Here is a 57,671-nt window from a genome sequence, read left to right on the forward strand (position 1 = left end):
TAATTATGGCATGCCGCAGTGAGAAGCGCGGACAGGATGCTCTTCAGGAGGCTGTGCGTCTGTCCGGCTCTTCTGCAATTGAATTGATGTTATGTGACCTGGGTTCACTCGAAAGTATACGCCAGTTTGCCCGCACATTCCGCGAGCGTCATGATCGGCTTGACGTTCTGGTGAATAATGCGGGAGTGGTGATGATCAAGCGAAAGGAAACTTCAGATGGGTTCGAACAGAGTATTGGCATTAACCATCTGGGTCATTTTCTGCTGACTTTGCTTTTGATCGAACCTCTAAAAGCTGCAACGCAGGGACGGGTTGTAAACGTGTCGTCAGGTGCATACAAGGCCGGCAAAATCCACTTCGAAGATCCACATCTGCACAAAGGTTATAATCCGATCAAAAGCTATGCCCAATCCAAATTGGCTAATGTGTTGTTCACTCGAGCACTGGCCCGTAAACTGTCAGGTACCTCGGTTACGGTGAATTGTCTACATCCTGGTGCGGTGGGCACGAGTATTGGTGTAGATCGCAATACCGGATTTGGCACACGCATTATGGCGTTTGTAGGCAAGCTTCCCTTTTTTCTGTCCCCTGAAGAAGGGGCGCGAACGGCTATTTATCTGGCTACAAGCCCAGATGTTGTCGGCATCACCGGGCGTTACTTCTATCAACAGAAAGAGCAGCAGCTGAAGGCGCATGCCGTTGATGATACTTCAGCTGAGCGTTTCTGGACGTGGAGCGAAGAACAGGTCGGGCTAAAGCCTGATGAGAAATTGTAATGCAACACAAGCTGATGATTGACCAATGAATCAGGTCGCATTAACTTTTATATTTTTGCCTTCACAGCTTGTTGAACCAGTTCAATAAAAGCTTCAATACGTTGAATGCCTTGATCTCCCTGACCGTATGCACGGACAGAGGCAGATGAGGCATTTTTCTCATTCTCACCAAGTACGAGCGAATAAGGTACTTTTTCCATCTGGGCTTCACGGATTTTGTATCCAAGTTTCTCGCTGCGCAGATCTGTTTCTACCCGAATGCCCGCAGCCCGGAGCTGGCTCTGGACTTGGAGCGCATAATCTGCGTAATGATCCGATACAGGCAGCAGCTTCACTTGCACAGGTGCGAGCCAAAGTGGGAAGGCTCCTGCATAGTGCTCAGTCAGGATACCGATGAAACGATCGATGGAACCATAGATGGCACGATGGATCACGACCGGACGGTGCTTCAGGCTATCCTCGCCAATGTAAGTGAGGTCGAACTTCTCCGGCATTTGAAAATCAAGCTGGATTGTTCCGCACTGCCAGCTGCGCTTCAGTGCATCAAGGATATGAAAGTCAATTTTCGGTCCATAAAAGGCACCGTCTCCTTCGTTAATGCGATACTCCACGCCCCGGCGATCCAGTACATTTTGCAATGCACGTTCCGCCTGATCCCACAGCTCTTCCGATCCCATGGAATCTTCCGGTCGAGTGGATAACTCAATCTTATATTCGAATCCAAAGATATCATACATACGGCCAATCAGTGAGATCGCCTGATTAATCTCGTCCTCGATCTGCTCTGGCATGACGTAGAGATGCGCATCATCCTGGCAGAATGTCCGCACACGCATCATGCCATTCAGGGCACCTGAGAATTCATGACGGTGAACTTGGCCGAATTCCATCATGCGAATTGGCAATTCGCGGTAGGAATGGAGTGTATTTTTGAAGATCAGCATGTGCCCGGGACAGTTCATTGGTTTCAGTGCAAACGTTGCATCGTCCACTTCCGAAAAGTACATATTGTCCTTGTAATGCTCCCAATGGCCGGATTGCTCCCACAGCCGGTTGTTCATCATGAGCGGAGTCCGTACTTCCTGATAGCCTTCCTGTAATTGCAGCTCACGCGAGAATTGCTCCAGTTCAGTACGAACAGTCATGCCTTTAGGCAGATAGAAGGGCATGCCGGGCGCTTCTTCGGAGAACATGAATAGTTCAAGCTCTTTACCGAGTTTGCGGTGATCCCGTTTTTTCGCTTCTTCGAGCATGTGCAGATGTTCATCCAGCTGGGCTTTGTTTGGGAAAGCAGTGCCGTAGATACGTTGCAGCATCTTATTATCCGAGTTACCCCGCCAGTACGCACCAGCCACATTCAGCAGCTTGAACGCTTTGATCCGTCCAGTGGATGGGAGATGGGGACCGCGACACAGATCGAAGAACTCTCCTTGATCATAGATCGAAAGCTCGGCGTCCTCCGGCAAATCCTGAATGAGTTCAAGCTTGTAGGGGTCCTGGATTGCTCCGAAGATGCTGAGGGCTTCCTCCCGGCTAACGACCCGCCGACTGATCTTATGATTCTCCTGAATGATTTTGTTCATTTCCCGCTCAATGGCAGCCAGATCACTGATGGACAAGGCATGTTCCAGATCAACATCGTAATAGAATCCATCCTCAATGACTGGGCCGATACCCAGTTTCACTTGTTCTGTACCGTAGATGCGTTTGAGCGCCTGTGCGAGCACATGTGCTGCGCTGTGACGGTAACGATACAGGCCTTCCGCACTGTCCAAAGTAACAATGACGAGTTCGCAATCTTGCTCAAGCACCCCATCGAGATCGATATTCTGACCATCTGCAATACCGCCGATCGCCTGTTTTCCAAGACTTGTGCTGATGGATGAGGCGACTGCACCCACAGTGATGCCTGCTTCGTAAGAACGAACATCTCCACCTTGCAGACGGACCTTAATGGATTGACTGGATGGTGGCAGATCATTGGCTTGATTGTTAATTTCGTTACCTGATTTGTTGCTTGCGGAGTTACTGTTTTCCTGTTTGCTCATGTGAACCACTCTCCATTTCATCAAATGAAAGCGCAAAAAACACCCGTCCCGGAAAAGGGACGAGTGCGCTTGGCTCGTGGTTCCACCCTAATTTGGTTATGGTGCACTCTGCTCTCGGCCAGCCGCCGTGAACAGGAAACATCATAACCCTCATTGGAATCCGCTATCGGGGATCAGGCGGTGAACTCTACTGGCAACAAGCCGAACATTCCAAGGGGAGTCCGAGATGCTGAGGTTCGAGTTCACGGCTGCAGAGGGGTAATTCCGGTCCGTTCGCTGAAGAAGGTTTCACCAATCCCTTCTCTCTCTGGGCAGCACGCAAACGAAATCTTGTCTCTGGTCATCGCCAAATATGTTAGATCAACTCATCAGATGATCCTGAAATGTGTTGTATTCAATATCAATATATGGGAACAGGTGTTATTGAGTGTCGATTATATAGACTGAAAATGGAAAGGTCAAGCGGAACATTTTAATTCGTTACGGACGGCCCATCCCATACTAAACGAATGATCGTTCCTTCACCAGGGGTGGACTGTACCTCAATATGTCCTTTCATCGCCTCAATCAACCCTTTGGTTACGGCCATGCCCAGCCCTGATCCAACGTCCGATGTACCTGTATCTGTACCGCGATAATATCGTTCAAATAACTTCCATACCGTCTCGGGGTCCATGCCTCGTCCATTATCGGCAAACTGAATACTGAATGCATCTGCGTGTTCACCAGAGTGCACACTGACCACGAGGATGGATTCGGGCGGATTATGAAGAAGGGCATTGGCGGTCAGGTTATCCACAATTCGTTCAAACGAAGGAATATGGACAAGTCCATACACAGGCACTTCGGAAGGTTGGAATATGATGCGACCTTCCCCATAAGCCGGGTTTCGTTCAGCGCGTTGGATCAGATCACGGAGTAACGTATTTACGTCAGTCTCTTCCACCACAGGTTGATATCCGCCACTGCGTAATCGATAGGTCATGGCAAGGTCATTGATAAGCCTGTCCATATACATGGATTTATCGAGCATAATGCCTGCAAATTCCCTGACTTCTTCCACGGTCCAGCTATATTTATCTGCTTCAAGCATATGGGCATACCCCTGGATGGAGGATAGAGGCGTCTTCAGATCGTGAGTTATGCCAGCGATCCATTCCTCCCGAAGTGAATCGGTCTGTTTCCGAAGTTCTTCATCTTGCTTCAACGTGTAGGATAGGGCCTGCATGGAGCGAAGCACTTCAGCATACACGTTGTATTTGCGCTTCCACTTACCGTTACGACGCTGACTGCGAGGCACTCCGAAGGCTCCGGTAGGTTCCTCGTAATGACCTCGCTCTAGACGCTGTAACCATTGGAGCATATGCAGCATGGGCGAGCCGAATCGGTTGGCATACCAGAAGGCAAGCAAGATAAGCAGAATGATGATGGACACGATCAATATAACCAATGCCGGTTCCAGAATAAAACGATAGGGATTTGAATTCCCTGTACCATTTGCCTCGCCAGGGATGCTTATCAACCAAGTGGTTCCATTCTTCTCATCGTACCATGTAGCAGTAGACTTGCCTGATCGACTTGGATAGCGAATCTGCAGTACCAACTCCTGAAGGGTGTATTCGCTTGGTACACCCACAGCTGGTTTGTTGAAGGAGGAGAGTTCTCGTCCTGACGCATCCAATACTTGAAGATAGGCATGAGCAGCAAGAAGGGCTTCCTGTCGGCCCGGTTGAAGAGTAAACTTCCCGTTGGTCAGAATGAGATCTGAACGAATATTATTGATGAGCGATTTGGCCGGGTTACTCTCACCATACAACAAAGTGAAATTCTTACCGTTCTTCTCCCGGATGAGTATGACAATCTGATAAGGGAAAGGTTTTTGATTTTCCCAGTATGCAATCAATTCCCCCGGTTTATAGTGAGTCGGAACATCGGCGGGTGCTTGATAATCATCAATGACGTTGCCTTGTTCATCCAGCACCTGGAGCCAGCCTTGATATTTATCCACTTGCTTTAACAATTTGGGGTCATATTTGATGGTATTGTCTGGCATGAATTCTGCTGTATTAATCAATTGATCCAGACCGTTAAGCGCAAAATCATCCACCAAATTCACTTCATTAACCTTTTGCACGACCCAGTAAGTGGCTACAGACCCAAGCAGGATGATTAGAATGACGGCTCCCGCGAGCATTCCGATAAACCGGGTCATTAATTTGCGACGAATACTCATGGGCGTGACACATGTTCCGGTTGAATGAGTTTGTAACCCAGACCTCGGACGTTAACGAGATACACTGGATTGGAAGGATCGGCTTCAATGCGTTCCCGAATGCGGTGAATATGGACCATCACGGTATTATCATCACTAATGGCTTCTGAGCCCCATACCCGCTCATATAGATCTGATTTGGTGAAAATGCGATTGGGATGCTTGCAGAAAAAGAGCAGCAGTTGAAATACAAGTGCCGGACAGGATACGGACTCTCCTTCAACTCGAAGTTCACCAGCCCATTCCAATACCTGAAACCGTCCAAAGTCGTACACGCCTTCCGGCATGCTGGAAGATGACGTATTTACGTTCGATGGGATGAGATCCGAGATCGCAGCTGTTTTTGTTGGCAAATAACGCTTTAGTAAGGATTTAATTCGAGCAACGACTTCCAGCGGATTGAAGGGTTTGGCTACATAATCGTCACCACCAACGGCGAATCCCGTTAATTTGTCATAATCGGTTGTTTTGGCTGTCAGAAACAGGATAGGCGCATCGGTGACCTGGCGTAGAAAAGGGCAGATTTCCAGTCCGCTTTTGCCGGGAAGCATGATGTCGAGCACGATACAATGGTACGTTTTATTGTTGCAGGCCTCAATGGCAGCTTCACCTGTTGTAACGGTATCAATATCGAGAAACTGTTCTTTGAGCAGAACGGTTTTGAGCATATGCAGAATAGCTTGTTCATCATCCACCAGCAGTATTGAGACGTTATCCATAGTTAGAAAATGACCTCCTGGTACTTCCGTTGTGTGTATTGATAATCATACCATCCTATGGGGATGTATAGCGTACATGCTATCTTAACGGAGTCTTAATTATGCAACCTAAGAAGACATGGTGAGTTTAACTACTGGTAAGTTGGGGTTAGACGAAGGATAAGACTCATTCTGTACACTTAACTGGAAAGTATAATGAATTAGCAGAAGGGATGTTGAAAATGAACAGGGAAGGTCATGTGAAAACAGAGCAACAGACACATCAGATCGTAAAGCATAGAAAGGGCTGGAAGGTCCTTGCAATAACCCTTGGAGCTTGCGTGATATTGTCTGCTTGCGGCAATGGCAACGCGATTACTTCCGACCAGGCGGAGCAGCAGTCATCCGAACAGGCGTCCAATCATGAAGCGAGCGAGAACACCAATCAGGAGCAGAACTCCACTTCAGAGGTGAGCGCAGTGGTTACACCGGACAATTTCATAGATACGTTGATGAACGGTTCAAAGGATGCAATCTATAGCCAGTTTTCCCCGGAATTGAAGGGAACGGTAACGCTTGAGCAGTTTAAAACGACCGCTGATCCTTTTCTGGAGGGTGTTGAATCGTGGGAGCAAGTGGTAGACGCCGAAATGAATCAATTAACCGAGGTTGCCTGGAAGGATCAGACAGGGACGAAAGGAATTCGCGCCTATTTTTCCGACGAAAATCTGATTGAGGGTCTGTCAATTCAACCGTTGGAAGCTCATGAAGACACAGATGACAAACTCACCAAAACCGAGTTCCAATTCCCGATGAAGGGGGAATGGTATGTATTCTGGGGAGGTCAAGATGTATTGTCGAATTATCATTATGAGCATGAAACCCAGCGCTATGCACTGGATATCGTTCGGACAAAAGAACAATCAAGTTATCATGGTGATGCTAAGGAAAATGAAAACTACCATGCTTTTGGTGAACCACTCTATGCTGCTGCGGATGGAACGGTCGTCGAAATCAAGAACGATATTCCGGACAATGTACCGGGTGTGATGAATCCGGAAGAGCCGGCGGGTAACTATGTAGTTATTGACCATGGCAACGGTGAATACAGCATCACAGCACATATCAAGAAAGGCAGTGTTTCGGTCAAAAAAGGAGATAAGCTCAAGCAGGGAGACCCTATCGGTGAGCTAGGTAATTCGGGTAACTCCAGTGAAGCCCATCTGCACTTCCAGGTATCGGACGGCCCCGATCTGTTCACATCTCGCTCGATGAACATTCGCTGGGCTGACCAGAGTCAGCAGTTAACTCGTGGCAATACCATTCAGGGACTTCCAGAGTAATTCTATATATAAGTTAAAGCATTGAATTTACACTTAACTACTACGCGGACAGAACCATCTTCCGATCGCTGTTATCCCCAGATTTTATTGATTCCCTTGTATAAAGGGGAAAATCCGGGGATAAAGGCGCACGCTGCGCTTCTTCTGATTAGTTCTGTCCTCTCCGTTGTCGTGTAAATATTTACTTAAAAATATAAAGATTTCTCTGTCAGAATGTAAGAGATGACGAAAACTTCTATTTTCCATTATAATATCCTCTATGATATAGAACGATCTGGATTAATGGAGGAGTATAGATGAAGCTGGAAGATGTGCAGATTGAATATGCGCGCCTGGAGGACTTGCCGAGGATTGTAGAGATTTATAATTCCACCATTGAAAGCCGTATGGTAACAGCGGATTTGGAATCGGTGACAGTGGAGCAACGTGTTCCGTGGTTCGAGGACCATTCACCGGATCATCGTCCTCTTTGGGTGATGAAGCAGGCAGGTCATGTGGTAGCTTGGGCAAGTCTCAGCTCGTTTTATGGACGCCCTGCGTATAATGGAACGGTGGAAGTCAGTGTATACGTGGATCAGCAATGCCGCGGAATTGGGGCTGGTGGACGTTTGCTTCAAACGGTATTTGCGGCTTGTCCTGCACTTGGAATTACGACCATTCTCGGATTTGTCTTCGGGCATAATGAACCGAGTCTGGGATTGTTGCGCAAGCATGGTTTTGAACAGTGGGGATATTATCCCGAAGTGGCCGTGCTGGATGGTGTGAACAGAGATTTGGCTATACTAGGCAAAAAAATATAAGTACCGTTCTTATTTCGTAACATAATTTATACGGAACATAAGAACACTGAAGATAACCTCCAACCTATTTTATAGGATTGGAGGTTTTTTTGTCGTACATATATTCTTCACTATGTGAAAGTGTAGCTAGTGCTTATACGCCAAGTTGATGCTTAATCTCTTGAATCTGTCCCAGATGGCGTTCCTCATGATAACTTGCGAAGTCAATCCATTGGGTAAGATCCATCTCACCGAATACGGGATGAGGAAAGGACTTGCTGCGCAGCAGATCAGGATCATGATCCAATGCAAAGTTATTTAACGCTTGGTGAGATTCGTCCAGATCGGTGCGTACGTCTTCGAGTGCTTCAGGCGCTGCTGGAGGTTGAAGATGGGGTGGTGCCTCGACGGAGCGGCTGCGGTCCAACGATAGTTCATATGGTTTTTTGTCCACAGACACCACCTGTTCCTTTTCGAGTGCAAGGCGGGCTTGTTTTCCAATTACATTTTCCATCAGATTCAGATGACGTAGTACTTGCATAATACTCCATTGTTTGGGTGAAGGCTTCCGGTTCAATTGTTCTTCTTCGAGCCCCGAGACGGCTTCCCAGATTTGGCTGCGTATATCGTCATTACGAGTAAACATCGTGTAATCCTCTCCTTATATACGTTTTCTGTGATGAGGGTGTCTGTGTATGTTCATTACCCCAAATGTGGATGCTTATTCTATAAGCATAGGGGATGGAATAAGTGAAGGCGAATCCAGGCAAGATTCGCCTTGTTAGATGTATTATGTACCCAATAAAAAAAGCCGTTCTCTCTGAACGGTTCATTTCAATCTATGCCAAGTCCAAAAAAAGATTGACGGGCGAACCCCGGCAAACTATAATCGGTACAAGTAACTTGATATGTAAGGAGTCCTGACATGATATGTTAGAAATCGACGAGGTTTATCACCACACAGCATTGCAAATATCATCGTCCGATTTATTGTACCTTATCGAACGGCTGAAGGTCAAAAAAGAAAATGAGATTCAAACGCTCAAGCAGAAGATCGAACAGTTCGAACAGAAGCGTCGAGCGGAAGAGGTCGCTTATCAATCGTTGTCGACCGTGCGCAAATGGTTTGCGGGACGCCCTGCAACCCATCATCAGGCGGTGGAATATATGGTTCAGGTGAAGGAACGTTTTCGCAAGATGGAACAGATTCGCAGACGCATACGTGAATTGGATCAGATCGCAGAACGAATCAAGCATCCGGACAGCATTGAGCGGGACGAGATTGAGCTAGCGCCCGATACCATCCGTGAGCTCAGACAGCTTAGTGAAACGGAGGATGTACAAGCATGACTTTGGAAACGTTAAGCACCGGGATCGATACGGTCTGGGTCGTACTGAGTGCAGCGATGATTTTATTGATGGAGGGTGGATTCGCCCTGCTCGAGGCTGGCTTTGTTCGTTATAAAAATAGTGTGAACATTATTATGAAGGTTTTTGCTGACATTACAATTGGAACGTTGCTGTTTTATGCCATCGGTTTTGGACTGATGTATGGTTCGGACGTTGGTGGTTTTGTGGGAGTAACGGGATTTTTCCTGAATGGGGATTTGTCTCATCTGGACGTACCGGTATCGCTGGAGACATTCTGGTTGTTCCAGGCTGCTTTTACGATTGCTGTTATCTCCATCGTTTCAGGAGCGGTAGCTGAGCGGATCAACTTCCGTGCCTATCTACTCTATATCATATTGATGACGGCGATCATCTATCCAATTGGTGGACACTGGGCATGGGGCGGCGGTTGGCTTAGTCAGCTGGGGATGCAGGACTTTGCCGGTTCGGCTGTCATCCATGCACTCGGCGGATTCTCGGCACTGGCTGCTGCAATTATCATTGGTCCGCGTAAAGGGAAATACACGCCTCTTGGCGTAAGTGCTATTGCACTTCCGAGCAATCTGCCACTAGCATCTGTGGGTGCATTTCTGTTATGGTTCGGCTGGTTTGGCTTCAATGCGGGTAGTACACTCAGCGCCACGGATGTAAGAATTGGTCACATTGCGATTGTTACGATGTTATCCGCGGCTTCGGGTGGTGCAGTTACATTGCTGTACACGTTATTCCGCTTCAATCGTTCAGATGCACCCTCGGTCATTAACGGTTCGCTTGCGGGACTGGTCGGAATTACGGCAGGCTGTGCTTTTGTTGGTGATGTAGCCGCGATATTCATTGGGGCGGTATCCGGCTTATTGATGATGGCTGCCACCAACTGGCTGGACCGTCGGCAGATTGATGATCCAGTTGGTGCTTTCCCGGTGCATGCCGTATCCGGAATGTGGGGCACGATTGCTGTAGGTCTGTTTGCTACGGATGGTGGATTATTCATGGGCGGCGGCTGGAGGCTGCTGGGTGTTCAGGCACTTGGCCTTACAGCCCTGGTTATCTGGGGGTTCGCCATGACCTGGATCGGGTTAAAGTTGATTGGCAAAATTGTGCCTGTACGATCGACAGAGGAAGAGGAAGATCTGGGTCTGGATATCAGCTATCATGGTGTGATGGCAGCTCATCAAGCCCATGAATTCCTGGACGGTGAGGAGCATATGCGTGCTTACCAGGAACAGTCCTCTGATCCAAATCGTTAAATGGAATATAGGATAAGGAAGTAGACTGACAAGCAATGTCAGTCTCTTTTTTTGCTAGAAGCAGGGAAAGACGTCCGGGCGGAAGAATATACAGGTGTGAACCTGAATATGTCTCAGCATAGGTGTATTGTCTGAAGGGGAGGATCTATATGATTAAGCCAGAACAATGTGAACGTCTGACCAGAAAAGCCCGTAAAACACTTGAGGAGTATGGTTTGGGAGTTGCTGCCGATCTGCTGTTGTCCTCAAGCCGCTGGGGAATTCGCCTCGATGTGTCCACACTGGACGAATATCGCAGGACAGGAAACTCACGTGTGGGTGGACATCCGGATTTGCCGAGTCACATGGAATGGCCCGTAACAAAAGAAGGCATTCCAATGACTTTCCTGGCCCAGTTGAACCTGGTGGATTTGTCGCCGTATACGCCGAATGATGGGCGCGGGACTTTGCCTGAACGTGGAATGTTATACTTTTTCGTTGGCACGGACGAATCTGCTTGTCCCATTGAACATCGTGTGATTTTTGAGCCAAGTTCTCATAATCTGATAAGGCGAGAACCTGAAGGGGATACCGCGCTGGATGGAGCACCGTTTGTTGCACATTCGGTGACTGTGCTGCCTAATCTTGAGTTTCCTACATATGCATATATTGACACCGCCGCACTGAACGAGCTCTCGCCGTCTCTGCTTGAGACCGATGAGACCGAAGCGGAAGTAAGTCTGTATGACCGATACCTTGAATTCGAGTCGAGCTGGAATCATCCAAGTACGCTGAACTGGGGTGGTATGTTTGGATATCCTGATGGGCAGCATCCGGATGCCGAGCATCGGGCCTTATTACAGATCGCAATGGGAGAAGAATATGATTATAATGAGCAGGCGTGTGAAGATAAGCTGACCAAGCATTACGGCGGAGATGAGGATCGGACATGGCAGGAATTATCCGATACGCTGCTGCTGTTGAAGATAGATACACATGACGCCATAGGTTTTCAATGGTGGGATTGCGGGGAACTGCAATTTTTCATTCGCAAGTCTGACCTGGAGGCTGGACGGTTCGAACATACGTATTGTTCGTTATACTCAAGTTGAGCAAAGATTTGAATTCATATAAGCAACAAAATGTCCTGAATCCCGTCTATAAGAAGGAGGAAGGACTTTTTTGTTCGTAGATTGTTATATAAATTGAACTAAAGAATATTTACACTGCACACTCCGATGACAGAACAATTTTCCGATCGCTGTTATCCCCAGATTTTTTTAAATCCTTTTATAAAGGGGAAATCCGGGGTGGCGTATGCTTCCGATGTAGCTTTCTTGCAGAAAGCTTGTAGGCGAAGTGTATGCTTCCGAAGCAGCTTTCTTGCAGAAAGTTTTTAGCTCCGCTTCTTCAGGTCCTTTCTGTCCTCTCCGTTTTGTGTATATGTTTTGTTCAATTTATATAGATTTGGGGTATATATCAGGGAGGGATATCTTGGTTGATAATAGAACGTATGTTCTGTATAATGGAGTAAAAAGGAAGTGGGCTGTTGATTCAATCTGCGTTCAAACATATTGACGTGGCTGTAACATCGTTGATAGATATATGTGATCAGCTGTCGGAAGAAGATTTGGCTTTGACTCCAATTGAAGGTAAACGGCCTATTGGAGAACTACTGGCTCATCTGTCTATGATCTGCCGAGCGGATGTGTATATTTCGGAAGGTGCATCGAAGGAAGAAATGGCTCAATTCTATGCTGAGAATCAGGTGCATTCGCTCCGTGAGATCAAGCAGGCTCTGATCGATAACCAGATGTATCTATACGAACGATACAGGCAGTTTAACACGGAAGAGTTACTGCATGTGACGAATTCATATTGGGGAGCATCCTATAGTCGGCTGGAGTGGTTGCTTGAGATTATGGGACATGTATACCATCACCGAGGACAACTGTATACGATGCTGACCCTGATAGGCAAAGAACCCGAATCAGTTCTTTTTAAATAGAAATGAGTAGAATACATACTAGCATGTTATAGGAAACATTACGGGTTAAAGTAAGAATAGACCGACGATACTGCACGTTATACGTGAAATAACGGAGGATTCGGGACGTGGAACAACACAATACATGGGATGCATCGATGAACAATACGTTGATTGACAGGTTAAAACAGATTCCTGAACTTGGTCAGGCTACGCAGATGGAACCAGTTATGAAGGGGTATTCAGCGGATGCCAAATTCAAAATGTTTGTCCCTGGCCAAGGCCATGTGTTGGTGAGGGTATATGATGTTGCTGAGGAATGGATGAAGCAAAAGGAATATCAATGCTTGAAGAGCATGCAACAATTAGGTGTACTATGTCCAGCAACGTTCGGCACAGGTAGATTGGATGAGAAGAACGGTTATATGATTCTTAGCTACATTGAAGGCGAAGATGCGTCCGAGAGACTGCCTCAATTGAATGAACAGCAGCAGTGGGCCGTTGGCTTGGAAGCAGGAGCACAGTTAAGGCTGATTCACCAGTTGCCGATGGAGGAACAGGTCGAATCATGGTACACACGCAAGAGCGCGAAGCATCAACGTTACATGGAGCGCTATAAACAGTGCCCTATCGTGATGAAAGAGGATCAGGCTATTCATACGTTTATCGCAGACCATCTCGATTGGATGAAAAATCGTCCAGATGGATTTCAGCATGATGATTTTCACCCGAGCAATCTTGTCGTTAAGCAGGATAAGCTCGCAGGAGTAATTGATTTTAATCGTTATGATCAAGGTGATCCCATTCATGAATTTTTGAAGCTGGGTTTGTTTGCTTCGGAGATCAGTATTCCATATTCCATAGGTCAGATTCAGGGTTACTTCGATGGCAAAGAACCGGATGAGTTATTCTGGAGATTGTATTCACTGTATACGGCTATGGCGCTAGTGTCTTCTGTGGTATGGATTCAGCAGGTGAAGCCGGAAGAGACACATGAGATGATGACCAGGATCGAGCGTGTCCGTGAAGATCATGATGATTTTCGCAGTTTCATCCCTCGGTGGTATACTTTGAACAGATCATGAATTATGGAAGGGAAAGGAATAATGCCGTGGCACAGCCAGCAACCATTCTGCTTGTCGATGATGAGCAGGAGATTATTAAACTGATGGAAATTTATTTTGGCAACGAGGGTTATCGGATTCTCACCGCGAATGATGGGCTTGAAGCGCTGGAACAATTGAAAAGAGAGTCGATTGATCTCATTATTCTGGATGTCATGATGCCGAATATGGACGGAATAGAAGCTTGTATGAAAATTCGGGAAGAGCAGAAAATGCCGATTATTATGCAATAGACATCAAGTGAGGGTGAGCATAGGCCACATGCTCTGTTCGTCCTCTAAAATATACAGAATCCAGATTGTAATATATAATATGTTCTCTTATCTAACGTAACGCGTAAACAGGAGGATGACATGGACCATAACTACAATAACTCGGATACAGATGCGGATATGAACTCGCTGCAACCCAAAACCGGTATCAGACCGGAACGGCCGGGTATCTCCGGCTTAGGTGGATGGCTTATTTTAATCCAGATCAGTCTTTGGCTTGCGCTGGTGTTTCTTATCTCGGATGTATCGCAGGTGAATGTCATCATGGACCCTGCCCGATGGGAAGTCGGCCGTGGTGTTGACCCGCAGATCTACACGGAGACGATTCGTCCACTCCTATGGTTTGGTTTCATTAGCAGCACCATACTATTGATGATCGTAATCGTGAATCTCATTCTTTTATATAGGCGGAAGAAACAGTTTCCACGCATGATGATGGTGATGTATCTGATGAATGTAATCATAAGCATCGTGACCTGGATTCTGATTGCGCGAAATGAAATCCCAAGGGAACAGCATGTGCTTGATGCAACTCCTGCTTTTCAGCTGATCGTACGATCTATTCTGACGTGCTGTATCTTCATCCCGTATTTCCTGAAGTCGGTGCGTGTGAAGAATACGTTTGTGAAGTAAAAAGGATGAATTGGAATAGTATACGGCAGGCCCGTTAGCATACAAGAGATCATCCTGTATACTAACGGGCCTTATGTGTGTTGAAACTATGAAAAGAATAATCATTTTGATGATGATTTTGTCCGCAGTGAGGCGGGAATTCGGCGTATCATCTGGTTTAATACCTCGGATAACACCAGGCCTACGGCAATAGCGCCGGATAACATGAGTGCTTTGGCGGCCATCTCCATGGCGGCACTGTAGTCATTTTGCACAAAACTCCGCATCGCATTATACGCCAGCCCACCAGGAACCAGAGGAATGATGCCTGCGACGCTGAAGATAATGACGGGTGCACGAAACATGCGAGAGAATACCTGGCTGATGACCCCGACGGCTATAGTCGCTGCAAGTGTAGCAGGCACCGCATCCGCTGCATATTCAAGCACGATATAGATCATCCAGCCGATCATGCCGACAAATCCGCCGTGGAGCAGCATGCGCCGTGGTGCGTTGAAGATGATCCCAAACGCGGCTGATGCGACAAAACTGGTTAAGGCTTGTTCAATAAAATGGAGCATATCCTGCATTCCTCCGTCTTACATAAAAAGTGAAAATACAACTGCAATGCCGGTACCTATGGCAAAGGCGGTCAGAAATGCCTCGGCTCCCTTGGATAGTCCGGAGACGAGATGTCCGGCCATCAGGTCGCGTACAGCGTTGGTAATCAGCAGCCCGGGAACCAGCGGCATAACTGAACCAATAATAATTTTGTCCCGTTCATGGCCCACTCCCATATAGATCAGAAGAAAAGCGAGTATGCCAATAACGAAGGAGGCCGTAAGCTCGGCAAAAAATTTGACTCGTACCAACCGGTGAAAAGCAATAACGGCTGCATAACCTATGCCCCCGCAGATTAGCGCCGGAAGAAAGTCGCTCCAGCCCCCGCCAAACATAATGGTAAAACAACCACTGGATAACGCTGCGGCCGTAAGCTGCACAGCCGTTGAGTAGGAGGAAGGCTTGCCTTCGATCTGTACCAACAGTTCATGGGCTTCCTGAGCGGATAGCTCACCTTGTCCAATGCGGCGGGAGACCGCATTTACCTCGGATACCTTGTCCAGATCTGTCGTACGCTCGGAGATACGAATCAGCTTGGCGGGTTCGGTTGCATCAACAGAGAAGAAGATGCCTGTCGGCACAACGTAACTGTGCGAATGGGGTAAACCCAGCGCAGCGGCCATGCGTTTCATGGTATCTTCCACACGGTAGGTCTCACCACCGCTTTGCAGCATGATTTTGCCTGCGAGCAGACAGATGGCAATCACGCGGGATTGTTCAGTAGGGTTGCTGCCAATCATGCCCGTTTCGACTTGTGATGCGGGTGATGAATCATGACGTATGTATTCCAACCGGATCAAGCTCCGTTTCATATGAGATATGGGGTGGTGCGACACCATTGTATCATATTTCACACGCTCGCAAAGAATCATACCGCACCATCGCCAAGACCATAAAAAAGCTTCGTTCCCAAGACTTGAAGATCTCAGGAGCGAAGCTTCTTGGAACAAGGTTCGGTTATAAACAGATCAACAGGAACAATACCCCTACATCAACAGGGTGATAACCAACAATTCATACAGCACCAGCGGCAAAATCGTTGGTCCAAACAAGGCGCGCGGTTCAGGGTATCCATGCATCGGAGTAACCTGAAGATACAAAATCCCCCGATCTGCACTGATGATGACACCTTCCCACACTTGACCATCGATATTCTGGACTTGTACCTTCTTGCCTATGTGCTGCCGGGCTGTATGATGAAGCATATTCCGCACACTTTGCACGGATTGAAGCATCGGTTGATTGGCTTGATACACGACACGCGCGGATGGCGTGGATGTGGATTCAGACATGATGCACAACCCTTCCTCAAAATAAGTTCTTACTTCAAGGTATGCATCTGCCTATAAAAGGTGATTACACAAACGCCATGTCAAGGCTCCCGCGTCCATGTTCATAAGCCACTTTGCCCAATGCTCCATTCACAAAGGTGAGTTGGGGCGGCATATGACCGAGATCCACACCGTACAGTACAGGAACATCCAGATCCCCAAGTGCAGCGGATAGGGCATCCGTGAAATTGAAATCCGCTGTATCGGAATAACCCGCAGGCCGGCCGAACATGAAACCTTTCACGCCTGCAAACCAGCCAGCCTGTCTCATCTGCCACAGATGACGATAGATATCCCCGGCGCTCATCTCACAGCTCTCCAGATACCAGATGGTTCCTTCATCTGCACAGTACTGATCCAAATAGGATTTTACGGGTGCATATGGGGTGCCGATTAGACAGGTGAGGGTATCCATACAGCCGCCGATCAGCCGACCGGAGAACGCCACAGCTGTATCTGCATCTTCCGAGTGCCCGAGCTGTTTCCAGCGTGAAGGTGTATCGAGGTTAAATCCAGGCAGTTCCATTTTCCATTCCGATTGATAATGTGTGGAAGACGATTGTGTGATCTGTCCGCCATAAGGGGTCTGTAATACATCGATCCAGCGCGCAGTTACGGGATCAAGGGCGTGTGATCTTAAATCCACATAATTGGTGCCGTGCGCTGTCGCTGTTCCGGTGATCAGGGTGTATGCGAACAGGAACGTGCTGATATCCGAATATCCCATGACCCATTTGGGCGGCAATGTGTTCAAAGCTTTCCAATCCAGCAGGGGCAGGATATCCATGAGAAACTCCCCGCCCCATGGAGGGATAATGGCTTGAATAGTTGGATTGCGAAGAAATTCATTCATCTCTTCGGCGCGTTGCTCTTTGGAGGCACTCACACATTTGATGTTCTGGCGGAGCGATGGGCTTTCTATCACGCCAAAACCAAGGCGCTCCATGTTGCGTTTACTCTCCTCAAGATAATGGTGCAAGGATTCGCCTACACCGCTGGAGGGTGCAGCTACACCGATGGTATTTCCCGGAGCGAGTGGCTGCGGATAACGGATGGAACGTTGATTCATATCTAAACACACCTTCCCTATGAACATCATTGCTCGTAATAATGAATGTTTCCATTATATAGAATATTTGCGATAATCACAGCCTATGGGTAGAAAATTAAGGATTAACAGGAATGTCCAATGAGAAGGGAGACTTTACTTTCATCGGATAGGTGGAGATGTTCATCTTCACTTCCCCTTTTAAATTGGCTCCATTTTGGATAGTAGAAGAAACAATCGTATGACTGTCATCCGTCCCATCCCCACTACTCCAACTGGAGCCAGGAACTTCATATGATTTCCCTGCACTATCTGTAACTTCCCTGAAAGTGAGAACGAATCCACCTTCCATCCTGCCAGCAACGGAAAAATCAATAATTAGATCTTTGCCTTCGACCTTGCTGCCTACCATCTTCAATCCAGGTGGTCCACCTGTGATCCGGTGTGAATTCAGATTAAGGGTGAAATCCAACTCATCTTTATCCAAACCGGAGAAGCCAGATCCCTGTAACGTCAACTTTTTTGGTATGGAGAAGTACATGCTTTCGAAGTAAATGGAACGTTCATCCTCACCGGTTGAGGTATCCGTTCTCCACGCGCGCCCTTGCTCATCAACCAGTTGAAGATCGCTGAGGCCAAATACCTTCTTGGTATTTTTAGGATCAAAATTCACATCAAGCACAAGACGTGTTGGATACAGAGTAGCTTGTTTCACATCAATACGCTGTCCATCCACTGTTAACGTCTGATTCACAGGAATGACTTTTTTCATGCCTTTGGTAAGATTCTTGTCTACCGGGAACGTTATTTTCCACTTTTCTGCACGCGTTGTATCTCTGGACTTAAACACGACGCTTAGCTTCTCAGGAGGAGAGGCTTCATCTGTGAAAATGACGTCAATCATATTCTCATTCACATTCTCGTCTGGAGAAGGTGTTGGATAAGCGTGAGTAAACGCAACAGGCAGATCTTTCCCGTTCTCATCGAGCAGATCGATATCATAGTTGAATTTCTGGGGTTCTTTCATGCCTTTCATCGTGTAAAAAATGACCATACGTGACTCGTCTGTGATAATGCCTTCAACGGTCAAGGAAGTACCATCATGCTCGTCGGTGACACCGACCTTCTGCAAGAGAGACTGATCGATCGCCATCATTAATCCTTTGTCCTGGCGAATCACGCTCACAATGCCTTCCATGCCAGGCAATTGCTCCACGAAGGATGCAAAAGCGGGAGAGACACGGATACATCCCGTAAACAGCAGGATGAGAGCAGCAGCCGAGATGGAGCTCACATACCAGCGCAGCCGGGACTTTCGCTTACGGGCAGCTTGGCGAATTCCCGCTTGCACAGCCTGGGAGGCAGCATCAGGTACTGGCATGGTTTCGTATTCCGTCTTACGAGCATTCAGACGTTCTTCCAATGCGTCGAATGATTTTTGTTCATCCGTCATGAAGATGCATCTCCTTTCATTTCAAGTTGATCCCGGAGCTGTCCGAGTGCCCGATGTAATCGGGATTTGACGGTTCCGGTCGGGATTTCCAGAATATCAGCAACTTCGGTTAGGGAGAAACCTTCAAAATAACTCAGGATAATAATCTGTTTACAATCCCGATCAAGGTTGGATACGGCGGCAGCAAGATCAGGGTCGGCAGGACGATCCCAGCTGCTGGGTTCATGAATCGCCGTATCGGGGCTGAAACGGCTTTTGCGTTTGCGTTCGTCTGCGCAGTAGTTGAGCAGAATGCGGATGAGCCAAGTGCCAAAGTAGGATGGCTCTTTTAATTTTTTGAGTTTACGAAATGCCCGGAAGGTTGATTCCTGAATGGCCTCCAGTGCATCACCTTGGTTGTGCAGGTAGGCATAGGCGATGCGGTACAGTCGACTATGATGCAATTCCATTAAGGCTGCAAAAGCCTCGGCATCCCCTTTTTGTGCGGCGATAGTGAGCTGAGTAGGGGTCACATGGCTCCTCCTTTCATGGTTGTGTTGAGTATTAGACCGTGTAAGGTGTCAAACGGTTCTTGTTTTCTGAAAAAAATATGATGTATTGTGAGATTTCTATAGAAGTTGAACTACATATGTATACGAGAACGTAGAGGACAACACAAATAACCGTCAGACCTTCTCTTTGTACTCCAAAAAGAGTCCTGACGGTTATTCATGTTATTGTCCAAGCTAGCTAAACATTATTGCTGCTGAGCTGCAACGGCTGCTCGCAGACATGAAGCTGTAGACGTATTACCGCGTTCAAGTGCAATGTCCAATGGGGTCTGACCCGCTGAGTTCAGCGCATGTGGATCTGCACCATACTGGATTAACATCTCGATAAGTTCGATCTGATCCGTATGAAATGCTGCCGAGTGCAGTGCATATTGTCCATCACTGTCCAAAATGCTCGTGGATGCCCCATGTTGAAGCAAAAGGCCGATCACTTCGGAAGAACGTTCCCCGGCAAGAGCAGCGTGCAGTGCAGTATTGGACGGAATAAAGGAAATTTTCGAATGAGACAGGGCGTTAACATTGGCTCCGCGCTCCAGAAGAACACGAACTGCTCCTGCTTGTCCATAATGAGAGGCATACCCCAGCGGAGTTAACCCATCCTGATTTTCCGTATTGGTGAGTTCCGGCTGAGAAGCGAGAATTCCAGCAATGGTTACCGCATCTCCAGCCTGTGCAGCCTGAAATAATTGATTCATCTGTTCTGCATGATCCATAAGGATTACCTCCATCTGATGAGATAATTTAATTACAGGGATTCATTATATAGCTTCTTCACAGCTTCCAGCCCAGGTACGGCAAAACAAGCGAGTGGAGAAGGCAGATCATGGAGCGGGAACCAGCCGATCTCACCGATGGCTCCGCCTTCTTCCAGATTACGAGCATGGCCGCCAATCACCTTGGTGGAATAGAGCACGGATATCCAATGTTCCTGCTGTTGTGGCTGGATTGTCTCCGCCGTGCAGAGCAGGCTGTCGATGGCGATATCAAGGTTCACTTCTTCCTTGATTTCACGGATGACGGCTGTCTCCAGGGACTCATAGGGATCTACTTTCCCGCCAGGAATACTCCAGGTGTGCTGTTCAGGCTGGCGGTTCCGCCAGGCTAGGAGCACTTCGCCCCGATCATTCAGGATGACCGCGCCTACGCCAATGCGAGGTGAAAAATCAGCAGCTCCCCTATTTCCGGATTCGGCAGCAGGGGCAGAACGATTAGATCCGAACGACAGTGGAAGCCCAGACTGTGCCGACCATTCTTCCGCAAGGATACTCATCGAGATCAGGTCATAATGCATGCCATCCCGCAGAACTGCAGAACGCTGACGCCCCTCTTCCCGAAATCCGGCTTTTAGGTATGCGCGTCTCGCGGCTTCATTGTATTCAATGACTTCCAGCGCAATCCGGTTGAGGTTCAATTCATGGAAGCCATATCGGAGAATCAGAGCGAGGGCATCGCTGCCATATCCTTTACCCCGATCATTTTCTTCACCGATGCCAATGGCCAGACGGGCGGAGCGATTGTTCCATTCAATCCGGTAGAGGGCGGTGAAGCCAATGAATCGATTCCCCTCCAGTGTACGTAATGCAAATTCAAAGCCGTTGTCTCGACGGACAGAGGAGGAGCCTGTCTCATCCGGCGTTAATGGAACGGCAATATCGGTATCCATGTTGCGCAAATATTCGTAATCGTCCGTGAAGCGGGAGAGACGCATGCAATCTTCCGGGCATGGGGCTGCGAGTCTGACTTTGGAACCTTGAAAAGCATTTAAATGACGTGGAGCCATGTTGCACCTCTTTTGTTCGATATGAAATCTTTCATTTCATTCCATTATACTACGAACAGGAGCAGATACCGAAAAATGGCACTAAACCGTCTACATTCATTGAAAAACAACAAAAAAAAGCAGCCATTTCGGGCTGCTTGTACATTCATTATTTCAGATCATTCAATAAATTCTTCATTTTTTTGTAATGTCCACTGACCCGGTCAACCATGTAGTTATACATGAGTTGGTTCTCTGAAAGGTCCGCCATTTCCTTGTCAATGTCAACGTTATTGTTGTTATTGTTCATCGTGGTTTCGTTGTTCTCGACAATTCGGTACTGTACGATGGAAGAATGGGGATCACTGACAGGGAAGTGTTTTTCATGAGTCCGCTTCATGGCGAGCTGATCTGTTTTGCCATTCTCAACGATCCGTCTCAGCTCTTCCTGAAACTCTACCGTTTTCTTTTTGTAGTTAGGCGTGTCTGCATTGGCTATGTTGTTGGTAATGGCATTGTGCTGTGCAGTAAGCGCTTGTAACAGTGATTCGTTACGTCTAGTGGTATTCGTTTCGATCACAGGCTCAGTCTCCTTCACTGCATATTAATACAGTTACTCCTATAATAAAAAATAAAGTTGCACACTGTCAACATAACATAGAAAAAGACAAGCACATGCCGGAGGCTCTTGAAGAGAACCTTGCCTTCATGAAATCTTGTCTTAGACCTTGGCCGGCTTTCTGGATCAGCCTTCGAGCAGACTTTTAAGTGGGACGATTCATATTTTTGCCGTAATAGATCTCGTCCATCTCCAGCTTCAGCCACTCCGTAATCTCCTGTTGTTCCTTCTTGCTGAGCTTATCTTTGGTGTACCCAAACAGATAATTATCGAGGTCGAATTCCTTCAGCTTACATTTGGTGTGGAAAATATTCTCCTGATAAACGTTCACGTCAATCATGTCAAAGCTGTTCTTGATCTCGTCGGGAATATAATTCTGAATCGAGCCGATCTCATGGTCAATGAACAGCTTGCGTCCACTGGTGTCCCGCGTGAAGCCACGTACCCGGTAATCCATCGTCATAATGTCTGTATCAAACGAGTGGATCAGATAATTAAGCGCCTTGAGCGGTGAAATCTCACCGCAGGTGGAGACGTCGATGTCCGCACGAAAGGTACTGATGCCTTCACTAGGGTGAAACTCTGGGTAGGTGTGCACCGTGATATGACTTTTGTCCAGTTGCATAACGACGTTATCGGGCAGAGGGCCGGGAGATTCATCGAGTGATTCTTCGGGGATCTCCACAATAGGACCTTCCGAGACAAGGATCGTCACACTGGCACCTTGAGGCACATAATCCTGCTTAGCAACATTTAACACGTGGGCCCCGATGATGTCGGAGACGTTGTTCAGAATCTTGCTTAGCCGGTCGGCGTTATATTGTTCATCAATATATTCAATGTAAGCTTCGCGTTCGTCTTTGGTTTTCGTATAACAGATATCGTACATATTGAAGCTCAGCGACTTGGTCAGGTTGTTAAATCCATGCAGTTGAATGCGCTGCTCTGGCGTAATTGTCATGGTTGCAGTTCCCCTTATCCCATACGACATATCATCGCAGTTATAATACTACTTATACCCAACCTGACTCCAAAAAAAACATATGTACGTTATACGGAATGTTAATCTCCTCTGATGATGGATGTGAACGGATGGACCTTGAACTGTCTGCATTGATCCAGCATGATTCAGAAGGAAGAATCGTCGAAGTCTACAATATCGTTCATGCGCTCTTCTTCAGCTACCGATTGGATATCCTCTGAAGTGACACTGATGATCGTATAGTCCTCATTCTGCTGTTTCTTCACGGCTTTTTCCTTCACAAAACGGGGACTGCCTTCCCCGGCATCTTCATCATAAACGAGCAGAAGACCGTCGCTTTTACGCAGCAACAGGTCATCCCGGGCAGTGAACTGCCACGGTCCAATATAAGGCTGATTGCTAATCGCACCGTAATAGTCCACACCCGAGAGGATGGAACGGTAATACTCCTGCTTGTCTTCTTTCCATTGTTCCTCGGGGTTCTGAAAGGCAGTAATGATCGATAGTTTGAGATGTGGATACGTCTTCTTCAGATCAATCACGACTTCGCATGCCCACAGATCCACACCGTATTGTCCCGGCGTCAGCACCCATTCCAGACCATCCTCGACAATAGGCGTTAAGCGGGAAGAGATGGCTTTTTTGATAAAAGGAATACCTTCATGCTTTTGTCCGAAAATTTGCAATTCATGTGCCCGGTAACCGGTAATCAACAGATTTTTCAGTGTCCGTTCCTCCTTTCAGGCATGATCAATGGATCAGTGGAATTTTCTATATTTTCTATAGACACACACTAAAGATGCAGTTATTTCGCAGGTGGAGCATCTGCACGGAACGGATACAGGAATGGTTTCGGAATATCCGTTTCAAATGACATCAGTTCATCCGTTGTCGGATGAATAAATGAGAGTATACGTGCATGAAGTCCGAGACGGCCGAGGTCTCTTGTGCGTGCGCCATATTTTCGGTCACCGGCAATCGGATGTCCGAGATCTTCCATGTGCACACGAATCTGATTTTTGCGACCTGTCTCCAGACGTACTTCCAGCAGAGAGAAGTCGCGGTTCGACTTCAGACGTTTGTAATGCGTGATCGCATGTTGTCCATCATTCGGACGAGAGCTGGAGTACATTTTCAGTGTTTTGGTTTCCTTCAGCCAGGAAGAGATGGTGCCTTCTTCTTTGGCTACTGCACCTTCAACAAGGGCAACGTAGACACGGTCCTGCACATTTTCTTTCCAGTTGTTTTGCAGTTTCTGCTGTACCTCTTCACTTTTGGCAAACATCATTACACCCGATGTATCCCGATCCAGACGATGGACGACAAAGATCCGGTTCAGCGGATTGGTGCGTCGTACATGCTCTGTCAGTTGGCGATATGCTGTCAGATCATCCGTCTTGTCAGCGGCAATGGACAACAGTCCGGCTTCCTTGCGGATCACGATGATATCATCGTCTTCATGCAAAATGTTAATACCCGTCAAGGATGGAGCAGCGACTGCACCTTCTTTTCGGATGTAGACAATCTGACCTGGCGTTAGCGCTTCATTAAACTTGGTTACGACTTTCTGATCCACGGACACCTGTCCACGACCCAGAATGGACTTCACCGCGTTCCGTCCCGATTTCAAATGCTGCAACAGGAAGTTCAGCAGTTCGTCCGGTTCGGTGACTTTGTACTGGCGTGGTGGTTCCTGCTTGCGATAATAGGCATTGCCCGGGCGCTTGGAAGCACTGCCATTTTTGGATTTGTTACCTCCGGCTTTCTTCGGTGCGGCTGATGATTTGGCAGCTAGTGGTTTCTTATTCTCCTCCGTATTGCGTGATGGGGAAGCACCCGATGATTTTGCAGATGAGAAGTTAGACTTGCCGGAACGTGCTGTAGATGAACCTGCGTATGATTTTCCCTTGGCCGAGGCCGATGTTTTGCCTGTTGGACGTTTGCGTTTATTCATGAATAGTAATCTCCTTCTGAACAGCCTGTACCGCTTGTGTGCATACGATCCGTTCATTTCGTTATGCAGTCCAATATACCATTAACAGTCGACAAATAAAAATAGGTTCATGAAACTGCTATACATCCAATCCGAAGAGTTGTGAGATTCATAGGATATGGTATCCCATAGCATTGGAGGTGTTACTCATGGGCGTGTTTCTCGATATGAGAACTTCGATGAACTCGGGAACTGTTGGACAGCCCGGTTTGTCGCTGTCAGAATCCCCGACAGCTTTTGGTGCGATTGGTCTGCAGACTCAAGGCGTGGTGAATCCCATTATTACGTTGAACGGAACAGTGGGGGTTACGGGAGAACTTGGAGATACCTTTGTGGTGGAGCTGGTACGGGGATTCGTATATGATCCATTCTATGTCATCTACCGTGCTGAAGGGACGATTGGACAGAACGGCGGTGCCGAATTTCATTCGTTCACAGCTCAGGACCTGTCTGCACCACCCGCACTGGAAAGTGTGTATACTTCGTTCATCTCGGGGGTGTCCACAGCAGTAAGAACCGGGCCGGAGATGTTATACGGTATTGCAGCCACTGGTTAGTTGTGAAGGCGTAATATCAATAAGCAGAGTGCTCGTCATCGCTTTTGTTGACGGCAGAGTTCGTTTCATTTCCCAGAAACCAGAAGTAGAAGGTCGTGTCGCAATATATCTCGACTAGCGCTCAGCATGAAACCCCCGGCTTAAGGAGCCGGGGGTTTTGGTCATACAAATGTCTGTACAGTCAAGGCGGATCACTCATCTGAAGGATGGAGGTGTCCAGGGGGATCAGTTGGCACGCCCTTTCAGAATGATGTTGTTGGCTTTGCCGAAGTCAATGGCGACTTTGCCGGCGAGTGCAGCTGTACGCTCAGCCAGAACAACCGCGTTGACACCACAGGAGAAGAGAGCGACATCAAAGGTATCTTGATTCGTCTGAATCCACTCGAGTGTTTCCTGCATGTGATCATAGCTGTCGAAGGGTAGCGCAGTCACGATGCTTAAATGATACGGCTCACGTTCGAGCGTAGCACGCAAGGCTTCGGTCTCACGGGTAACGAGAAGCACACGCTTGCCTGCAAGCATCTGCCAGAAACGAGGATTTTGTGCCAGTTCCCGATTGACACAGGCATGACAAGTCCGTGGGGGAGAGATGCCAAAGTGGGCAAACACCATATCGGTCAGAGGTCGTTTGAGATAATCCGGCGCGTTAATGGTACTGTCACCGCGGGGAAGAACGCCGACGATATCCGCCCGTTGCAAGGAAGCGGCAACTTCATCCCGGAGCTGCGGGTTGGGAAGACGCAATCCCTTTTGTCCTAAATTAGCTTTCTTGGTCCAACGCTCCTGAAGGACCCGTTCCGTGGTCCACACCGTTTCTTGAGACATGACGATATTCTCGCCATCGCCGACACGTACAAGAGAGAGCGGACGCTGTTCAAGAAGCGCCGTTTCAAGCTGCTCAAGCACACCTTCCAGTTCAAGATAGATCGAATCCATTCAGCGATTGCCCCCTTTGAAAATAGAACTGCTCTATTCTATGTTGCGACTGGAGCAACGATATGTACGTTCGACCCGCAGGGCTTCATCTTCAGGCGTATATGAATCTATTTATATGAAAGTCAGTACATCTGTCGGTACCGCTTCTATTAATGTTTCATACGTTATAGAGTGCTGGATTCCAAAGGAGATGTTGCTTGGAAGAGATATGAATGTGATAGATGTGGCTCATTGAGAGACGGCATCGAGAGAGACGACATCAATACTATGAAAACGGTCTGTATGCTGTAAAAGGATCATGCAGTAGCGTTCATGAGGAGGAATGTTATGTCCAGGAAAGTTGTGATTGAGATTAACTTCAACAATTACGGGATGGACCCGCAGCGATTGACGCGGGAGTGGCTGGAACGTCGAATGAGCATCTTCCGCACGTTCACATTGCATTGCCTGAAGGCACAGACGAATCAGGATTTCCTGACCGTGGTGAAGCTGTCCAAGGAATCGGGGGAGTTGATGCAGGAGATTCTGGCAGGTCAAGAGCCACTCCCTTCCAATATCCGTTTTGGAACAAATATTGAAAGTGTGCGTGCCATTCTGGCTTTTGCTGAAGGAGCAGAGGATATCTATATTGCCCGTCTGGATTCGGATGATCTGTATCATAGAACCTTTGTTCAGCAACTCTACGATATACAGCCACAGCCGCAGACGTTGGCACTGATTAACCAGAACGGCTATCTCTGGGATAGCGTGAACAACGAAATGGCACCAGCGTTTCATCGTTCTCCGCAATTCTATGTCTACCTGTATAAAACAGCGGAGTACGCATCCGGATACCGGGTCAAGCTTCCGGGCAGAGGTACACATGGCAATGTCATAGACTTGCCGCATGAACTGCTTGCTCCGCGCAATTATGTCAACATCGTACATTCAAACAATACTTCAGTGAAAAAAGTACCGCCAAAAGACCGATTAAGCCGGGATGAGATGGCCCAGGTATTACGCGAATTCATGATCTGATCAGGGGGGATTCATCGATGATTCAAGGACAAACGATTCTGATCACCGGAGGAACAGGCTCCTGGGGTCAAAAGCTGACCGAGGTGCTGCTGGAACAGGACCCGGCTGAGATTCGCCTTCTGTCACGCAATGAATACGCCCAGATTGCAATGCAGCGTGAGTTCAACCATGACCCGCGTCTGCGATTCATCATTGGAGATATCCGGGATTATCGGGCAGTGGAAGATGCATGCAGGGGCGTGGATGTGCTTTTCCATTTGGCTGCGCTGAAGCATGTGCCGGTCTGCGAGGACCAGCCGGATGAGGCGTTCAAGACCAATGTGATCGGCACACAGAACATTATTCGGGCTGCGATCCGTATGCAGATTCCCAAAGTTATTGATGTGTCCACGGATAAGGCGGTAGATCCGATTAACGTATATGGCATGACGAAGGCTTTGGGTGAAAAAATGATGATCCGTGCCAATTGGCTGAGTGAAGGGACCCGGTTTGTCTGCATCCGCGGCGGTAATGTGCTTGGAACCAGCGGAAGTGTCGTGCCCTTGTTCCGTCGCCAGATCGATGAAGGCAAGAGCCTGACCATTACAGACAAAGGCATGACCCGCTTTTTCCTTACACGTACCGAGGCCATACATTTACTGCTTAAGGCCGCTGAGGCAGCCGTGGGCGGGGAGACGTTTGTGATGAAAATGAAAGCTTGCAAGATGACGGATCTGGCTTCCGTCATGTTGGAACAGGCAGGTCGTCCATCCTTCGATTACAAGGTGACCGGAATTCGTCCGGGCGAGAAATTGCATGAAGTGTTGATCTCGCCCTTTGAAGCACCGCGCACTCGTCAATACGATGCACAGTATTATGTGATCCTGCCGGAGCACCAGGACAAGGGACTGACGGAACGGTACAGCAGCCTGCCTCGTGTGAACTTCACAGAGTATCGTTCGGACAGTGCCATGATGAACAAACCAGCGATTGCCCGGTTTTTGCGTGCAGGCGGTTATATCGATTAGGGTGTGTCTCAAAACGGCTTCAATGGAGTTTTCAGACACGCCCAGTGAAGGGAGGCGGAGCATTTGGAGTTGGAAGGAATGGAAGAGAATCATCAGCATGAGCAGCACGAAGGAAAAGAAGAATTACAGCCACCGACCCCAATACAACCTATTCATGATCGCTCCTTGAAAGCTGTTGTCATCGGTCTCGGTTATGTAGGTTTGCCCATGGCCATCGAGATGGCCCAGGCAGGATATCAGGTTCACGGGATCGATATCGATACCTCCAAGGTAGCCAAGCTGCGTGCCGGACATTCGTATGTCATCGGTATAGATGATGCAGTCCTGCAGTCTCTCATGAAGGCAGGTTTGTTCACGGCCAGCACGGATTATACAGCAGTGGCACAGGCGAATGTCATTGTAATCTGTGTGCCCACTCCGCTGACTGCCGAGCATCAACCGGATATCTCGTATATTGCGTCTGCGGTGGATGGCATGACTCCATACTTGCAGGAGGGCAGTCTTGTTATATTGGAAAGCACGACTTATCCGGGCACGACGGAAGAAGTCGTGAAACAACCGATAGAGGCGGCAAACGGTTGGCGGGCGGGAGAACAATTCTACGTTTGCTATTCTCCCGAACGGGTAGATCCCGGCAGTGTGCATTATGGTGTGAAAAATACGCCAAAGATCATTGGCGGCTCTACGCCTGCCTGTCTGGAGTATGGTAAACAGTTCTACGGCTCGTTCCTCAACGAAGTTGTTCCAGTCAGTTCAACGACGGTAGCGGAGACGGCGAAGCTGTTCGAAAATACATTTCGCAGTGTCAACATTGCACTCGTCAATGAGCTGACTCCGGCCTGTGAACAGATGGGCGTGAACATCTGGGAGGTGTTGGGTGCGGCGGCCACCAAGCCGTTTGGTTACATGCCATTCTATCCCGGTCCAGGTATTGGCGGACACTGTATCCCAATTGATCCGATTTATCTGTCCTGGGCGGCAAGCCGGCAGGGATCAGAGCTGCAATTCATCCAGCTGGCAGATGCAACTAATCGACAGATGCCAGAGAACGTAGTGAAGCGTTCAGCAGAATTGCTGGAGCAGAAGGGGATATCTCTGCGGCGCGCGCGCGTTGTGCTGGCGGGTATGGCTTATAAAAAAGACATCGATGACTTGCGCGAATCACCTGCGCTCGACGTCTTTCGGCTGCTGAGTGAAGCGGGGGCAGAAGTCGTTTTCACCGATCCGATGGTGCCTGTCTTCCGCAAGGATGATGGCACAGTGCTGCACGCTAGTCCGGCGGTGCCGGAATTGTGGGCATGGGCTGACTTGGTGATCATCACAACGGATCATACGGGATTCAATTATCAGGAGATGGCGAATCATGCGAAGCTGATCTTCGATACACGCAACGCAACGGCCGGATGCCACGGAGGAAATATTGTGGTGTTGGGCCAGCCTGTGCGGCCTGAGGTGAAGGGAGTATGCGAGCAACAGGAGAGCATAGCATCGGTAGGACAAAAAGAAACGGCAGTCGAGGATGGTGCAGCTCACCATGAGGTTGCCATCGGCCCCGACGAGGATCAGGGAGACGCCCATGGCAAATCATGATCGTGTGAGTGAACGTTACTATGGCGAGATTAACTCGGAAGATTCTCATGAAGCAACGAGAACGCGTGTTCACTGGATGTGCCGTGAGGCGACAGGCAAACGCATCCTGGATGTCGGGTGCAGTCAGGGCATTACGTCCATTCTGCTGGCACGTGAAGGATTTCGTGTCACTGGCATTGATCTGGAGGAAGAAAGTATCCGGTATGCCCAAAGCGAGCTAGCCAAAGAATCCAGGCCGGTGCGGAACAATGTGGATTTTCGGATGCTGGATATTACGCAATGGAGAGCAAGAACGACCTTTGATACGGTGCTGCTTGGAGAAGTGTTGGAGCATTTTGCTCATCCAGAGACGTTATTGATTCAGATTCATCGGCTGTTGCAAGAAGAGGGGACGCTGGTGGTAACCGTGCCATATGGATATCATCCGTTCTATGATCACAAGCAGACCTTCTATGCAGGAAATCTGGCGATGTGTCTGATGCCCTATTTCGAAGTCTTGAAACTGGAAGTTCATCATAAATATCTATGTTGCGTGGCCCGCAGACGGCGGAGGACACAGCTTCATATGTCGCCAACGTTAGATCAACTGATGGAGTGGATGGAGCTGGATCATGCACATTTTGCCGAGGTGGAACAACAGCATCTCCGCGTAATGAAACAACGCAAGAAGGCACTGGACAGTGCGGTGGAGCAGGTGAAACGTCTTCGTCGTCAGGAGAGCGGGGAAGGGCAGCAGTAAAGGTGGGAACAGGGCAGGAAAAAGAAAAGAGATACGGCCAGTGGCAAGGCAGGGGGAGAGACAGTGGCAAGGGCAGGGTTAGAGCCTAAGTCAAGGACAAGGACAGTCTATGTTCTAACGAATCTCACACGTCTTATATTGGTGATTTTCGAGAGGTGACAAATCTAACGAATCTAAGCGACGCTATTTCATTAGAAAGCTGTGATAAAAGAGGAATGCATGCCTAAAACGCAAGGATAGCGCGCCTCAGATTCGTTAGTTTTTCCAAGTGGCTGAAATACACCTAATAGCGTTACCTCGGTTCGTTAGCCATAGTGAAAATGATGTCGATGTATTCTTTATTGGACTTTGAGATTAAAGGGGATGAGAGTGCTAGTACTTTGTTTGAAGTAACTAGTCAATGAAAGAGCAAAGCCGTCATGACATTTCGCAATACACGTCTGACAGGAAGGGGCTCAAAACGTGATCACCATCAGTCTATGCATGATTGTGAAGAACGAGGAACGCATGCTAGCGCGCTGTCTCGACTCGGTTGCTGGCATCGCTGACGAGATCGTCATTGTGGATACCGGTTCATCAGATCGCACGATGGACATTGCTGCGCAGTACACCAACCAGGTCTACACGTATGAATGGAAGGAAGACTTTGCAGCAGCGCGGAATGAGTCATTCGCCAAGGCCACGCAGGAGTATATCCTGTGGCTGGATGCGGACGATGTGCTGCTGCCCGCGGAACGGGCGAAGCTGGAGGTGTTGAAGCAGCAGCTTCCGTCTGAGGGGGAGACGGCGGCTGTGATCTTGAACTACACGCTGGCCGAGGGGCCGGAGGGAAGTCCGCTTGTGACGGACCGACGCCTTCGCCTGGTCAAGCGGGATGCCGGGTGCCGCTGGCATGGCCGGCTGCACGAGCAGCTCAGCTTCCCGCAGGGCGAGGTCATTACGGCAGACATTGCCGTCACGCATCGCCGCGAAGCGGGACATCATTCGGCGCGAAACGTGCGCATTCTGCGCAAATGGATCGCCGAAGAGGGTGTAGCCCAAGGTCGCCTGCTGTTCTATTATGCAGGCGAATGTTATGACCGCCAGCAGTATGCGGCGGCGGCACGCGGGTACGCGAAGCTGCTGGAACAGCCAAGCGGTTACCGCGAGGATCGCCTGATTGCCTGCGCGAGGCTGGCGGAATGTTATGAACGACTGGGCGAGACGGGCCGCAAGCTGGGGGCATTGCTGCAATCGTTCCAGTATGATCTGCCGCATGCCGATTTCTGTTGCGCCATTGCTGCCTGTTTCCATGAACGGCATGAACCCGTCTCGGCGATCTACTGGTATATGCAGGCAGTCGATGTGAGCAGCCGCGATCCGGGTCTGCGCCCGGTGCCTGTCGCCTGTCGTACTTGGCTGCCACATGCTCGTTTATCCCTATGTTATGCTCATCTAGGCAACTGGGAGCAGGCATTGATGCATAACACCAAAGCCCGTGAGTATTTGCCCAACGATCCAGGGCTGCTTGCCAATCGGCAGAAACTCGAAGTAGTTGTGCGCAAAGAGATGAAGGAACGGGAAGAACGTGGTGCAGAGTCACCTCGTAAGTAGGGAGATGAATTGGGACTTGATGAGGACAGAAGCGTTTGAAGCGGGGAGAAGGAGATAAGGCAAATAGATTGAAGCATAAGTGAGCGGACAACAAATACGAATTGTTGCTGTAGGATACGATAGCGGATCAGTGTAAAAATAAGGGTTGAGTGGAAATAGAGTGTGAGGCACAATTGTGAGCAGAAGCAGAAGCAGAAGCAGAAGCAGAAGCAGAAGCAGAAGCAGAAGCAGAAGCAGAAGCAGAAGCAGAAGCAGAAGCAGAAGCAGAAGCAGAAGCAGAAGCAGAAGCAGAAGCAGAAGCAGAAGCAGAAGCAGAAGCAGAAGCAGAAGCAGAAGCAGAAGCAGAAGCAGAAGCAGAAGCAGAAGCAGAAGCAGAAGCAGAATGATAGATAAATTATAATGCTGCCATATGTTTTAAGTCCGATAGATACGAATTGTAAATGAACAAAAGAAGCCCCGCTTAACCGAAAGAGTCGGTGAGTGGGGCTTTTTACGCTTCTCGTTCATCGTGGAACTTCTGATGTGGGATGTAGTGAGTATTATGCGTCAAGATGAGAGCCGAGTATCAGGACGATTTTAGCTGCGAAGCTATTTCTTACTTTTCCGGTGCCAGGCATCGCACAGCCGGGTTCTTCATTCGTAAGCTTTTGCACGCCCAGCCCCGTCCATCATATATTTCGTCATCGATATTGAGGGTAATGGTCTCATCTCTGTATTCATTCCAGTTTTCAATCCGGAGTGTGTTTTCACTTTCCCATTCAAGATGGTTATTTCCGTGGTGCTCGGCACGATATATCGTTTTTACCGTGGAGTCCTCAGGGGCATTTGTCTTTTTTACATCGACCCAGATCGTAACGCCACCTGCCGCACCACCGTAAGGTACACCATAAATCTCGGCAGTATATTCACCGTTCCGTGAAGGCATGGAATAACTCAGATCTCCCAGCTCGGAACGGTCAAACGTGGAGAAGTATGGACGGAGCCAGAAATACAGGAATACGGCAACGAACAGTACAAGAATTAATAATGATAATGTGCTGAATATCGGATGTCTACGTATCCAGGGTTTGCGAGAATTTGCATTGCATGAACTTGAATTAGCTTGAGTATTTTGATTCATAAGTATCGCACCTCCACCTACAGTGAAATTTGCTTTGCAGGAATATAGATGTCCATTTCTCCGTAGTGGTCCTGAGCCAGACTGCCATCAATTCGTTCAAAATAGTATGAATCACTCTTCTCGTACCCCGAATGGCTCTGCCAATATTCATCGATAAATGTCCAGACACTGTCCAGATGATCAATGTTGATCAGGCTTGGATGGAAATCACAGACGAATTTGAATACGGCATACTGGTTGGCCGGGACCTCAAGTCCATTCAGGTCTTCAGGTATATGCTCCAGAGAGGTCACTTCTACAGACGGTTGATATGTACTGTAATCCTCGTTAATCTCATGGGTAAATCCAATATACACGTTAGGCTGCAGCACATTAGGAATCGAATGAAAGTGTTTTTCAAAAAAATCGTTGCCTGCTGAATTGGCTTCATAATGCTCTTCATTATCTGCATAACGAATATGGGAACGTTGTCCGATGAGTTTCATAGCCGGTTTTCGTACATACGTTGGTGTGAAAATATACCCGTACGGAAGCATCGTGATCATGGACGATGTCAGACGGGCTGTGAATTCAAGGTCTCCAGCTCCCTGTTTGCGATATTGCAAGGGGGTGATCCCAAAGGTTTGTTTGAAAGCGCGTATGTAGGATTGTTCATGTTCAAAAGCGTAATGTCCACTGATATCGATAATCTTCCAATTTAGGTTCACCAACTGCTCCAGGCTGCGCGCCAATTTGCGTGAACGAATGTATTCTCCAGGCAATTGTCCGCTTGCATGTTTGAACATGCGATGCAGGTGGAACTTGGATATATGAGTCACAGCTGCCAGATGATCCAGCGTTAATTTGTCTTGAATATTGTCTTCTATGTAGTCGAACAGTTTATCCAATGTCTCTAGCAAATCGTGTTGCATATCAATCTCCCTACTTCGAATAGTACTTACAGCAATAAATGTTCATTTTTTCCTTATCACCGATGATATCATAACCAAGTACATAATTTAATGACAAGATTGGAGAAACCATCCATGTTAGCTGACAAAAGAACGTATACAACGTTAGGCATGATAACTCGATTATGGACATTAACGGGTAAGTACCGTATGTTCATCATTCTGTTATTATTCGCCGCATGTATGGTCTCCCTGATTGAGGTCGGTTATTTGGAATCGATCCGAAGACTGGTCAAAGGTGCTACCGAAGCACAGTTTTCGTTACTCTACTCAGGTTTGATCATAGGCGTTAGCATTGTAGTATTACGATTGATTGTAACCGCATTCATGACGAGGGTCGAGACGTTATTCCAGCAAAAGACATTATTGTCTATGCAGTCTCTACTGCTCTCATCTCTAGGCAACACAGAGACACGCGATCTGGCATATTATCACACGGGTGACCTTACCTCCAGGATATGGACTTCAGCCAAGGAAGCACAAAAGGGGATAAACCAACATGGTATTGAACTTGCAAAAAATATCATTCAGCTGATTCTTGCCTTTGCTTACTTCAGCTGGGTGAACTTGCCGCTGTCGTTGGCTATCATTGCATTTACGTTAATCTATCCTCTTGTAACGGTAGGCTTGGGTAAACGTCTGCAACGACAACATGATCAGTTAAATGCCAGTGCAGCATCAAGAGATGAGATGCTAACTGAAATCATCCAAGCCCCAGTTGAGATCCGAAGTTACGGACTCGCGGGTTATGTTCACCATCATTTTAAAGATCGAATGGATCAAGTGTTCAGACATACGATGTCTGTATCTGTGTTACAACGTCTTTCGGAAGCAGCCGGACGGGTCTCAACGTATGGTGGCATGATCTTAATTCTCTATCTAGGCGGCATGCAGGTGCTGAATGGACAGATGGATGTAGGAGGACTGGCAGCTTTTTTGGTGGCAAGCAGTCAGTTAACTCGTCCGATCGAGTCGTTATCCGGGCTGTGGAATGATTTTATTGGTTCTGCTTCTCACGCATCCAGAATCTTTGAAGTACTGGATTTGGAGAAAAAGGATGAGGTTGTTGAGACCAGTACAACTACATATGTACGACCCGAAACGGAGTTAGGACAGCTTGAAAAGCAATCTAAACAGGGTGGCATCAACGTGCAGCATGTGTCTTATAGGTATGCGGAGCAAGAAGAAGTGTTAACGGATATTTCTTTTGAGGCCAAAAAAGGAAAGCTTACTGTAATCACTGGGCCAAGTGGATGCGGGAAAACCACGTTATTGAAGTTAATATCCGGATTAGATAGACCTGTTACTGGTTCGATCCAGGTCATGAATCAGAAGAATTCACTGAATGATAGGTATGAGGTTCAGACAGCACATGTCAATCAGGTTTATGTTCCGCAACAAGTCTTTATTTTCACAGGCACAGTGGAAGAGAATATTGTTTTTGGACAAGAGGGGATTTCTGCCGATCAAGTAGAGGCTGCGGCCCACATGACATATGCACATGACGCCATTATGCGTCAATCGCTCGGCTATGGGACGGAGCTTCAGCCACAAGGCGGGACGATGTCGGGTGGTGAGCTTCAGCGTATTAGTTTGGCAAGAGCGATGCTGAGAAAGCCGGATATTCTATTGTTGGATGAACCTACGTCATCTCAAGACCCGTGGCATGAGCAACGATTAAATGATCTCTTTGCGAGAATTACTGCTGACAAAGGCACAACGGTTATTGCAGTTACCCATCGATTATCGCTGATCGAACGGGCGGATCAGGTCATCTATATTCAGAAAGGACGCGTCGAAGATACGGGGACTCATCGTGAACTGCTAGATCGTCCCAATGGATATCGGAGCTATATTGCGGAGCAGGATACCGAAGTGGAGGGACAGCATGAGTAACAAAATTGAAGATGCAGCATATGCCGATGGTGCTGGAACGAAGAGCAGCCAAGAGAAAAGTGGAGCAAATGAGATAAATGAAAATAATGAAAATAGTGAAATAGAAGTTGATCATCAGATGAACGAAAGTCATGTTCCATATGGCCCAGATGATTCAAAAGAAGCTGTATCACTGGCAAAGGTATGGCCCATTATTTTTCGATGGATGAAGCCTTATGGATTAGCTGTTGCGATCTTGCTCATTTTTATTGCAGCAGATGCGGTCTTCGATTGGGGACTTGCCTTCGTACAGGGATTCTTCGTGGATGCCATTCATGATGGGGGACAGGAAAAGCTTAATGCTACGGCGTTGATCTTTATCGCCATTCTGGCAGGGTTTATCGTATTGCTCGCGATGCATCGGTATGTGCTGGTATGGCTCAAGGAATCGTTGCAACGGGACATGTCGATGGATCTGTTGAAACTGTTGAACCGAATGCCCTATTCCTGGGTGCGCAGACAGAAGTCCGGGGATGTGATGCTTCGCATCAAGGAGGACACGAAGCATGGTGCAGAAGTTGTGGAGGCTATTGCAGAGGGTGTTACGGTTATATTCATCATTGCTCTATCGCTGGGATACTTGTACAGAGCAGATGCATGGGTTGCGGTGATCGCCTTAGTAAGTGCAGGGGCAATCTGGTTCACGGCGAGGTTGTATGATCAGCGAATTGTACATCTGTCCGATGAGGTCGAATCCAGAGAAGGCGAGTCCCAAGAACAGATACAGCAGTATGTTGAAGGGATACCGGTGATTCAGATGTATGATGCTTCACCGTGGTTTCTCAATCGTTTTCGAACACAACAACAATCACTGAATCGAGTTCAGGCGAAGTTACAGATGACCTTGAGCATGTCGGATAATGTGGCGATGGCGGTGTTTGGTCTGGCTCAATTGGCAGCATTGTTCCTTATTGCTCTGTCAGCGGCTAGGGGAACTCTGTCTCCGGGCATGGTTGTCGCAAGTAGTCTGCTGTTTGAATTGGTGGTGTGGCCAGTACTCGGCTTGTCCAGCCAGTGGAGTCAGATGCAAGCCAGCGTGGGAGCATTTGGACGTATCTCTGCATGGTTTAAGTTGGGGGATCACAAGAAGACAGGCTCATCCATTATTAGGGACGTGAAGCTTGCACAGGGAATGTATAACCAAGATCAGGGGAGTACACCAAAAGGGGCACATGAAAAGAACGAAGTGGCTATGCTACGTCTACAACAGGTTACGTTAACCGATGAAGACAGTGGTCGGAGAATTCTGGATCAAATTTCGCTTAATCTGGTTCCTGGTGAATTGGTTGCGGTAGTTGGTGCCAGCGGGGCAGGCAAATCTACATTATGCCAAGTGTGTGCAGGGCTGATCGAGCCAACAAACGGAAGCGCATTGCTGGGTGATCAATATGTTGCAGAGTATATAGAGATGGATAATGAAATGGATAAGCAATCCAGACTGACGTATATGCCGCAGACCCCAACTTTTTTTACAGGAACGATCGAAGACAATATCCGTCTGAGTTCAGACGTTACATTGGACAGAGTGAAGCTTGCGGCAGAGCAGGCAGGTTTGCATGAATACATTGAGGCTCAGGAAGGACAATACGCAGCCCTGTTGCAAGAGAAAGGCTCCAATATATCTGGAGGACAACAGCAGCGACTGTCGCTGGCCAGGCTCTTTATGAGGTCATCCGATCTGTACATTCTGGACGAACCAACGTCATCACTGGATATTCAGACAGAACAGAAGGTGATGAATCACTTGCTGAACTTTATGAAAGGCAGAATCGGGTTGCTTGTCACACATCGTATGGAGGTCGCTCGTCAGTGTTCTCGTATCCTTGTGATGGAGCATGGCCGAATCGCCGAGGATGGGACGCATGAACAGTTAATGCAGAGGAAAGGATTGTATTATCGGATGAATGCAAGAGGCGGTGATACAACATGAATGAATCTGGGGTTAAGAAAGTAATGGATACGCTGGAGTTCTTAAGTCAGGATCGGGAAGCACGTCGTTTGTATGAAGAGCGTCAGAAGTATTTGCATGATGAAGCTTCCATGATTGAATGGGCTAAGGAAAAGGGAATGGAAAAAGGGCTAGTTGAAGGCGAAAAAAGAAAGGCGATTGAAATTGCAAAAAACATGCTCTCAGTTGGGATTGAAATTTCAGTTATTGCCAAAACAAGTGGTCTAACTAAGTCTGAAATTGAGGCGCTAAAAGATTAGCAAACGCACTTTAAACAAACAATCGTTTTGTCCCCAAAAGGCATGCGATTGTTTTTTGATTTTTCCTGGAATGTTCAATCACATCTGAATCTACTTGCGATTTTTTCTATCGTTCAGGTTATACACCACTGTCACCCATTTGCAAAAGATCGTTTTACAGTAAAACGCGGTTGCTCATTCCGGGCTGGACCGTTAAACTAAAGGGAGCGGCGTTTGCTTGACGGACAAGTCATGAGAACGCCATTTTGTTGTCAAGGATGCGGTATTTGAGCCGCATTCGGATGTCAGAATCGGATCGGACCAAGCTGGTGGAAGAACACCGGTGATAAGTAAGGAGTCTTTACATGAGTGTGCAAACACCAACTATTGAAGAAGCGCAGGGTCTCCTGCAAAAATATTATGGCTACCCCGACTTCCGTGAGGGACAGAAAAAGATTGTAGCCAGCCTGCTCGAACGTGAAGATACGCTCGGCATTATGCCAACCGGGGGCGGTAAGTCGATCTGTTATCAGATCCCCGCTCTGTTATATTCGGGTCTGACACTAGTTGTCTCCCCGTTGATCTCATTGATGAAGGACCAGGTCGATGCGTTGACGACCGCCGGAATTGCTGCCGCGTATATTAATAGTACACTTAGCGGCAAAGAAGTGAATGATCGTATCCGCGCGGCGCAACGCGGTGAGCTGAAGTTGCTCTATGTCGCGCCTGAGCGACTGGAGCTGGATTGGTTCCGCGAGGAGATGGGCTATTTGCCGATCTCGTGCGTTGCTGTGGATGAGGCCCACTGTGTATCACAGTGGGGGCATGATTTTCGGACAAGCTACCTGGCGGTAGCGCCGTTTGTGGACAGTTTGCCGGAGCGGCCGGTGGTTGCGGCCTTTACGGCAACAGCGACGCCCGAGGTCATGGGCGATATTCTGCGGCTGCTGCGTTTGCAGGACCCGCAGACGTATGTGACCGGACTTGGGCGGGATAATCTGGCGTTTAGCGTGCTTCGCGGCGAGAGCAAGAAGGACTTTGTCCTGAATTATGCGCGCGAGCATGCCAGCGAGCCTGGAATTGTATATGCCGCCACCCGTAAGGACGTGGATGATCTGCATCAGCGTTTGTTGCAGGCGGGATTGCCAGCTGGACGCTACCATGCCGGCATGACGGACGATGAACGGGCCCAGAGCCAGGAAGCTTTTTTGTACGATGATATCCGAGTGATGGTGGCAACGAATGCGTTCGGGATGGGGATTGATAAATCGAACGTGCGTTACGTAATTCATAACAGCATGCCGAAGAACATGGAGGCATATGTACAGGAAGCCGGACGTGCAGGCCGGGACGGGGAGCCCAGTCAGTGTATTCTGTTATTCGGGGCACAGGACATTATCACCCAGAAGTTCCTGATTGAGCAGAATCCGATGGAAGGCGACCGCAAACAGAACGATTACCGGAAGCTGCAACAGATGGTGGATTACTGTTACACAACGCGTTGTCTGCGCAGTGCGCAGCTGGATTATTTCGGTGAGGTGCATGACGATACACCTTGCGGTATTTGCAGTTCCTGTACGGACGACCGTGAGCTGGTAGACATGACGATTGATGCTCAGAAAATATTCAGCTGCATTCACCGCATGCGTGAACGGTATGGTGTATCGCTGGTCGCTTCGGTGCTCAAAGGCTCCCGTGCCAAAAAGGTGCTCGATTATGGCTTTGATTCCCTGCCAACCTACGGTGTGATGGGAAATCGCACAGAGCGCGAGATATCGGAGATCATCAACGTGATGGTATCGGAAGGATATCTGATGCTGTCCGAGGGGCAGTATCCAGTTGTACGTCTGCAACCACTTGCGGTGGAAGTGCTGAAGGGTCAACGCGAAGTGATGCAGCGTGTTGTCCGCAAGACAGCGGCGACGGCTTCGGGTACGAATTATGGTGGACGTCGTGGACGCGATGCGATGCCATCTGCGGTTAACGAGACGGTATTTGAACAACTTCGTCTGATCCGGCGTGATCTGGCGGCGAAAGAGCATGTACCATCGTACATTATCTTCAATGACGCGACCCTGCGCGAGATGAGTGTGGTATGTCCACAGACGGAACGTGACATGCTGGATATCAAAGGGGTCGGTGAAGTCAAGTATCGCAAGTACGGACTTCCGTTCCTGGAGTTTTTCCAGAAGCAATCGGGCGAAGAAGTGGATACGGATGATGATGCATTTTACGAGTTTGAGTAGTAGGCGAAGGTATAATCAGATATGAGCAAGTTGGGATGAAGTGTGAATTGTGGTTACATTCGCGCTTTCAGGTCTTTGAGGCTCATGTGCGTAAAGCTTAAAGGATTGTAGAGATGCTATATGTCTATTCAGAGGATATCTTCAAACCTGTCGAAAGCCGGAGCGCAATTAAGTTTGAAATGGAATTGGACTAGAGTGTGTCTCTGTATTGTGGACAAATTAAGGTGAATTGTCTTTCAAAGGGTGGACATTGGCGTTAGGGATGTCTGAAAGTAGCATGTACAATATGTGGTTTTATTTATTTGGTTGCGCACTGTATGTTGTGTTTTTGGTTTGGCGAGGTGTATATGTCTTTTTGAAAAGAGTGTCCACTCTTTGAAAGACAAAAGTAGAAAATGTCCATGAGACATGGAATGGCTAGTTCAAAAGAGGTTTGCATGAACAGCATCCGGGGCAGGATGGCTGTGCCGCTTTACTTTTACCAAAAAAATATGGTCTGGGTGTCCAGGCAAAGGTTGTGAACCATGAAGGTTATTCTTTCTACATTAAATGCAAAGTACATCCATACCTCCTTGGCCTTGCGTTGTCTGAAGGCGTACAGTGAGAAGGATTTTGATATTGACCTGGCGGAGTATACGATCAAAGATCCAGTCATGAACATTGTGTCCGATCTGTACCAGCGCGGCGCGGACGTGATTGGGTTCTCGTGTTACATCTGGAATATCGAAGAGACGATCAAGGTCATTGATAATCTAAAAAAGGTTATGCCTGACGTGAAAATTTTGCTGGGCGGGCCGGAAGTGTCCTACGACACGGAATATTGGATGAACCGAATTCCCAATGTCGATTTCATCGTGATGGGTGAAGGGGAAGAGACGCTGCATCAGCTGTTGATGGAGCTGGAAGGAAGCAAGAAGTTCCACTTTGTCTATGGACTGGCGTATCGCAAAGGGGAAGAGGTCATTCTCATGCCAGGTCGGCCGAAAGCGGATCTGAACGATCTGCCGTCACCGCACCGATTTGAAGAGGATATTCCCGACCTCGGGAAGCGTGTGGTTTATTTTGAGACCAGCCGGGGCTGTCCGTTTAGTTGTCAGTTCTGTCTGTCCAGTATTGAGGTCGGCGTGCGGTATTACGATATTGAGCGGACCAAGTCGGATATTCTGTACCTGATTGAGAAGGGTGCGAAGCTGATCAAGTTTGTGGATCGGACGTTTAACATCAAGCGGGATTATGCGCTCGAAATGTTCAAATTCCTGATTGAGAATCATCAGGGGACGGTGTTCCAGTTTGAAATTACGGCGGACATTATGCGTCCCGAGGTACTGGACTACCTGGCAGAGAATGCGCCACCAGGCACATTCCGCTTCGAGATCGGGGTTCAATCCACGAACGATCCGACAAATGAACTGGTGAAACGTCGCCAGAACTTTACGAAGCTGAGCCGTACCGTCAACAAAGTCAAAGCCAGTGGAAAAATCGACCAGCATCTGGATCTCATCGCCGGACTGCCAGAGGAAGATTACAATACGTTCCGCAAGACGTTTAACGATGTATTTGCTCTGGGGCCGGAAGAGCTTCAGCTCGGATTCCTCAAAATGCTGCGTGGTACGGGTCTGCGTCTGGATGCGGAGAAGTACAACTATACGTATATGGATCACGCGCCGTATGAGATTCTGGGTAGTGATGTGCTGCCGTTTAGCGACATCGTACGCTTGAAGCGGCTGGAGGATGTATTGGAGAAATACTGGAACGCACACCGGATGGATCATACGCTGAAGTATCTGATGGAGCAGGAGTTCAACTCGCCATTTGATTTCTTCCAGGCGTTCGGGGATTACTGGGAGGGTCAGGGTTGGCAGAAGATCGGGCACCAACTGGAGGATCTATTTACTCGTCTGCACAGCTTCCTGGAGTCGCGGAACACGCCGCATATGGAGATTGTGCTTGGCCTGATGAAGCTGGACTATTTCCTCGGCCACAAATACAAACCACGCAAAATCTGGTGGGAAGATCCGCTTCAGAAAGATCAGTGGGCGGGTTATATGAAAACGTTGGCTGAACGTCCGGAGGACGTTCGTCTGCCACGTGTTGCCGGTGCCGCTGGCACGGCATGGCTGGAAAGTAGCGGCACGGGTGCGAGTGCCGCTGTGGCAAGTTCGGCTGCTGCCGGAGAAGACTCTGCCGCAGATGCGGCGGGTGTGATCGGCAGCGAAGCCGGGGGTGCCGCGTCGCTCCCTGCGGGCGACGCAACAGGGTCCGCCGCGGATGGAGCGGCGGACGGGGAAGACGGCAACGCTTCGCGTGCGTTGCCGATGACCTCGGCCATGACCGCACAGACGGTCATGGGTGCCCGGGCTTTCGCCGACCTTGGTCTCGGCGAAAAGGAACTGCAGAAGCACACCGTACTCGATGTGCTTCCGTTCCGGCTTGAGCGTGTGCTAGCTGGCGCCAGCCCGCTTGCCGCGAAAGGCCGGACGCTGCTGGTCGTTGTGTACCAGCAGCATGAAGGGCAGCAGGCGCAGTATTACACGCTGCCGCTGGGAGAAGAAGCCGCTGCCATGTAGGTGCAGCGACATTAGTTTAGCAGCATGTCCAATTGGCGTTATGCAGCAGGAAGAGGCGCCACGACTATATGGTCGTGGCGCTTCTTTTGATGAAGAAAGTGTTCGAATGTAACTTGGTCGATACCGAAACAAGTGCCTGAATTTAATATATTCCATGAAATATATGGTATTATCATACTAGTTTGTGGTGAAGGGTGGCCCTAATGGGCTATGTTTTATATGTATTATTTATTGTATTGATGTTTATATTTTCTATATGAATTGAGAATTTAGGTGTGAAGGAGAATCACGATTTATAATTCATTACTATGGCTGATTTAGACAGGATGGAGGATGGCTCTCCATGTAGCCGATTTAAGCAAACGCTACTTTATTTATAATAAAGGAGAGAATCCATATGACGCGAGAACAGAAGCTAAACATACTGCGAGACGGACTTATTAAGGATGAATTGAATCTCCCTATTGCATATACGACGGGGACATATCCTGCTCTCTTAAAAAAGAAGTATGATGATTTCGCAAAGATTATTCAGATCATGGAGAAGGGTGGCATATTCTCAAGTAGCGAAGTTACTTGTATTGGGGAGACATGCAAGAGCATCCTGGAAGCTTCGGAGCAGTACTTCCAAGGTTTTCCTGCATCAGCTTTTGAGATTTTTAAGCAAGGAACAGATCGTTTATTCACAAGTGAATATATTGACAAGCTTATGCTTTTTGACCGTCGAGTTGAGAACAGGTTTTACCGAATACGCCATGATCGCAGTCGTACTGTGACTCAAAAAAAGCAGTTGTTTCATATTCCGTTCGAACATCGGGGATATGTCTCAACACAGAGATATAGTATTCCCGGGTTTCCATGTCTCTATCTGGGTAGTTCGGTATACGCATGCTTGGAAGAATTGCGGAAAATACAAGATACATCAGATGTGTATGTGTCCTCCTATAAAATCGCTGATCATATTAAGTTCATAGATTTAGGATTTCCGCCGCGAGTAGCGAAGGTGGCATCATATGAAATTAAGGACAACCATGAATGTTTCCTCGCCCTTAAGGCCTATTATCAATGCTGGCCGTTACTTGCCGCCTGTTCGGTCAGGGTACTTGAAGATAATCATACGTTCAAAGCCGAATACATCATCCCTCAATTACTGTTGCAATGGGTAAGAAGTTCTACTGATTATTCGGGAATTCGTTATTTTACCTCAAGAAGTTTGAGCTACGTAAAAAGTGTACACCTTTATCAAAATGTTGTATTCCCCGTAGAGCAGAATCAGGAGAAGGGGTATTGTGATAGATTAATTGAAAACTTCAAACTTACGAACCCAATTCTTTTAGAGCAATTTAGAAGTTCCTACGAAGATGAAATGAGTAACTCTGCTCTCTTCAATCTTGGTAGAGGAAGAAAAGGTTCGGTTAATGACGGGAAAGAATCGGATTATCGGTGTACCTATTACGCTTATTTAGAAGAAGAACTCGAGAAAATGGAACATGCTAATTTGGCTGACTGCAATCCTATTGTCTAATGCACAGCGCAAAGCATGCTTTTGCTTTTGGATTTCAAACCAAAAAAGGGGCAAGGATGATCAATGGAATGATGTGGTCTTTGAATGCAAAAGTCGTAAATGGACTCCATTTCCCCTATTCGTTTACGAGTATTCGAACAATCTTTTGCAAGTCGAAGTTGAATACATATGTTGGAGGTATCATCATGGAAGCAATTGAAAAAATTAAAAAGATCGAAACGGATTTAAATGAAAAGATCAAAAGTATACGGCCTAAATTTGTGAAAACAAGACTTATAGCTAGAACATGGAAAATAATCATTATTTCATTAGGTATTACGACTACCATCATATTAGGAATTAAAGATATATCTTGGGGGAGTACGGTAGGATTTATCATGTCTGCGTTACTTACTGGGGCTACTGCAGTTGAAAGTTTATTTAACTATGCTTCTAAATCTGTTCAAGAACATGAATACTACGTGAAATTAACAGATCTCAGACAGGATATAGAATTTTATAAAGAAGGCAAAGCTTTAGAAGATTATCATTTAGCAGATGTTCAAACTTTTTTTGACGAATTTAGGAAGTTGAGAAATGAATTTCATACTTTTAGAGTCAACACTGTAAAAGTCTCTTATGAGAGCACCAATGTTAAGTCAAATTGAGAAATTCTTTGAACTAATATCCAGAACTACTAACCAACAAATGCTCCGTTGGAATCTGTGGGACATTAACTTTAGGAAAGGTTTGAATCAACTGGAAATATGTTAAGTCTCATCGATCGTTGAAACGAAATGCATGGATTTCATCATCATCCCTGCTGCTGATTTAATGATGGTGCATGAATACGGAAACGTTAAGTGAAATCCCCGAAATCAAAATCAGTTATTTTGAAATAAAAAAAAAGAAGTGAGAAGTAGATGAACTGTGACCCGTAAGATAGACACTTTGAAAAAAGTGCCCTCTTACGGGTCTTTTGTGTTTTAATCAGATTAGAAAAAGTTTGCGAGGGTGCAGATCATGGGGAAAATGAGAAGGTCTTTTACATAACAAGAGATTCAAGTTTTAGAGTCGAATCCATCCGTACTTCGTGTCTCGGAGAAAAACATCACTTATTCACCTGCCTTTAAAATAGATGCTGTACGAGCGAATCAAGCTGGGTCAACACCCATTGAGATTTTCTCTTTAGCCGGATTCGACATGGGGCTGATTGGGCAGGAGACACCAAAGAAGTGTTTGCAAACGCTGGAGTAAAATACACGCTTCGTTAGGCGAAACCGGATTATTGGAAGAACGCAGAGGGAAAGGAAGTTCAGGAAGACCTAACGGTAGTGAGCGATCCGCCGAAGAGAAACTCCGACTCGCTGAAGCCCGTATCAAGCTCCTTGAGGCCGAGAATGAACTCTTAAAAAAGCTAGAAGCGCTCGAAAGGCACAAAGACAACAATGAACTACTATCGTCTTCCGAGCGCTTTCAACTGATAAATCAAGTCGTTCGCAAACACGGATTGAGACGCCTAACCCGATATCTTTGCAAGCTTGCTGAGGTGAGTGCAAGCAGCTATTACCGATGGTGCACTGCAGAGGAAAAACACCAGCTTCGTGAGTCTGCTGATGAAAGAGATGGCATACTCATTAAGGCGCACTATGATGCACTCCAAGGAAAAGTAGGTGCCCTCGTTATAAAAATGCGGCTAGAACGTCTAAACGGAATCATCATGAATCACAAAAAAATCCGACGCCTCATGCGTAAATTCAGGCTGATTGCCGTTATTCGTCAAGCCAATCCATACCGTAAAATGGCTAAAGCTACTCAAGAGCACCGTACATGCCCGAATCTCCTGAAGCGTCAATTTGACTGCGGAGAACCTGAAAAGGTCTTGCTTACCGATATCACTTATTTACGTATAGAAACGGTCAATGGGCTTATTTGTCCTGCGTAAAGGACGGAGCAACAAGAGAAATCCTAGCCCATTACCTATCTTCAACCTTGGAAGTGTCACTTGTTAAACGAACACTACAACGTTTGCTCGATCGTCTGGGGGGAAGTATTCATTCTGAGGCTGTGATTCATTCAGATCAAGGTTTTCACTACACACACTCACAAGTGCGCTCGATGATTACTGAATCAGGGTTCAAACAATCCATATCACGGAAAGGAAACTGTTGGGATAATGCCTCAATGGAGAGGTTTTTCGGACATATGAAAGATGAACTAGAATACAAAGAGTGCACATCTCTGCATGAGCTGCGAGTTCGCGTCAATGAATACATCACCTACTACAACACGGAACGGTACCAATGGACATTAAAAAAGTTGACTCCTGATGAATACAGAAGCCATCTGATTACCGTTTGAGAACGAAGGTCCTTTTTAAAAGTGACCACAAACAGGGTCACAGTTCATAGATCGTTGATCCAGTTACACGACATAGAAATAGAAAATATAAAGGAATGCCTGGCTTTGGAAGTAAGTACAGATCAAAAGAGTTGGGATCGTTCCGTCTCATATTCTTTATCATTAGCCTATGTGCATGGAGAAGCGGCAGTTCCGTTTGCAATTAATGATGATAAAATAATAGAGCCTGTTATGTTAAGGTATAATAAGGAATTGAACAATTTTCTTTATGGAAATTTCTAATAGATCATAAGTTTCAGTCAAAGGGGTATGGGAAAAGTGCATTAAAAAGTGTTCTTCAATGGATCAAACGTACGACAAGTTGTCATGAAATTGTGGTGTCATATTATAAGGATAATGAGATTGCAGGTAAGCTATACAAAGATTTTGGATTTAAAGATATGAATGATAATGAAAATGAGGATAAAGAAATGGATCTAATACTACAGTGGTAAAGAATATAAAATTGATTTTAAAAATAATTAACCTCTGATGAGATGAAGTCATAAAAATTTATTATCTATTAAAGTGATCTGAGAGTACACCATTCTTATAAGTAAGGGTGATTCATATGGAACGAGGACTCATTAAATTCTTGAACGGAACTTCAAGTTCGGGGAAGACCAGCATTGCGATGGAAATGAAAAAACAGGGAGATATTCCATTTCATCATCTATCTGTGGATCAATTTCTTCATAATTATGATCAATTCATAGATACTACATATCCAGATATTAAACCAATAAGAGAAGTGGAACACCACGTGATGACCGATATCCTGTTCGACCCCATCAATTCGTTGTACTGTGCAACCATTAAACTGTTTTCGGAGATGGGTTTGAATGTCATCGTGGATACGGTTATCAGCAATGACAAGTGGTTTAACGATTTTTATGAGTTACTATCGGATTATCCGATATTGTTTGTAGGTGTACAGTGCTCGAAAGAAGAACTCACCAGAAGAGAGCAGAGCAGGGGAGATCGCGAGATTGGACTTGCCCATTCCCAGTTCGACTACGTCTACTCCTATGATGAATATGATCTGGAAATGAATACGGAAGAGCTAAGTTCAGCTGCATGTGCGGAAAAGATACTAGATTATATAAAGTCTGATCAAGACCAATCGGCATTTAAGAAATTAAACAGAAGAGAGGTGAAACATCATAAAAGAAATTCATTCTAGACCAAGGCTGGTAAGCTGGCGTTTTGATGATGAGGTCAGGTCGGATGATCCGAAGGAATGGAATTGGATAGAGATCACCATGGTTTTCACAGATGGTTCCAGACGATGGAGCATCTTATATACACCAGAACGTTTGCTAAATAACTTGTCTCGACCGGACATTGACCCACCAGGTCTTCATATGCAGCAACTGATTGTTGTTAGAAGCTATGAAGTGGATGATATTGAAAGAGTATTGTATGTTTTTGATGAAGAAGATAAATTGATCGAGGCATCAAGGGAATATCCGGAGTAGCTTTAAAATGATGTGTTATGGCGGACAAGGGGGAGTCATTGATGGAAATTAACGCTATGAATCCAGAAGATCATATCCAACACATGTTACAGTCAATCATTGAACAAACACAATCCATCATTAAGGATAGCAGTAAACAATCCTTTGGCTCATTGGAATATTTCCTGGGACATATTTTGGAGTATCGGGTTAAAAAGCAATACATGACAGATGAGTGGCATATTCGCACACCGCGCTGGCTGGGGGAGTATGGAAATACACCGGAGGAAGAAGAGCTTCTTTCAGACATTTACCGGCTGCAGGCATACATCACCGAAACATTAAAGGGTGGATAAGTGCTCGTGATGTCGCATTAGTCCGACTGAAATGTCGCAAAAGTACATGGTAACACGATACGGAGATCGTATATACTCTCTTTATGTTTCGATAATGAAAATCATTATCAGTACTATACATAAGGGGGATTTACAAATGAAACAAGGAACAAAGGGGCAAGCAGCTGGTAACAAAGCCTATGCTGCTCACAAATCACGATTACTCATGGGCTTGATGCTGGCCCTTATTCTTGTATTGACAGCTTGCGGTGCTGCAACAGGTACAGATAGCGGTAAGAAATCTGCGGCAACGCCAGCGGAGACACCTGCGAATGCGGAAACAAAGACGGACGGAGCTTTTCCCGTAACGATCAAGGGTATGAAGGGTGACATCACTCTAAACGAAAAACCACAGAAAATTGCAGTGCTTGATGTTAAGTTTCTGGATCAGATGTTAGCGGTTGGCGAGAAGCCAGCAGGTAGTGTTATCGCTGGAGGCAACACTGATTTCCCAGAATACTTAGGCGATCAACCGAATGGCGTAGAAGTTCTGGGTACACGGGACGAGCCTAACCTGGAAGCGATTGTTGCACTCGACCCGGATCTGATCATCATGACCGACTTCCAGGAGAAACAGTATGAGAGTGTAAGCAAAATTGCGCCTACCCTGGTACTCGATTTCTACGAAGACTGGCGTGATACGTTAGCTACGGTTGCCCAAGTTACAGACAAGCAGGATGAGGCAGAGAAAGTGCGCACAGCGTATGAAGACAAAATTGCCGGGCTGAAGACAAAATTGTCAGAGAAGCTGGGCGATGAAACAGTGGCGATCATTCGTCCGCGAAAAGAAGGAATTCGTGTTCACGGTATTGAGCATCGCATTGGCGGTATTATGTACAATGACTTGGGGCTGAAGATGCCTGCTTTGGTACAGGAGATTAATGAAGATGGCTCCGTTGAAATTTCGATGGAAAAAGTGCCTGAGATTGGGGCAGATCGTTATTTTGTGCTGTCGGATGAGCTGTTTGCGGCAGAAGCAGAGGCTATGTTGAGTAATCCTGTGTGGAAGTCCCTCGATGCTGTGAAAAATAACCGCACGTATGATGTAAACTCAACACTGTGGATTGCATACTACGGACCGCTTGCAATTAATCTGATTGTTGATCAGGCAGCGGAAGCCCTGCTCGGATCGAATTAATATGAACCGATATCTCTCGACAGACTTATGGAAAGAGACGGTAGAGGATTATTCGATTTTGCTTGGTGAGCCGCCTGAACATAGTGTCCGTACCATTGCTTTGAGTGAGCTGCATGACGAAGAGGCGTGTCGAGAGTATATCCGCTGGTTTCAGAACTATATCGATGCACCTGACATGAAAGTGGCAGCCTCCATGTTAGCCAAGCGGCTTGGCTATCTATGGACGACTCCGCTCGTGACCGCGATGACGTTTCATCATCAACATGTTACTTTTCAGCTGGAAAACAGCTTTCTCTATCACCCGAAGCTCGAAGAACATGAGGGCGGCACACGATTTCCTTTTCTGGCGGTGAATGGGCTTCAGGCTGAAGAAATGTCTGGAGATAGGAAAGTATGGCGGGAAAAAGCGGTCCAGGAGATGTTTGCAGTACAGCTGACACCTCTGTTAAAGGTTCTTGCTGCGATTGCACCTCTTTCAATGAGTATTCTCTGGGAGAATATCATGGTACGGATTGGTCGATTATTCGCTCCTGATGAAGGCGAGACGGAGCAGGAACGTAAGATCATCCGAGAGGACTTCTCCTATCTGACGCAGGTGGCATCCGGACAAGTGTTTGGTGAGAGAAAGAATCCGTTAACCCGCTTCACCGAATGTAAGGACAATGTACATGTTGCCAAAAGTGAGCGGATCACCTGTTGCTTTTATTACCAGATGTCAGGGGAATATTGCCTCAAATGTCCGAAAATTGACAATGAGAAAGAATCTCAATTAAAATGACAACAGCAACAATTTTACCATTGCTATTGTCAGGAGATGAGAGAAATGCCGCTGCAAGAACAGACAAGTCTATGGAGTGATACGACGATCAAGATGCTTGACGGGTATAGCGGTACTTTGCAGACAAGCAGTGTTCTTAGCGAAACCGAATTAACCTCGAATGTATTGCTGCTGGCAATAGGCGGGGAAGGGGAGCTTGCAATGAATGGTGAAGTTTGCCACATTGGAGCTTCTTTTGCTTGTCATGTGGCGAAGGGAACATCCTTTACGCTGACGGCCAGATCAGACGAACTTTATTATATCTTGATTATGTATGAGGCTTCTTCCCTGGAAGGAGCCTCCCATGCGTTGCCCTCGTATCGCAAACATCCGCTGCAAACGTCGTTTATTCAGAACCCTGTCACGCAAGCGGAATGGATTCAGAATGCGGAAAAAATCGTTGCCAAATGGCGCCGCGGCGAAGGGCTGGAACGTTTTCATGCCAATGCGTTGCTCCAGGGGATGATCTACGAACTGATCATGGATTATGAACGTGGTCAAGGCGGAGGAGAGTCCGACATGGTGGATGTTGTCGTGTCCTATATATCATCGCATTATCGCCAGAATCTGGAGCTTAAGGAGCTGGCAGCCCTCGCTGGATGCAGTGTAAGGCAGTTGCAGCGACGATTCAAACAAGAGAAGCAGCTCGGGCCAATGGAGTACGTCATCCAGTTGCGGATGGAGAATGCATCTCGAATGCTGCATCATACGGATGCTTCCATTGGGGAAATTGCTGACAAAATGGGCTACCGCGACATGTATTATTTCAGCAGGGCGTTTAAGAAATATTATGGTGTTCCTCCGCTGCGTTATCGACTAGCAGCCGCTTCAGAACTAGATGAAAACTATGCTCAAGCCTTACTGCGGAATCGCACAGCTTCTTCGTACGAGTCGGCCCAAGGTCCGGTGATCTGCCATATGCGAGGTGAATATCAAGTTACTGAATCACCACAGCGTATCGCCGTACTGGATGTTCAATATGCCGATCATTTGCTCGCGCTTGGGTTGTCTCCAGTAGGAAGCGTAGGATCGGGAAGTGCCGTGGTCAATTTCCCTCAATATATCCGAGCAGGACTTCAGGGTACCGAATTACTCGGAACGTATGAGTATCCTGATCTGCTTGCTTTAGAACAATTGTCACCGGATCTGATTATTTGCACCGAGGTGCATGATCAGCATCATGAACGGTTAAGCCGGATTGCTCCAGTGATTATGTTCAAGCGTAATGAGAGCTGGCAGACCATCCTGGGTCTGTTCGGTGAACTGACAGGCAAGCGGGCAGAAGCAAAGCGTATACTTGCGGATTATCATCGACGTACTGCTTTGCTGTCCGAAGAACTGGCTCCGGTACTGGCAGGTAAAAGTGTGGCATTGATTCGTCCGCTGGACTCTCTCGTTCGGGTTCACTCTGCTGCTCATCGTACAGGTGCTGTGTTATACCGTGATCTGGGTCTGCCTGTTCCGTTATTTGTATCCGATACCGCTGACACGGCCTATCATATCTCGGTTGATAGATTACCGGCTGTACAAGCCAGTCATTACTTTTTGCTAAGTAATGAGCTTATGCAGGATGGGATATCCGCGACAGAACAGCGTGTGTGGGGGATGCTGGATACAGGTGAGCGACAGCAAATACATTCCGTAGATGCTGCGACATGGATCGGGTGCTATGGGCCGATGGGGATCAATGGCATTGTGGATCAGATTGAGCAGGCGTTGTTGGGGTGAGCGGTGGTTATTGGTGCTAGGCGCTTGCAGCGAATGATGGTACTTTCACCTTTTAAAAGTTGATATATTCCAAAAGCATCGGAAGGTCGTCGGAATCCCTATGGGATGAAGAACGGCCTATTTGTTTTATTACTATAATGCAAGGTTGCACTGCATAATCGCATTCAACGCAACCTTGCATATATTCAGCGTATGCAAAGCCCATTAGATTGTATGGATGAGGTTTTGAGAAAATTAATAAATCTCCCTTATACTCCAATTTAGTTTCGCAATTGTAACAATATGGGTTAATATATACGTAGTTCAGGCACTAGTAGGAGGTAATTCAGTGAGAAAAAATATTGCAATAATCATACTAATGGTTGGATTGATCATAAGCATGTACTTCAACTATCAATTCAAAGCGTACAAAGACAATCAAGAAGTGGATTACACGGTTAAACTGAATCATGGAACCGAAATTGGTATAAAAGAATCCATCTACAATCTAGATAATGTGATCAAAAGCTTAGAGGACAATTCTTCGAAGGAAACAGTCATACACGCATTAGGAAATGTGGCCGTATCTTTGAAAGTGGGTGAAGAATCATTCGTATTTCTGAATTCCGACTTCAGGGAAGATCAGTTATCATCAACCAATTTAATCTATAATGTGTTTAGAGATATGTATACGTATATAAGTGTAGAAATCACAGACGACATTTTATCGAATAAGATATCGCTCGAAAATGAATCGAGAAATCAACTGATTAAGGATCTAGGAGTGCTTAAACAAGATTTGGAGTATATTGATAGTCAATTTAACGAGGATATTCTGAAAGAACAAAATCCTAAGTGGATTGAAAACAAATGGAAAGAGTTAATTGGAGAGATTGTAAATCGAAATACGGAATATAAGTTATATGAAAGAATTAAAATGAAATACAACTTATAAGTTGTTTGTGGAAGGAAATTTACATCTAAATAACAACATATCTACGCAGTGTTGCTTTATCTTCTTGGCCTGCTGAGGCTATTCAAAGAAGTGGAGTCAGCAGGTAACCCTACACTATCTTACCGCGTTTCGGCAAGTCGCTGCACTCTTTAAGGTAGTTAGGGTTTGTAGATACACGAACGTTATGTGAGATTCACGATAAAACTTTTTGGGGAGAACGGATGGAACAATTAAAAATTATCAAAAAACCTCCATACTTTAAGATTCTAAATTGTAATGTCACCGAGGTTCTAGATGGATTACTAATAGAAGATAATTATATTTTATTTTTAGATATTTACCATGAAGAAGATATCGATACCTACTTATCTAAAAATAAAATAATAAATTTAGATAATATGATACGAGTAATCAATGATTCAAATAAGATAAGTTTTATACCTTATATCAAATCGAAGAAAGATTTATTAAATCAATTTAGGTATCAGGACTGGGATTTTTCATGTATTGTCTTTGACGAAAATTTAAAGTGTCTTTTCTACATAAGAGGGATAGAAGATGCAGGAGAGAATGGAATTAGAATAAAAGAAATGGAGTCCAATCTATATAATAAGTACTTTTTTAATTATCAAGAGTAGATGGTAACTCTTACACAGGCGAGAGCTGCTGCCCCCGTGATACTCAGCAATCAATGAAGCTGAATGAATGTCAGAAATGCTTAACGTGAAGTGAAAGACAATAAGGAGGGGAATAATGAAGCTTTTTCGTGGAAAAGAAGCCTTAATCCAAGGTGCTATGTGTGTAAAACCTTCAATATATACGCCGCTTGGAACAATTGAAATTTCACTTGTTGTCTCCAGCGAATATTATCTTCCTAATCAATGTTCTCAGCTCAAACATGGCGGATCACTTAACCAGTATTACTACGACTCGTTTGATTGCGAGTTAGTGCTCTGTAATCTGAACCATAGTCATGCTTCACATCAGGAGGTTGAGGGATACTGGGGAGCCGTATTTAGAATCAAACCCAATACCAATCATCAGATAATTACGTGTAGCGTTTCTGCTTCGTGGAAAGAGGGCTACAATTGGGAAGTTTATGGAGCTGACACGGGAGAAAATCTTGAAGCTGTAGAATATGAGAATGAACAATACCATTTACACATAGGAACCCAAGATGCACCTCTGATAATGGGGAAAAGAAAGCAATGTGATATGAATACTAAATCTTTAGATTTAGATTCTGTGAGGTATAGTATTGTTTTACCTACTGATCAAGGCATTGAAATATCTATGGCACATATGGATTCCCACGAGATATACCAAGTACATTTTTTGATAGCGTGGAATAGAAAAATAGAAGAGGATATTTCTACTTGGTTAGCTGTAGACCAGCCTACCAAAGAAATCTTAAAGGTAGAAGGTGTTTGGTGATATTATCCAAATTAAACATAGTCTATGCGTAATTACGTCCCATATGTTTTTACTGAATCCAGCAGTCGCTAGGTCCTAAATACAGGAACGCTACGCTTGATCAGTATCTACCATATAATCTATAAGGAGCAGCTATGAACGAAAAAATTAAAGCGAAATTAAAAAAGCAATTGCTATTCATCGTTCTATTTATTTTTATTATTGCAATTCAATTAACTACCAGATATTTCGCATATCATCCTCCTGTATGGACAACTGCATTATCAACTTTTTGCTTTATTATTTTTTGTATACTCGGCCTTGTAACATACCTTGATCTCAAGAAACAAGAGCAGTTCATAACGATTGGACAAATCGTAGATGTGAGATTGAACAAAAATATCATCGTAGTTAAAGGATTGGGACGAGGTAATAGCAAGATTTTAATCAAAGATAGTCATATTTTGAATATGATGCAGCCAAATGACCTCATTGAAATCACGAGATTAAAATATACAAAAACAATAACGAAAAAAGTGTATAAAGACCAGGAGATAGAACTTTGATCAAGTAGTGGGAGAGATAAGTATTTTACATAATAATAAGAGCATTTTTGGATGTACATCTAAGGTAGAAGGAGAGAATGGATATGGACAACATAATTTCTCATCATTGCAACCTAAATATAAGATATGACCTGCCTGATGAGGTGTGGGCTAAAATTGCTAAAGTATATGAGCGTATGCCAGGCTGGATGGGTTATAACAGTGGAATTCCATACTGGTTTGGTACTGAAGAGGATGAAGTCTTCATTGAAGCATCCGTTGAGCCTAGTGGGTTATCCTTTTATGCGCAGATGAATAGCGAGGATTGGACTTCTTGGATAGAATCATTTAAGTTGGAAGCGTCAAAAGTGTTGGGCTTTGATGTTGGTGAGCCTGAAGATGGATATGTGTGATAAATGTTAATTAATTGAGGATGTCCACGGTAAGGGCGGATGACATCGGTATCTGGATGAATAGGTCCCAATTATCAATGGTAAGCTATTCAGTGGCATGATAACTCAACCAAGCTGTGTGAAATCTATAGTGAAGCATTTAAGATGGAGAATCTTAACCAAAAAAATGATCTAAAAAGGATAAAAAGAGAAAATGATAAACTCTATTAGCATTGATGAACGGAACGGGACCACATTTAATGAAGAGATCGTTATGAATCCTACATGGCTAGACAGTTTACGTTTTTTGAAGAAACTCGATGGAGATAAATTTACATTAGTTTTTTTGGAGGTTTCAGACACAGATTCAGCTTTAGTTGGAGGCGGACCGGAATATTTTGTTGTGTCCATTACAATGGATGAACATATATATACGCTTATGAACGATAAGCAGGGAAACAGTGAAATTTCTCTAGTGATTGGTGGTCAGTTAGGGAATTATTGCGATAACATTTGCATAGAATTAATGCCCATGCTTGAAGTACTAAAGTATTTTTATGAAACCGGGAAACTACACGAATCATATCAATGGAAAGAAGAATAATAATTACTGGTCAGTTAGGGTTCTCGGGCTTGTAACACCAAATATGATGTGAAATTGTATTAGAAGAGTTGGAGTAGGTGAGATCCACACATCTATTTCAAAAAGGTGAAACTCCTGAAAGACAAAACCGAAGTAATGGCGACACTTAGCATACATTGGGTTGTGAGTACAGAAGCTTTATATGAAACTTTCTGATGAAGAGATAATTAATAAATTTATTTATACATAATCTGCAGTGAAAATATCCATAATTTGACTAAATTAAGTTTAAGAAAAACTGTATTCTGAGGAGAATATTCTCAAACATACTAGAAAGATAAACGTTATGTTTCTTCATTTGGATGAAATATTAATTAATTTATAGCAGGGATGCGGGAATTCTGAAAAAAATTTTGAAGTCAATCTACTTATTATCTGCTGTAGGAGTCGGCGTTGGATGTTTTTATTCATTCATATTTTTTATTTTTAATATTGGTGGTGGTTTTATTAGTAATGATAATAAGCCTGCCGCTTTCGGGATCGCTGCTTTGGCAATAGTAGGAACAATCGTTTTTTTACTGCTTGGTAGACTCATTTACAATTCTAACTCCTATATTGGCCCAAGTATTGTAATCATAGTTGTTACGGCTATGCTGACTTTGCCAGTTGTAAATGTGGCTGATAATGTGATTGGTACTTATCAAACACACCGTGCGAAGCCTTATGTGGAAAGTTATATGAATGAGTTAAAAACAGGTTTTGTTGAAACAATAGCACCATTGGAATTTGATTTTAACGAAAGCAAGACTGAAACTCTACGTTACTGGAGTAGTAATGGACATGATATTTGGATCAAATTAAGAAAGAAGAATGAAACACTAACATCAGAGGATTTAAATAACGTAATTAATGCCTTACCTTCAGCTAAGTATAAAGTAAGAGTATTCATATATTATAAGAGCTTTAAAGAGTATCCAAACGATCAGTATTTTATTGATTATACGATTCGAAATAGCACAACTGTTCAACCATATTGTA

55 protein-coding genes and 3 pseudogenes (2 of these 58 running past the window's edge) are annotated in these 57,671 nt (G+C 46.3%); 38 read left to right on the plus strand and 20 right to left on the minus strand.

Going from position 1 to position 57,671, the window contains the following annotated elements:
• Positions 1–776, plus strand: the 3' portion of a protein-coding gene (locus tag MKX40_RS07345; protein ID WP_339240469.1) for an SDR family oxidoreductase. It extends 88 nt beyond the left edge of the window; only the last 776 of its 864 coding nucleotides appear in the window; the start codon falls outside the window, past its left edge; it ends in the stop codon at positions 774–776.
• 47 nt (positions 777–823) lie between these two features.
• Here the strand turns inward: MKX40_RS07345 and thrS are convergent, their stop codons facing one another.
• From thrS to MKX40_RS07360, 3 genes are all read right to left on the minus strand, one after another.
• On the minus strand, positions 824–2,824 hold the full coding sequence (thrS, locus tag MKX40_RS07350; protein ID WP_339240470.1) for a threonine--tRNA ligase: 2,001 nt from the start codon (positions 2,822–2,824) through the stop codon (positions 824–826).
• A gap of 472 nt (positions 2,825–3,296) precedes the next feature.
• Complete coding sequence (locus tag MKX40_RS07355; RefSeq protein WP_339240472.1) at positions 3,297–5,057, minus strand: HAMP domain-containing sensor histidine kinase; 1,761 nt, start codon at positions 5,055–5,057, stop codon at positions 3,297–3,299.
• Positions 5,054–5,815: a response regulator transcription factor gene (locus tag MKX40_RS07360; protein WP_339240474.1), complete on the minus strand. Its 762-nt coding sequence runs from the start codon at positions 5,813–5,815 to the stop codon at positions 5,054–5,056. The genes MKX40_RS07355 and MKX40_RS07360 overlap by 4 nt, the downstream gene beginning before the upstream one ends.
• A gap of 221 nt (positions 5,816–6,036) precedes the next feature.
• Between MKX40_RS07360 and MKX40_RS07365 the strand changes: the two genes are divergently transcribed.
• Entirely contained in the window at positions 6,037–7,137 is a 1,101-nt protein-coding gene (locus MKX40_RS07365; protein WP_339240476.1) for a M23 family metallopeptidase, read from the plus strand.
• Positions 7,138–7,433: 296 nt separating this feature from the next.
• Entirely contained in the window at positions 7,434–7,937 is a 504-nt protein-coding gene (locus MKX40_RS07370) for an N-acetyltransferase family protein (protein ID WP_339240477.1), read from the plus strand.
• A gap of 133 nt (positions 7,938–8,070) precedes the next feature.
• Here MKX40_RS07370 and MKX40_RS07375 read toward each other — a convergent pair whose 3' ends face one another.
• Positions 8,071–8,562: a DinB family protein gene (locus MKX40_RS07375; RefSeq protein WP_339240480.1), complete on the minus strand. Its 492-nt coding sequence runs from the start codon at positions 8,560–8,562 to the stop codon at positions 8,071–8,073.
• A 284-nt stretch (positions 8,563–8,846) separates the two neighbouring features.
• Between MKX40_RS07375 and MKX40_RS07380 the strand changes: the two genes are divergently transcribed.
• The 7 genes and pseudogenes from MKX40_RS07380 (at position 8,847) to MKX40_RS07410 (ending at position 14,547) form a co-directional block, all read left to right on the plus strand.
• Complete coding sequence (locus tag MKX40_RS07380) at positions 8,847–9,266, plus strand: hypothetical protein (RefSeq protein ID WP_339240483.1); 420 nt, start codon at positions 8,847–8,849, stop codon at positions 9,264–9,266.
• Positions 9,263–10,552, plus strand: coding sequence for an ammonium transporter (locus tag MKX40_RS07385; RefSeq protein WP_339240485.1), 1,290 nt, complete (start codon positions 9,263–9,265; stop codon positions 10,550–10,552). Before MKX40_RS07380 ends, MKX40_RS07385 begins: the two co-directional genes overlap by 4 nt.
• Positions 10,553–10,701: 149 nt before the next feature.
• The gene (locus tag MKX40_RS07390) at positions 10,702–11,643 is read left to right on the plus strand and encodes a YwqG family protein (protein WP_339240486.1); all 942 of its coding nucleotides are present in this window, start codon (positions 10,702–10,704) and stop codon (positions 11,641–11,643) included.
• Positions 11,644–12,080: 437 nt separating this feature from the next.
• On the plus strand, positions 12,081–12,539 hold the full coding sequence (locus MKX40_RS07395; RefSeq protein ID WP_339240487.1) for a DinB family protein: 459 nt from the start codon (positions 12,081–12,083) through the stop codon (positions 12,537–12,539).
• A gap of 107 nt (positions 12,540–12,646) precedes the next feature.
• A complete protein-coding gene (locus MKX40_RS07400) occupies positions 12,647–13,603 on the plus strand; it encodes an aminoglycoside phosphotransferase family protein (RefSeq protein WP_339240489.1) in 957 nt (318 codons plus the stop codon).
• Positions 13,600–13,869 (plus strand): annotated as a pseudogene (locus MKX40_RS07405) (response regulator); the annotation flags it as partial. The gene MKX40_RS07400 and the pseudogene MKX40_RS07405, both read left to right, overlap by 4 nt.
• A 126-nt stretch (positions 13,870–13,995) precedes the next feature.
• Positions 13,996–14,547, plus strand: a complete 552-nt coding sequence (locus tag MKX40_RS07410; RefSeq protein ID WP_339240491.1) for a DUF2569 domain-containing protein — start codon at positions 13,996–13,998, stop codon at positions 14,545–14,547.
• Between the two features lie 101 nt (positions 14,548–14,648).
• Here MKX40_RS07410 and MKX40_RS07415 read toward each other — a convergent pair whose 3' ends face one another.
• The 13 genes and pseudogenes from MKX40_RS07415 to MKX40_RS07475 all read right to left on the minus strand — a co-directional run bounded on the left by MKX40_RS07415 (position 14,649) and on the right by MKX40_RS07475 (position 24,844).
• A complete protein-coding gene (locus MKX40_RS07415; protein ID WP_339240493.1) occupies positions 14,649–15,107 on the minus strand; it encodes a threonine/serine exporter family protein in 459 nt (152 codons plus the stop codon).
• 18 nt (positions 15,108–15,125) lie between these two features.
• Complete coding sequence (locus MKX40_RS07420) at positions 15,126–15,887, minus strand: threonine/serine exporter family protein (protein ID WP_339242970.1); 762 nt, start codon at positions 15,885–15,887, stop codon at positions 15,126–15,128.
• Positions 15,888–16,133: 246 nt separating this feature from the next.
• A complete protein-coding gene (locus tag MKX40_RS07425; RefSeq protein WP_090894577.1) occupies positions 16,134–16,439 on the minus strand; it encodes a hypothetical protein in 306 nt (101 codons plus the stop codon).
• A gap of 64 nt (positions 16,440–16,503) precedes the next feature.
• A complete protein-coding gene (locus tag MKX40_RS07430; protein WP_339240497.1) occupies positions 16,504–17,547 on the minus strand; it encodes a S66 peptidase family protein in 1,044 nt (347 codons plus the stop codon).
• Positions 17,548–17,644: 97 nt separating this feature from the next.
• A complete protein-coding gene (locus tag MKX40_RS07435) occupies positions 17,645–18,979 on the minus strand; it encodes a DUF4179 domain-containing protein (protein WP_339240498.1) in 1,335 nt (444 codons plus the stop codon).
• The gene (locus MKX40_RS07440; RefSeq protein WP_339240499.1) at positions 18,976–19,491 is read right to left on the minus strand and encodes a sigma-70 family RNA polymerase sigma factor; all 516 of its coding nucleotides are present in this window, start codon (positions 19,489–19,491) and stop codon (positions 18,976–18,978) included. The genes MKX40_RS07435 and MKX40_RS07440 overlap by 4 nt, the downstream gene beginning before the upstream one ends.
• A gap of 224 nt (positions 19,492–19,715) precedes the next feature.
• On the minus strand, positions 19,716–20,243 hold the full coding sequence (locus MKX40_RS07445) for an ankyrin repeat domain-containing protein (RefSeq protein WP_339240500.1): 528 nt from the start codon (positions 20,241–20,243) through the stop codon (positions 19,716–19,718).
• 32 nt (positions 20,244–20,275) lie between these two features.
• Positions 20,276–20,680 carry an NUDIX domain-containing protein gene (locus MKX40_RS07450; protein ID WP_339242972.1) on the minus strand — a complete coding sequence of 135 codons (405 nt, stop codon included), beginning with the start codon at positions 20,678–20,680 and terminating at the stop codon, positions 20,276–20,278.
• Between the two features lie 141 nt (positions 20,681–20,821).
• Positions 20,822–21,310, minus strand: a pseudogene (locus MKX40_RS07455) (GNAT family protein); the annotation flags it as partial.
• 148 nt (positions 21,311–21,458) lie between these two features.
• Positions 21,459–21,869, minus strand: a complete 411-nt coding sequence (flgB, locus tag MKX40_RS07460) for a flagellar basal body rod protein FlgB (protein ID WP_253432078.1) — start codon at positions 21,867–21,869, stop codon at positions 21,459–21,461.
• Positions 21,870–22,053: 184 nt separating this feature from the next.
• Positions 22,054–22,869: an adenosylmethionine decarboxylase gene (gene speD, locus MKX40_RS07465; protein ID WP_253432081.1), complete on the minus strand. Its 816-nt coding sequence runs from the start codon at positions 22,867–22,869 to the stop codon at positions 22,054–22,056.
• Between the two features lie 167 nt (positions 22,870–23,036).
• The gene (locus MKX40_RS07470) at positions 23,037–23,615 is read right to left on the minus strand and encodes a DUF1273 domain-containing protein (protein ID WP_339242974.1); all 579 of its coding nucleotides are present in this window, start codon (positions 23,613–23,615) and stop codon (positions 23,037–23,039) included.
• A gap of 80 nt (positions 23,616–23,695) precedes the next feature.
• Positions 23,696–24,844: an RluA family pseudouridine synthase gene (locus tag MKX40_RS07475; RefSeq protein ID WP_339240502.1), complete on the minus strand. Its 1,149-nt coding sequence runs from the start codon at positions 24,842–24,844 to the stop codon at positions 23,696–23,698.
• Between the two features lie 188 nt (positions 24,845–25,032).
• On the opposite strand from MKX40_RS07475, the gene MKX40_RS07480 reads away from it, so the two are divergent.
• Complete coding sequence (locus MKX40_RS07480; RefSeq protein ID WP_339240503.1) at positions 25,033–25,440, plus strand: hypothetical protein; 408 nt, start codon at positions 25,033–25,035, stop codon at positions 25,438–25,440.
• 225 nt (positions 25,441–25,665) lie between these two features.
• Here MKX40_RS07480 and MKX40_RS07485 read toward each other — a convergent pair whose 3' ends face one another.
• Positions 25,666–26,376 carry a GT-D fold domain-containing glycosyltransferase gene (locus MKX40_RS07485; RefSeq protein WP_339240505.1) on the minus strand — a complete coding sequence of 237 codons (711 nt, stop codon included), beginning with the start codon at positions 26,374–26,376 and terminating at the stop codon, positions 25,666–25,668.
• Positions 26,377–26,703: 327 nt separating this feature from the next.
• On the opposite strand from MKX40_RS07485, the gene MKX40_RS07490 reads away from it, so the two are divergent.
• From MKX40_RS07490 to MKX40_RS07515, 6 genes are all read left to right on the plus strand, one after another.
• Positions 26,704–27,393 carry a glycosyltransferase gene (locus MKX40_RS07490; RefSeq protein ID WP_339240507.1) on the plus strand — a complete coding sequence of 230 codons (690 nt, stop codon included), beginning with the start codon at positions 26,704–26,706 and terminating at the stop codon, positions 27,391–27,393.
• A gap of 17 nt (positions 27,394–27,410) precedes the next feature.
• A complete protein-coding gene (locus tag MKX40_RS07495; protein ID WP_339240510.1) occupies positions 27,411–28,400 on the plus strand; it encodes a polysaccharide biosynthesis protein in 990 nt (329 codons plus the stop codon).
• Positions 28,401–28,463: 63 nt separating this feature from the next.
• Positions 28,464–29,990, plus strand: coding sequence for a nucleotide sugar dehydrogenase (locus MKX40_RS07500; protein ID WP_339240512.1), 1,527 nt, complete (start codon positions 28,464–28,466; stop codon positions 29,988–29,990).
• A complete protein-coding gene (locus tag MKX40_RS07505; protein WP_339240514.1) occupies positions 29,977–30,729 on the plus strand; it encodes a methyltransferase domain-containing protein in 753 nt (250 codons plus the stop codon). The genes MKX40_RS07500 and MKX40_RS07505 overlap by 14 nt, the downstream gene beginning before the upstream one ends.
• Positions 30,730–31,191: 462 nt before the next feature.
• A complete protein-coding gene (locus tag MKX40_RS07510; protein ID WP_339240516.1) occupies positions 31,192–32,322 on the plus strand; it encodes a glycosyltransferase family 2 protein in 1,131 nt (376 codons plus the stop codon).
• Positions 32,323–32,484: 162 nt separating this feature from the next.
• A complete protein-coding gene (locus MKX40_RS07515; RefSeq protein ID WP_339240518.1) occupies positions 32,485–32,715 on the plus strand; it encodes a hypothetical protein in 231 nt (76 codons plus the stop codon).
• A 202-nt stretch (positions 32,716–32,917) separates the two neighbouring features.
• On the opposite strand, the gene MKX40_RS07520 is transcribed toward MKX40_RS07515, so the two are convergent.
• Both MKX40_RS07520 and MKX40_RS07525 read right to left on the minus strand, forming a co-directional pair.
• Complete coding sequence (locus MKX40_RS07520) at positions 32,918–33,442, minus strand: DUF5412 family protein (protein WP_339240520.1); 525 nt, start codon at positions 33,440–33,442, stop codon at positions 32,918–32,920.
• Positions 33,443–33,459: 17 nt separating this feature from the next.
• Positions 33,460–34,353, minus strand: coding sequence for a helix-turn-helix domain-containing protein (locus MKX40_RS07525; protein ID WP_339240522.1), 894 nt, complete (start codon positions 34,351–34,353; stop codon positions 33,460–33,462).
• 114 nt (positions 34,354–34,467) lie between these two features.
• On the opposite strand from MKX40_RS07525, the gene MKX40_RS07530 reads away from it, so the two are divergent.
• The 21 genes and pseudogenes from MKX40_RS07530 to MKX40_RS07630 all read left to right on the plus strand — a co-directional run.
• Positions 34,468–36,288, plus strand: coding sequence for an ABC transporter ATP-binding protein (locus MKX40_RS07530; RefSeq protein ID WP_339240524.1), 1,821 nt, complete (start codon positions 34,468–34,470; stop codon positions 36,286–36,288).
• Positions 36,281–38,257: an ABC transporter ATP-binding protein gene (locus MKX40_RS07535; protein ID WP_339240526.1), complete on the plus strand. Its 1,977-nt coding sequence runs from the start codon at positions 36,281–36,283 to the stop codon at positions 38,255–38,257. Before MKX40_RS07530 ends, MKX40_RS07535 begins: the two co-directional genes overlap by 8 nt.
• Positions 38,254–38,535 carry an Rpn family recombination-promoting nuclease/putative transposase gene (locus tag MKX40_RS07540; RefSeq protein ID WP_339240529.1) on the plus strand — a complete coding sequence of 94 codons (282 nt, stop codon included), beginning with the start codon at positions 38,254–38,256 and terminating at the stop codon, positions 38,533–38,535. The genes MKX40_RS07535 and MKX40_RS07540 overlap by 4 nt, the downstream gene beginning before the upstream one ends.
• 344 nt (positions 38,536–38,879) lie before the next feature.
• Positions 38,880–40,760, plus strand: a complete 1,881-nt coding sequence (gene recQ, locus MKX40_RS07545; protein ID WP_339240531.1) for a DNA helicase RecQ — start codon at positions 38,880–38,882, stop codon at positions 40,758–40,760.
• A gap of 524 nt (positions 40,761–41,284) precedes the next feature.
• Positions 41,285–43,327: a B12-binding domain-containing radical SAM protein gene (locus MKX40_RS07550; protein ID WP_339240533.1), complete on the plus strand. Its 2,043-nt coding sequence runs from the start codon at positions 41,285–41,287 to the stop codon at positions 43,325–43,327.
• A gap of 397 nt (positions 43,328–43,724) precedes the next feature.
• Entirely contained in the window at positions 43,725–44,852 is a 1,128-nt protein-coding gene (locus MKX40_RS07555; protein ID WP_339240535.1) for a hypothetical protein, read from the plus strand.
• Between the two features lie 185 nt (positions 44,853–45,037).
• Positions 45,038–45,499, plus strand: coding sequence for an SLATT domain-containing protein (locus MKX40_RS07560; protein WP_339240537.1), 462 nt, complete (start codon positions 45,038–45,040; stop codon positions 45,497–45,499).
• A gap of 391 nt (positions 45,500–45,890) precedes the next feature.
• A pseudogene (locus MKX40_RS07565) lies at positions 45,891–47,192 on the plus strand (IS3 family transposase).
• A 610-nt stretch (positions 47,193–47,802) separates the two neighbouring features.
• Complete coding sequence (locus MKX40_RS07570; protein WP_339240539.1) at positions 47,803–48,414, plus strand: chemotaxis protein; 612 nt, start codon at positions 47,803–47,805, stop codon at positions 48,412–48,414.
• 79 nt (positions 48,415–48,493) lie between these two features.
• Positions 48,494–48,709 carry a hypothetical protein gene (locus MKX40_RS07575; protein ID WP_339240540.1) on the plus strand — a complete coding sequence of 72 codons (216 nt, stop codon included), beginning with the start codon at positions 48,494–48,496 and terminating at the stop codon, positions 48,707–48,709.
• Positions 48,710–48,750: 41 nt separating this feature from the next.
• Positions 48,751–49,044: a hypothetical protein gene (locus MKX40_RS07580; protein WP_339240541.1), complete on the plus strand. Its 294-nt coding sequence runs from the start codon at positions 48,751–48,753 to the stop codon at positions 49,042–49,044.
• 136 nt (positions 49,045–49,180) lie between these two features.
• Entirely contained in the window at positions 49,181–50,221 is a 1,041-nt protein-coding gene (locus MKX40_RS07585; protein WP_339240542.1) for an iron-siderophore ABC transporter substrate-binding protein, read from the plus strand.
• Between the two features lies 1 nt (position 50,222).
• Positions 50,223–50,999, plus strand: a complete 777-nt coding sequence (locus MKX40_RS07590) for a (2Fe-2S)-binding protein (protein ID WP_339240544.1) — start codon at positions 50,223–50,225, stop codon at positions 50,997–50,999.
• Between the two features lie 45 nt (positions 51,000–51,044).
• Positions 51,045–52,766, plus strand: a complete 1,722-nt coding sequence (locus MKX40_RS07595; protein ID WP_339240546.1) for a helix-turn-helix domain-containing protein — start codon at positions 51,045–51,047, stop codon at positions 52,764–52,766.
• A gap of 328 nt (positions 52,767–53,094) precedes the next feature.
• Positions 53,095–53,700 carry an oxidoreductase gene (locus MKX40_RS07600; RefSeq protein ID WP_339240547.1) on the plus strand — a complete coding sequence of 202 codons (606 nt, stop codon included), beginning with the start codon at positions 53,095–53,097 and terminating at the stop codon, positions 53,698–53,700.
• Between the two features lie 221 nt (positions 53,701–53,921).
• Positions 53,922–54,338, plus strand: coding sequence for a hypothetical protein (locus MKX40_RS07605; RefSeq protein ID WP_339240550.1), 417 nt, complete (start codon positions 53,922–53,924; stop codon positions 54,336–54,338).
• A gap of 115 nt (positions 54,339–54,453) precedes the next feature.
• The gene (locus tag MKX40_RS07610) at positions 54,454–55,134 is read left to right on the plus strand and encodes a hypothetical protein (protein ID WP_339240552.1); all 681 of its coding nucleotides are present in this window, start codon (positions 54,454–54,456) and stop codon (positions 55,132–55,134) included.
• A 134-nt stretch (positions 55,135–55,268) separates the two neighbouring features.
• The gene (locus MKX40_RS07615; RefSeq protein WP_339240553.1) at positions 55,269–55,679 is read left to right on the plus strand and encodes a hypothetical protein; all 411 of its coding nucleotides are present in this window, start codon (positions 55,269–55,271) and stop codon (positions 55,677–55,679) included.
• Positions 55,680–55,762: 83 nt separating this feature from the next.
• Positions 55,763–56,071, plus strand: coding sequence for a hypothetical protein (locus tag MKX40_RS07620; protein ID WP_339240555.1), 309 nt, complete (start codon positions 55,763–55,765; stop codon positions 56,069–56,071).
• 253 nt (positions 56,072–56,324) lie between these two features.
• Positions 56,325–56,654 carry a hypothetical protein gene (locus MKX40_RS07625; RefSeq protein WP_339240557.1) on the plus strand — a complete coding sequence of 110 codons (330 nt, stop codon included), beginning with the start codon at positions 56,325–56,327 and terminating at the stop codon, positions 56,652–56,654.
• Positions 56,655–57,046: 392 nt separating this feature from the next.
• A protein-coding gene (locus MKX40_RS07630) for a hypothetical protein (protein WP_339240558.1) crosses the window boundary here: on the plus strand, positions 57,047–57,671 show its 5' portion. 50 nt of this gene lie beyond the right edge of the window; only the first 625 of its 675 coding nucleotides appear in the window; the start codon lies at positions 57,047–57,049; its stop codon lies off the right edge, out of view.

This window comes from Paenibacillus sp. FSL R5-0517, from assembly GCF_037974355.1.
GTDB lineage: Bacteria > Bacillota > Bacilli > Paenibacillales > Paenibacillaceae > Paenibacillus.

Excerpts from the sequence above, each read along its gene's own strand:
- thrS (WP_339240470.1), bottom strand. The coding sequence starts at position 2,824 with ATGAGCAAACAGGAAAACAGTAACTCCGCAAGCAACAAATCAGGTAAC.
- MKX40_RS07355 (WP_339240472.1), bottom strand. The coding sequence starts at position 5,057 with ATGAGTATTCGTCGCAAATTAATGACCCGGTTTATCGGAATGCTCGCG.
- MKX40_RS07360 (WP_339240474.1), bottom strand. The coding sequence starts at position 5,815 with ATGGATAACGTCTCAATACTGCTGGTGGATGATGAACAAGCTATTCTG.
- MKX40_RS07365 (WP_339240476.1), top strand. The coding sequence starts at position 6,037 with ATGAACAGGGAAGGTCATGTGAAAACAGAGCAACAGACACATCAGATC.
- MKX40_RS07370 (WP_339240477.1), top strand. The coding sequence starts at position 7,434 with ATGAAGCTGGAAGATGTGCAGATTGAATATGCGCGCCTGGAGGACTTG.
- MKX40_RS07375 (WP_339240480.1), bottom strand. The coding sequence starts at position 8,562 with ATGTTTACTCGTAATGACGATATACGCAGCCAAATCTGGGAAGCCGTC.
- MKX40_RS07380 (WP_339240483.1), top strand. The coding sequence starts at position 8,847 with ATGTTAGAAATCGACGAGGTTTATCACCACACAGCATTGCAAATATCA.
- MKX40_RS07385 (WP_339240485.1), top strand. The coding sequence starts at position 9,263 with ATGACTTTGGAAACGTTAAGCACCGGGATCGATACGGTCTGGGTCGTA.
- MKX40_RS07390 (WP_339240486.1), top strand. The coding sequence starts at position 10,702 with ATGATTAAGCCAGAACAATGTGAACGTCTGACCAGAAAAGCCCGTAAA.
- MKX40_RS07410 (WP_339240491.1), top strand. The coding sequence starts at position 13,996 with ATGGACCATAACTACAATAACTCGGATACAGATGCGGATATGAACTCG.
- MKX40_RS07415 (WP_339240493.1), bottom strand. The coding sequence starts at position 15,107 with ATGCTCCATTTTATTGAACAAGCCTTAACCAGTTTTGTCGCATCAGCC.
- MKX40_RS07420 (WP_339242970.1), bottom strand. The coding sequence starts at position 15,887 with ATGATTGGCAGCAACCCTACTGAACAATCCCGCGTGATTGCCATCTGT.
- MKX40_RS07425 (WP_090894577.1), bottom strand. The coding sequence starts at position 16,439 with ATGTCTGAATCCACATCCACGCCATCCGCGCGTGTCGTGTATCAAGCC.
- MKX40_RS07430 (WP_339240497.1), bottom strand. The coding sequence starts at position 17,547 with ATGAATCAACGTTCCATCCGTTATCCGCAGCCACTCGCTCCGGGAAAT.
- MKX40_RS07435 (WP_339240498.1), bottom strand. The coding sequence starts at position 18,979 with ATGACGGATGAACAAAAATCATTCGACGCATTGGAAGAACGTCTGAAT.
- MKX40_RS07445 (WP_339240500.1), bottom strand. The coding sequence starts at position 20,243 with ATGGATCATGCAGAACAGATGAATCAATTATTTCAGGCTGCACAGGCT.
- speD (WP_253432081.1), bottom strand. The coding sequence starts at position 22,869 with ATGACAATTACGCCAGAGCAGCGCATTCAACTGCATGGATTTAACAAC.
- MKX40_RS07475 (WP_339240502.1), bottom strand. The coding sequence starts at position 24,844 with ATGAATAAACGCAAACGTCCAACAGGCAAAACATCGGCCTCGGCCAAG.
- MKX40_RS07480 (WP_339240503.1), top strand. The coding sequence starts at position 25,033 with ATGGGCGTGTTTCTCGATATGAGAACTTCGATGAACTCGGGAACTGTT.
- MKX40_RS07485 (WP_339240505.1), bottom strand. The coding sequence starts at position 26,376 with ATGGATTCGATCTATCTTGAACTGGAAGGTGTGCTTGAGCAGCTTGAA.
- MKX40_RS07490 (WP_339240507.1), top strand. The coding sequence starts at position 26,704 with ATGTCCAGGAAAGTTGTGATTGAGATTAACTTCAACAATTACGGGATG.
- MKX40_RS07495 (WP_339240510.1), top strand. The coding sequence starts at position 27,411 with ATGATTCAAGGACAAACGATTCTGATCACCGGAGGAACAGGCTCCTGG.
- MKX40_RS07505 (WP_339240514.1), top strand. The coding sequence starts at position 29,977 with ATGGCAAATCATGATCGTGTGAGTGAACGTTACTATGGCGAGATTAAC.
- MKX40_RS07520 (WP_339240520.1), bottom strand. The coding sequence starts at position 33,442 with ATGAATCAAAATACTCAAGCTAATTCAAGTTCATGCAATGCAAATTCT.
- MKX40_RS07525 (WP_339240522.1), bottom strand. The coding sequence starts at position 34,353 with ATGCAACACGATTTGCTAGAGACATTGGATAAACTGTTCGACTACATA.
- MKX40_RS07530 (WP_339240524.1), top strand. The coding sequence starts at position 34,468 with ATGTTAGCTGACAAAAGAACGTATACAACGTTAGGCATGATAACTCGA.
- MKX40_RS07535 (WP_339240526.1), top strand. The coding sequence starts at position 36,281 with ATGAGTAACAAAATTGAAGATGCAGCATATGCCGATGGTGCTGGAACG.
- MKX40_RS07540 (WP_339240529.1), top strand. The coding sequence starts at position 38,254 with ATGAATGAATCTGGGGTTAAGAAAGTAATGGATACGCTGGAGTTCTTA.
- recQ (WP_339240531.1), top strand. The coding sequence starts at position 38,880 with ATGAGTGTGCAAACACCAACTATTGAAGAAGCGCAGGGTCTCCTGCAA.
- MKX40_RS07550 (WP_339240533.1), top strand. The coding sequence starts at position 41,285 with ATGAAGGTTATTCTTTCTACATTAAATGCAAAGTACATCCATACCTCC.
- MKX40_RS07555 (WP_339240535.1), top strand. The coding sequence starts at position 43,725 with ATGACGCGAGAACAGAAGCTAAACATACTGCGAGACGGACTTATTAAG.
- MKX40_RS07560 (WP_339240537.1), top strand. The coding sequence starts at position 45,038 with ATGGAAGCAATTGAAAAAATTAAAAAGATCGAAACGGATTTAAATGAA.
- MKX40_RS07570 (WP_339240539.1), top strand. The coding sequence starts at position 47,803 with ATGGAACGAGGACTCATTAAATTCTTGAACGGAACTTCAAGTTCGGGG.
- MKX40_RS07575 (WP_339240540.1), top strand. The coding sequence starts at position 48,494 with ATGGTTTTCACAGATGGTTCCAGACGATGGAGCATCTTATATACACCA.
- MKX40_RS07580 (WP_339240541.1), top strand. The coding sequence starts at position 48,751 with ATGGAAATTAACGCTATGAATCCAGAAGATCATATCCAACACATGTTA.
- MKX40_RS07585 (WP_339240542.1), top strand. The coding sequence starts at position 49,181 with ATGAAACAAGGAACAAAGGGGCAAGCAGCTGGTAACAAAGCCTATGCT.
- MKX40_RS07590 (WP_339240544.1), top strand. The coding sequence starts at position 50,223 with ATGAACCGATATCTCTCGACAGACTTATGGAAAGAGACGGTAGAGGAT.
- MKX40_RS07595 (WP_339240546.1), top strand. The coding sequence starts at position 51,045 with ATGCCGCTGCAAGAACAGACAAGTCTATGGAGTGATACGACGATCAAG.
- MKX40_RS07605 (WP_339240550.1), top strand. The coding sequence starts at position 53,922 with ATGGAACAATTAAAAATTATCAAAAAACCTCCATACTTTAAGATTCTA.
- MKX40_RS07610 (WP_339240552.1), top strand. The coding sequence starts at position 54,454 with ATGAAGCTTTTTCGTGGAAAAGAAGCCTTAATCCAAGGTGCTATGTGT.
- MKX40_RS07615 (WP_339240553.1), top strand. The coding sequence starts at position 55,269 with ATGAACGAAAAAATTAAAGCGAAATTAAAAAAGCAATTGCTATTCATC.
- MKX40_RS07620 (WP_339240555.1), top strand. The coding sequence starts at position 55,763 with ATGGACAACATAATTTCTCATCATTGCAACCTAAATATAAGATATGAC.
- MKX40_RS07625 (WP_339240557.1), top strand. The coding sequence starts at position 56,325 with ATGAATCCTACATGGCTAGACAGTTTACGTTTTTTGAAGAAACTCGAT.